The 56,915-nt window shown below is 64.2% G+C and carries 51 protein-coding genes and 1 pseudogene; 31 read left to right on the forward strand and 21 right to left on the reverse strand.

Annotated features, from left to right (window positions below; all coding sequences use genetic code 11):
- Nucleotides 1–12: 12 nt before the first annotated feature.
- Nucleotides 13–2,097 carry a hydantoinase/oxoprolinase family protein gene (locus MESS2_RS04890; protein ID WP_008872982.1) on the reverse strand — a complete coding sequence of 695 codons (2,085 nt, stop codon included), beginning with the start codon at nt 2,095–2,097 and terminating at the stop codon, nt 13–15.
- A 233-nt stretch (nt 2,098–2,330) separates the two neighbouring features.
- Here MESS2_RS04890 and MESS2_RS04895 point away from each other — a divergent pair, with 233 nt between their 5' ends.
- From MESS2_RS04895 to MESS2_RS04915, 5 genes are all read left to right on the forward strand, one after another.
- Nucleotides 2,331–3,158, forward strand: coding sequence for a ferredoxin--NADP reductase (locus MESS2_RS04895; RefSeq protein WP_008872983.1), 828 nt, complete (start codon nt 2,331–2,333; stop codon nt 3,156–3,158).
- A 151-nt stretch (nt 3,159–3,309) separates the two neighbouring features.
- Complete coding sequence (deoC, locus tag MESS2_RS04900) at nt 3,310–4,365, forward strand: deoxyribose-phosphate aldolase (RefSeq protein WP_008872984.1); 1,056 nt, start codon at nt 3,310–3,312, stop codon at nt 4,363–4,365.
- A 236-nt stretch (nt 4,366–4,601) separates the two neighbouring features.
- A complete protein-coding gene (locus MESS2_RS04905) occupies nt 4,602–6,974 on the forward strand; it encodes an aldehyde dehydrogenase family protein (RefSeq protein WP_008872986.1) in 2,373 nt (790 codons plus the stop codon).
- A 185-nt stretch (nt 6,975–7,159) separates the two neighbouring features.
- The gene (locus MESS2_RS04910) at nt 7,160–7,891 is read left to right on the forward strand and encodes an SDR family oxidoreductase (protein WP_008872987.1); all 732 of its coding nucleotides are present in this window, start codon (nt 7,160–7,162) and stop codon (nt 7,889–7,891) included.
- 31 nt (nt 7,892–7,922) lie between these two features.
- Complete coding sequence (locus MESS2_RS04915) at nt 7,923–8,768, forward strand: fumarylacetoacetate hydrolase family protein (protein ID WP_008872988.1); 846 nt, start codon at nt 7,923–7,925, stop codon at nt 8,766–8,768.
- A gap of 206 nt (nt 8,769–8,974) precedes the next feature.
- Here the strand turns inward: MESS2_RS04915 and MESS2_RS04920 are convergent, their stop codons facing one another.
- The 6 genes from MESS2_RS04920 to MESS2_RS04945 form a co-directional block, all read right to left on the reverse strand.
- Nucleotides 8,975–9,973, reverse strand: coding sequence for an ABC transporter ATP-binding protein (locus tag MESS2_RS04920; protein ID WP_008872989.1), 999 nt, complete (start codon nt 9,971–9,973; stop codon nt 8,975–8,977).
- A gap of 15 nt (nt 9,974–9,988) precedes the next feature.
- Entirely contained in the window at nt 9,989–11,050 is a 1,062-nt protein-coding gene (locus MESS2_RS04925; RefSeq protein ID WP_008872990.1) for a Gfo/Idh/MocA family protein, read from the reverse strand.
- Nucleotides 11,047–11,886, reverse strand: a complete 840-nt coding sequence (locus MESS2_RS04930; RefSeq protein WP_008872991.1) for a carbohydrate ABC transporter permease — start codon at nt 11,884–11,886, stop codon at nt 11,047–11,049. Before MESS2_RS04930 ends, MESS2_RS04925 begins: the two co-directional genes overlap by 4 nt.
- Nucleotides 11,887–12,113: 227 nt before the next feature.
- Nucleotides 12,114–13,037 (reverse strand): carbohydrate ABC transporter permease, encoded by a 924-nt coding sequence (locus MESS2_RS04935; RefSeq protein WP_008872992.1) that lies wholly within the window; start codon nt 13,035–13,037, stop codon nt 12,114–12,116.
- 248 nt (nt 13,038–13,285) lie between these two features.
- Entirely contained in the window at nt 13,286–14,545 is a 1,260-nt protein-coding gene (locus tag MESS2_RS04940; RefSeq protein ID WP_008872993.1) for an ABC transporter substrate-binding protein, read from the reverse strand.
- Nucleotides 14,546–14,547: 2 nt separating this feature from the next.
- On the reverse strand, nt 14,548–15,507 hold the full coding sequence (locus tag MESS2_RS04945) for an N-acetylmuramic acid 6-phosphate etherase (RefSeq protein ID WP_008872994.1): 960 nt from the start codon (nt 15,505–15,507) through the stop codon (nt 14,548–14,550).
- Between the two features lie 199 nt (nt 15,508–15,706).
- On the opposite strand from MESS2_RS04945, the gene MESS2_RS04950 reads away from it, so the two are divergent.
- The 4 genes from MESS2_RS04950 to nagA are packed head-to-tail and all read left to right on the forward strand — an operon-like array spanning nt 15,707 to nt 19,552.
- Nucleotides 15,707–16,588 carry a glucosamine kinase nucleotide-binding domain-containing protein gene (locus tag MESS2_RS04950; RefSeq protein WP_008872996.1) on the forward strand — a complete coding sequence of 294 codons (882 nt, stop codon included), beginning with the start codon at nt 15,707–15,709 and terminating at the stop codon, nt 16,586–16,588.
- Nucleotides 16,585–17,367 (forward strand): GntR family transcriptional regulator, encoded by a 783-nt coding sequence (locus MESS2_RS04955; protein ID WP_008872997.1) that lies wholly within the window; start codon nt 16,585–16,587, stop codon nt 17,365–17,367. Before MESS2_RS04950 ends, MESS2_RS04955 begins: the two co-directional genes overlap by 4 nt.
- Nucleotides 17,364–18,395 carry an SIS domain-containing protein gene (locus MESS2_RS04960; protein ID WP_008872998.1) on the forward strand — a complete coding sequence of 344 codons (1,032 nt, stop codon included), beginning with the start codon at nt 17,364–17,366 and terminating at the stop codon, nt 18,393–18,395. Before MESS2_RS04955 ends, MESS2_RS04960 begins: the two co-directional genes overlap by 4 nt.
- Nucleotides 18,392–19,552 (forward strand): N-acetylglucosamine-6-phosphate deacetylase, encoded by a 1,161-nt coding sequence (gene nagA, locus MESS2_RS04965; protein WP_008872999.1) that lies wholly within the window; start codon nt 18,392–18,394, stop codon nt 19,550–19,552. Before MESS2_RS04960 ends, nagA begins: the two co-directional genes overlap by 4 nt.
- Here nagA and MESS2_RS04970 read toward each other — a convergent pair.
- Entirely contained in the window at nt 19,549–20,619 is a 1,071-nt protein-coding gene (locus MESS2_RS04970) for an SDR family oxidoreductase (protein ID WP_008873000.1), read from the reverse strand. The genes nagA and MESS2_RS04970 overlap by 4 nt on opposite strands.
- Nucleotides 20,620–20,906: 287 nt before the next feature.
- Between MESS2_RS04970 and MESS2_RS04975 the strand changes: the two genes are divergently transcribed.
- The 6 genes from MESS2_RS04975 to MESS2_RS05000 all read left to right on the forward strand — a co-directional run bounded on the left by MESS2_RS04975 (nt 20,907) and on the right by MESS2_RS05000 (nt 27,372).
- Nucleotides 20,907–21,776: a sugar phosphate isomerase/epimerase family protein gene (locus MESS2_RS04975; RefSeq protein ID WP_008873001.1), complete on the forward strand. Its 870-nt coding sequence runs from the start codon at nt 20,907–20,909 to the stop codon at nt 21,774–21,776.
- 30 nt (nt 21,777–21,806) lie between these two features.
- Entirely contained in the window at nt 21,807–22,607 is an 801-nt protein-coding gene (locus MESS2_RS04980) for an SDR family NAD(P)-dependent oxidoreductase (RefSeq protein ID WP_008873002.1), read from the forward strand.
- Between the two features lie 228 nt (nt 22,608–22,835).
- Nucleotides 22,836–23,879, forward strand: coding sequence for a sugar ABC transporter substrate-binding protein (locus MESS2_RS04985; RefSeq protein ID WP_008873003.1), 1,044 nt, complete (start codon nt 22,836–22,838; stop codon nt 23,877–23,879).
- An 86-nt stretch (nt 23,880–23,965) separates the two neighbouring features.
- A complete protein-coding gene (locus MESS2_RS04990; RefSeq protein ID WP_008873004.1) occupies nt 23,966–25,474 on the forward strand; it encodes a sugar ABC transporter ATP-binding protein in 1,509 nt (502 codons plus the stop codon).
- A 1-nt stretch (nt 25,475) separates the two neighbouring features.
- Complete coding sequence (locus tag MESS2_RS04995) at nt 25,476–26,492, forward strand: ABC transporter permease (RefSeq protein WP_008873005.1); 1,017 nt, start codon at nt 25,476–25,478, stop codon at nt 26,490–26,492.
- Between the two features lie 76 nt (nt 26,493–26,568).
- On the forward strand, nt 26,569–27,372 hold the full coding sequence (locus tag MESS2_RS05000; RefSeq protein WP_008873006.1) for an SDR family NAD(P)-dependent oxidoreductase: 804 nt from the start codon (nt 26,569–26,571) through the stop codon (nt 27,370–27,372).
- 19 nt (nt 27,373–27,391) lie between these two features.
- Here the strand turns inward: MESS2_RS05000 and MESS2_RS05005 are convergent, their stop codons facing one another.
- Genes MESS2_RS05005 through MESS2_RS05040 form a run of 8 tightly spaced genes read right to left on the reverse strand, consistent with a single transcriptional unit; the run spans nt 27,392 to nt 34,806 of the window.
- Nucleotides 27,392–27,709 (reverse strand): type II toxin-antitoxin system RelE/ParE family toxin, encoded by a 318-nt coding sequence (locus MESS2_RS05005; RefSeq protein ID WP_008873007.1) that lies wholly within the window; start codon nt 27,707–27,709, stop codon nt 27,392–27,394.
- Nucleotides 27,696–27,974, reverse strand: coding sequence for a type II toxin-antitoxin system ParD family antitoxin (locus MESS2_RS05010; RefSeq protein WP_040592163.1), 279 nt, complete (start codon nt 27,972–27,974; stop codon nt 27,696–27,698). The genes MESS2_RS05005 and MESS2_RS05010 overlap by 14 nt, the downstream gene beginning before the upstream one ends.
- A gap of 46 nt (nt 27,975–28,020) precedes the next feature.
- Complete coding sequence (locus MESS2_RS05015) at nt 28,021–28,917, reverse strand: NAD(P)-dependent oxidoreductase (RefSeq protein ID WP_008873009.1); 897 nt, start codon at nt 28,915–28,917, stop codon at nt 28,021–28,023.
- Nucleotides 28,918–28,969: 52 nt separating this feature from the next.
- The gene (locus MESS2_RS05020; protein ID WP_008873010.1) at nt 28,970–30,142 is read right to left on the reverse strand and encodes a CobW family GTP-binding protein; all 1,173 of its coding nucleotides are present in this window, start codon (nt 30,140–30,142) and stop codon (nt 28,970–28,972) included.
- A 20-nt stretch (nt 30,143–30,162) separates the two neighbouring features.
- The gene (locus MESS2_RS05025) at nt 30,163–31,416 is read right to left on the reverse strand and encodes a M24 family metallopeptidase (protein ID WP_008873011.1); all 1,254 of its coding nucleotides are present in this window, start codon (nt 31,414–31,416) and stop codon (nt 30,163–30,165) included.
- Between the two features lie 38 nt (nt 31,417–31,454).
- Nucleotides 31,455–32,804: a dihydrolipoamide acetyltransferase family protein gene (locus MESS2_RS05030; RefSeq protein ID WP_008873012.1), complete on the reverse strand. Its 1,350-nt coding sequence runs from the start codon at nt 32,802–32,804 to the stop codon at nt 31,455–31,457.
- Nucleotides 32,801–33,790, reverse strand: a complete 990-nt coding sequence (locus MESS2_RS05035) for an alpha-ketoacid dehydrogenase subunit beta (protein ID WP_040592142.1) — start codon at nt 33,788–33,790, stop codon at nt 32,801–32,803. Before MESS2_RS05035 ends, MESS2_RS05030 begins: the two co-directional genes overlap by 4 nt.
- The gene (locus MESS2_RS05040) at nt 33,778–34,806 is read right to left on the reverse strand and encodes a thiamine pyrophosphate-dependent dehydrogenase E1 component subunit alpha (protein ID WP_008873014.1); all 1,029 of its coding nucleotides are present in this window, start codon (nt 34,804–34,806) and stop codon (nt 33,778–33,780) included. Before MESS2_RS05040 ends, MESS2_RS05035 begins: the two co-directional genes overlap by 13 nt.
- Nucleotides 34,807–35,284: 478 nt before the next feature.
- Between MESS2_RS05040 and MESS2_RS05050 the strand changes: the two genes are divergently transcribed.
- From MESS2_RS05050 to MESS2_RS05115, 14 genes are all read left to right on the forward strand, one after another.
- The gene (locus MESS2_RS05050) at nt 35,285–37,036 is read left to right on the forward strand and encodes an extracellular solute-binding protein (RefSeq protein ID WP_008873016.1); all 1,752 of its coding nucleotides are present in this window, start codon (nt 35,285–35,287) and stop codon (nt 37,034–37,036) included.
- Between the two features lie 342 nt (nt 37,037–37,378).
- Nucleotides 37,379–38,533: an ABC transporter substrate-binding protein gene (locus tag MESS2_RS05055; protein ID WP_008873018.1), complete on the forward strand. Its 1,155-nt coding sequence runs from the start codon at nt 37,379–37,381 to the stop codon at nt 38,531–38,533.
- A 67-nt stretch (nt 38,534–38,600) separates the two neighbouring features.
- On the forward strand, nt 38,601–40,121 hold the full coding sequence (locus tag MESS2_RS05060; RefSeq protein WP_008873019.1) for a sugar ABC transporter ATP-binding protein: 1,521 nt from the start codon (nt 38,601–38,603) through the stop codon (nt 40,119–40,121).
- Complete coding sequence (locus tag MESS2_RS05065; protein ID WP_008873020.1) at nt 40,118–41,080, forward strand: ABC transporter permease; 963 nt, start codon at nt 40,118–40,120, stop codon at nt 41,078–41,080. Before MESS2_RS05060 ends, MESS2_RS05065 begins: the two co-directional genes overlap by 4 nt.
- The gene (locus MESS2_RS05070; protein ID WP_008873021.1) at nt 41,080–42,048 is read left to right on the forward strand and encodes an ABC transporter permease; all 969 of its coding nucleotides are present in this window, start codon (nt 41,080–41,082) and stop codon (nt 42,046–42,048) included. Before MESS2_RS05065 ends, MESS2_RS05070 begins: the two co-directional genes overlap by 1 nt.
- 55 nt (nt 42,049–42,103) lie before the next feature.
- A complete protein-coding gene (locus tag MESS2_RS05075; RefSeq protein WP_008873022.1) occupies nt 42,104–42,871 on the forward strand; it encodes an SDR family NAD(P)-dependent oxidoreductase in 768 nt (255 codons plus the stop codon).
- Between the two features lie 22 nt (nt 42,872–42,893).
- Nucleotides 42,894–43,961, forward strand: coding sequence for a zinc-binding dehydrogenase (locus tag MESS2_RS05080; protein ID WP_008873023.1), 1,068 nt, complete (start codon nt 42,894–42,896; stop codon nt 43,959–43,961).
- 53 nt (nt 43,962–44,014) lie between these two features.
- Nucleotides 44,015–44,794 (forward strand): SDR family NAD(P)-dependent oxidoreductase, encoded by a 780-nt coding sequence (locus MESS2_RS05085; RefSeq protein ID WP_008873024.1) that lies wholly within the window; start codon nt 44,015–44,017, stop codon nt 44,792–44,794.
- A gap of 51 nt (nt 44,795–44,845) precedes the next feature.
- Nucleotides 44,846–45,862, forward strand: coding sequence for a Gfo/Idh/MocA family protein (locus MESS2_RS05090; protein ID WP_008873025.1), 1,017 nt, complete (start codon nt 44,846–44,848; stop codon nt 45,860–45,862).
- Nucleotides 45,863–45,882: 20 nt separating this feature from the next.
- Entirely contained in the window at nt 45,883–46,860 is a 978-nt protein-coding gene (locus MESS2_RS05095; RefSeq protein WP_008873026.1) for a zinc-dependent alcohol dehydrogenase, read from the forward strand.
- Nucleotides 46,861–46,879: 19 nt separating this feature from the next.
- Entirely contained in the window at nt 46,880–47,179 is a 300-nt protein-coding gene (locus MESS2_RS05100) for a putative quinol monooxygenase (protein WP_008873027.1), read from the forward strand.
- Nucleotides 47,180–47,197: 18 nt separating this feature from the next.
- A complete protein-coding gene (locus tag MESS2_RS05105) occupies nt 47,198–47,917 on the forward strand; it encodes an SDR family NAD(P)-dependent oxidoreductase (RefSeq protein ID WP_008873028.1) in 720 nt (239 codons plus the stop codon).
- Nucleotides 47,918–47,988: 71 nt separating this feature from the next.
- Nucleotides 47,989–48,384, forward strand: a complete 396-nt coding sequence (locus tag MESS2_RS30155; protein WP_008873029.1) for a cupin domain-containing protein — start codon at nt 47,989–47,991, stop codon at nt 48,382–48,384.
- 192 nt (nt 48,385–48,576) lie between these two features.
- A complete protein-coding gene (locus MESS2_RS05115) occupies nt 48,577–49,695 on the forward strand; it encodes an NADH:flavin oxidoreductase/NADH oxidase (RefSeq protein ID WP_008873030.1) in 1,119 nt (372 codons plus the stop codon).
- An 11-nt stretch (nt 49,696–49,706) separates the two neighbouring features.
- Here MESS2_RS05115 and MESS2_RS05120 read toward each other — a convergent pair whose 3' ends face one another.
- Nucleotides 49,707–51,233 carry a malonate--CoA ligase gene (locus tag MESS2_RS05120; protein ID WP_008873031.1) on the reverse strand — a complete coding sequence of 509 codons (1,527 nt, stop codon included), beginning with the start codon at nt 51,231–51,233 and terminating at the stop codon, nt 49,707–49,709.
- A 126-nt stretch (nt 51,234–51,359) separates the two neighbouring features.
- Nucleotides 51,360–52,724 carry a malonyl-CoA decarboxylase gene (locus tag MESS2_RS05125; protein ID WP_008873032.1) on the reverse strand — a complete coding sequence of 455 codons (1,365 nt, stop codon included), beginning with the start codon at nt 52,722–52,724 and terminating at the stop codon, nt 51,360–51,362.
- 143 nt (nt 52,725–52,867) lie between these two features.
- On the opposite strand from MESS2_RS05125, the gene MESS2_RS05130 reads away from it, so the two are divergent.
- Nucleotides 52,868–53,638, forward strand: coding sequence for an SDR family NAD(P)-dependent oxidoreductase (locus tag MESS2_RS05130; protein ID WP_008873033.1), 771 nt, complete (start codon nt 52,868–52,870; stop codon nt 53,636–53,638).
- A gap of 23 nt (nt 53,639–53,661) precedes the next feature.
- On the opposite strand, the gene MESS2_RS05135 is transcribed toward MESS2_RS05130, so the two are convergent.
- The 3 genes and pseudogenes from MESS2_RS05135 to MESS2_RS33200 form a co-directional block, all read right to left on the reverse strand.
- A complete protein-coding gene (locus MESS2_RS05135; protein ID WP_008873034.1) occupies nt 53,662–54,435 on the reverse strand; it encodes a GntR family transcriptional regulator in 774 nt (257 codons plus the stop codon).
- A gap of 111 nt (nt 54,436–54,546) precedes the next feature.
- Nucleotides 54,547–55,545, reverse strand: coding sequence for a Gfo/Idh/MocA family protein (locus tag MESS2_RS05140; protein WP_008873035.1), 999 nt, complete (start codon nt 55,543–55,545; stop codon nt 54,547–54,549).
- Between the two features lie 149 nt (nt 55,546–55,694).
- Nucleotides 55,695–55,874: pseudogene (locus tag MESS2_RS33200) on the reverse strand (YciI family protein); the annotation flags it as partial.
- A gap of 137 nt (nt 55,875–56,011) precedes the next feature.
- Here MESS2_RS33200 and MESS2_RS05150 point away from each other — a divergent pair.
- Nucleotides 56,012–56,890, forward strand: a complete 879-nt coding sequence (locus MESS2_RS05150; protein WP_008873037.1) for a fumarylacetoacetate hydrolase family protein — start codon at nt 56,012–56,014, stop codon at nt 56,888–56,890.
- The last annotated feature ends 25 nt before the right edge of the window (nt 56,891–56,915 follow it).

Genomic DNA, 56,915 nt, shown 5'->3' on the forward strand with positions numbered 1-56,915 from the left:
ATGAAGGCCTTATCATAACTGCCTCACCTCTATGATGATGTTGCCGTCGGCGTCCGAGCGTGCCCGGTCACCGGGTTCGAGCACGGTGGTGGCGTCCATCTGTTCGAGGATCGCCGGCCCTTCGATGATGGCATCGAGCGGCAGTTTTTCGCGTGCGTAGACCGGCGTATCGTGCCACGTGCCGGCATACCAGACCGGCCGGATCTCGCGCCGTGCCTTATCGAGCGTTTTGGCGCGCCCGGCGGGGTCGATCAGGCGCGCCAGATCGATCGCCGGACGCACGCCCGTCACCGATGTGTTGAGATTGACCAGATTGGCGCGGATCTCCGGCAGCTCGACCTTGAAGCGGGCGAAATAGGCCTTTTCGAAAAGCTGCTGCAATTCGTGCCGAGTCACCGAGGACGATGGCAGCGGCACGTTGATGATATGGGTCTGGCCGACGAACTGCATATCGGCGGAATGGGTGACGCGGATCGTTTCCGGCTTCACCGCTTCCTTGCCGATCAGCTCCTCGCCTTCATTTCGGTGCCGTTCCAATACAGCATGAAGCTTGGTTTCATCGAGGCCGGCCACCGGCTGATTGACCGTGTTGACGAAATCATGGCGGAGATCGGCGACAACGCAGCCGAGGGCATTGGTGATGCCGGGCCGCGCCGGCACCAGCACCTTTGGCAGGCCGAGTTCGCGCGCCAGCGCGGTCGCATGCAGCGGCCCGGCGCCGCCAAAGGCGAACAGCGCGAAATCGCGCGGATCGTGGCCGCGCGAAACCGAGACCATGCGGATGGCGCCGGCCATCTTCATATTGCCGAGCCTCAGCACCGCGCCCGCCGCCTCGACGCCGGACAGGCCGGTCGGCTTGCCGATCTTGTCCTCGAAGATGCCGGTGACGCGCTCGACCGTGACCGGGTTTTCGACCGCAAGCAGCTTCTTCGGCGCCAGCCGTCCCAGCACCAGATTGGCGTCGGTGATGGTCGGCTCGCTGCCGCCGCGCCCATAGCAGATCGGACCGGGATTGGCGCCGGCACTTTCCGGGCCGATCTGGATCAGGCCGGCCGCATCGACGCGGGCGATCGAGCCGCCGCCGGCGCCGACCGTATGCACCGCCACCATCGGCACATGGATCGGCATCGCATATTCGATCTCGATCTCGTTCGAGACGGCAGGCTCGGCATTGCGGATCAGCGCCACGTCGGTCGAGGTGCCGCCCATGTCGTAGGTGACGAGGTTTTCGAAGCCCGCACGCTTTCCCGTATAGGCGGCGGCAATGACGCCGGAGGCCGGCCCGGACATCACGGTCTTGGCCGATTCACGTGTGACGAAACGGGCCGAGATCATGCCGCCATTGCCGTTCATGATCAGGAAGTCGCGGGCGTAACCCTTGGCCGCCAGCTCCTTGCGCAGCCTTTCGACATAGCGTTCGAGGATCGGCTGCACCGAGGCATTGACGGAAGCCGTCACGCCCCGCTCGAACTCGCGCGCTTCCGACAGCAGCGCATGGCCCGTCGTGATATAGCCGTTCGGCCAGAGTTCGGCGGCGATTTCGGCCGCGCGCCGCTCATGCGACGGGTTGGCGTAGGAATGCAGGAAATGGATGACGAGGGATTCGCAGCCGGCCGCGATCAACTGCGAAACCGCCGCGCGCATCCCGGCCTCGTCGAGCGGCTCGCGGATGGAGCCCGAGGCCTCGACCCGCTCCGACACTTCGAGCCGGAGATTGCGGGGAATGATCGGCACGAATGTGCCGGTCATGCCATAGGGCTGCGGCCGGGTCCGCCGGCCAAGCTCGATCACGTCGCGAAAGCCGCTCGTGGTGATCATGCCGGTCCTGGCCAGACGGCGTTCCAGCACGGCGTTGGTGGTGGTGGTGGTGCCATGCACGATGAGATCGATGCTATTGACCGGAAAGCCGGTGACGCCGAGGGCCGAGACGACGCCGAAGGCCTGGTTGTCAACCGTGGTCGGGGTCTTGGCGATATGCACCCGGCCGCCGTTGCGGCCGTCGATCAGAAGCAGGTCGGTGAAGGTTCCGCCGACATCGATGCCGGCGACGACGCTGCCCAGGGAATCCAGCGCCCGCGCCGAAAAATTCTCTTTCATTGTCGAAACCCGAAATGCCCGGACTATGGATATGTCTTAGTTTGGAAAGGTGTTTTACGGCGGTCTCTTGACGCAAATATCATTTGTATACTAATAAATTCCGGACACAAGAGCTTACCGCTTCGGAGTGTGCAACCGCACGCTGGAACCTGACCGGTTCGGGCGCGCAGGAGAAGGTTTGGCGCCCCGGGCCTGAAGATTAGGTCTGAAGTTGGGCCAGAAGGTTAGGTTTGATGAACACCACATCCGCGTTCAACACCGCCGGCGCCCGCCCGCTGCAATTCCCTATACCGGCCAATGTCCATGCCGAAACCGTCGTCTCGGTGAAGCACTATACCGACCGGCTGTTTTCGTTCCGCATCACCCGGCCGCAGTCGCTGCGCTTCCGCTCCGGCGAGTTCGTCATGATCGGCCTGCCCAATGCCGAGAAGCCGGTGTATCGCGCCTATTCCGTCGCCAGTCCGGCCTGGGACGACGAGCTGGAATTCTTCTCGATCAAGGTGCCGGACGGCCCGCTTACCTCCGAACTGCAGAAGATCCAGGTCGGCGACACCGTCATCATGCGGCAGAAGTCGACCGGCACGCTGGTGCTCGATGCGCTGACCCCCGCAAAACGGCTGTTCATGATCTCGACCGGCACCGGTATCGCGCCCTTCGCCAGCCTGCTGCGCGATCCCGATACCTATGAGAAGTTCGATCAGGTCATCCTGACCCACACCTGCCGCGACAATGCCGAACTCACCTATGGCCAGGAACTGGTCGCGGCATTGGAGAACGACCCGCTGATCGGCGAACTGACCGGCGGCCGCGTCACGCTCTACAATTCCACGACGCGTGAAGAATCGTCGCGCATGGGCCGCATCACCGCGCTGATCGGTTCGGGCAAGTTCTACAGCGACCTCGGCATCGACAAGCTCGATCCCGAGACCGACCGCATCATGATCTGCGGCTCGATGCACATGCTGAAGGACGTCAAGGAACTCGCCGAAAGCCTGGGCTTCCACGAAGGCTCGCTGCATCAACCGTCGAGCTTCGTCGTCGAGCGCGCTTTCGTCGGCTGAGGGGCAGGCGCTTCGTTCCAAATCAAGTTTGACCTTTCGGTCAAAAACCAGCTGCTTTGACGGCCTTTTTCCGTTATGACCGCGTGAAAGACTCGTGAAGTACGACTTCACGGGCTATCTTCGGCATGATCGCTGAACAAAGGGGCAGGAGATGAGCAGCACAATCCGCGAGGCCGGCCTTGGTGGCGGCGCTTCCAAGGTCACGCCGCTGCCGGCACGCACCGCCGCCAACACGCCCGTGCCGCCAGACCATGCCATCGCCCGCAATCCAGGCATGCGGCTCGATCTCGGCTTCATGGAATCGGTGCGCAGCGTCAATCGCTCGGCGCTGGAACACCGCGTCGCCAGCCTGACCAAGCGGCGCTCGATCAAGGCCGACAACCAGGCGGCCTGGCTGCTGCGCGCGGTGGCCTGCATGGACCTGACGACGCTGAACTCCAACGACACCGAGGAGCGCGTGCGCCGGCTCTGCGCCAAGGCGATCAACCCGTTCCGCCGCGACATCGTCGAGGGCCTTGGCATTACGGGCGAAACTATCCGTCCGGCGGCGGTCTGCGTCTATCATCCCTTCGTCGCCACGGCCGTCGACGCCGTGCGCGGCACCGGCATCCGTGTCGCCGCCGTTTCCACCGCTTTCCCGCACGGCCTCGCGCCGCTGTCGACGCGCCTGCAGGAAATCGAGGCCTCGGTCCGCGACGGCGCCGACGAGATCGACGTCGTCATTCCGCGCGGCCTGGTTTTCGGGGCCAAATGGCAGGAACTCTATAACGAGATCGTTTCGATGCGCGCCGCCTGCGGCGAGGCGCATCTCAAGGTCATTCTCGGCACCGGCGATCTCGCCACGCTGCGCAATGTCATGCTGGCCTCCATGGTGGCGATGATGGCCGGCGCCGATTTCATCAAGACCTCGACCGGCAAGGAAAGCGTCAACGCGACGCTGCCCGTCGGCCTCGCCATGGTGCGCGCCATCCGCGCCTATTTCGAGGAGACCGGCTATCTCATCGGCTTCAAGCCGGCCGGCGGCATTTCCACGGCCAAGGTCTCGCTCGACTGGCTGGTGCTGATGAAGGAAGAACTGGGACGGCCTTGGCTGGAGCCGGAGCTGTTCCGCTTCGGCGCGTCGAGCCTTCTGACCGACATCGAGCGCCAGCTTGAGCACCATCTGACGGGCCACTATTCGGCCAATCACCGCCACGCGATGGCTTAGATCAGAGTTTTGAACGTGGAGTTCCTTCGCGCCCCCCTCTGTCCTGCCGGACATCTCCCTCTCCAGGGGGGAGATTGGATGTCATCCCAGCTTTCGCCAATTTTCAACGTTGTAAGATTGGCGATGCGGTCGAAGCTGCCAATCTCCCCCCTTGAGGGGGAGATGTCCGGCAGGACAGAGGGGGGCGCCGTAGAGCGCCTGCCAAAATCGAAATCTTCCTCGCGAAAGAGTTCTCCATGAACATTCTCGAACGCTATCACGCCATGGAATATGGCCCGGCGCCGGAGGCGCGGAATGAGGCCGATGCCTGGCTGGCAGCGCGCGATTTCGGCAAGGTGCTGTTCATTGGTGGCGACTGGAAAGCCGCCACAAGCGGCAAGACTTTCGAGACCAGCGATCCCTCCTCCGGCAAGCTGCTGGCCAAGGTGTCGGATGCCGGTGTAGCCGATATCGACGCGGCGGTTTCGGCCGCCGCGAAAGCCCTGCCGAAATGGTCCGCGTCCTCCGGCTATCAGCGCGCGAAAGTGCTGTACGCCATCGGCCGCGCCATGCAGCGCCACCAGCGCCTGTTCGCGGTGCTGGAATCGATCGACAATGGCAAGCCGATCCGCGAAAGCCGCGACATCGACGTGCCGCTGGCAGTCCGCCATTTCATCCACCATGCCGGCTGGGCACAGGCGCTGGACAGGGATTTTCCGGATCACAAGGGCGTCGGCGTCGTCGGCCAGATCATTCCGTGGAATTTTCCGCTGCTGATGCTGGCCTGGAAGATCGCGCCCGCCCTTGCCGCCGGCTGCACGGTGGTGCTGAAGCCTGCAGAGTTCACGCCGCTCACCGCCATCCTGTTCGCCGAGATCTGCGGACGCTCCGGCGTGCCGAAGGGCGTCGTCAACATCGTCCAGGGCGGCCCGGAAGCGGGTGCGGCGATCGTCAATCATGCAGGCATTCAGAAGATCGCCTTCACCGGTTCGTCGGAAGTCGGCAAGATCATCCGGAAAGCCACCGCGGGGTCCGGCAAAAAACTGTCGCTGGAGCTTGGCGGCAAGTCGGCCTTCGTCGTCTTCGAGGACGCCGATCTCGACAGCGCCGTCGAGGGTCTGGTCGACGGCATCTGGTTCAACCAGGGCCAGGTCTGCTGCGCCGGTTCGCGGCTGCTGGTGCAGGAAGGCATAGCCGACGCCTTCATCGCCAAGGTCAAGGTGAGGATGAGCCGGCTGCGCGTCGGCAGCCCGCTCGACAAGAACACCGATATCGGCCCGCTGGTCGATTTGAGCCAGCTCGACCGCGTCAAGGGCCTGGTCGCGGAAGGGGCGAAACAGGGCGCCGTCTGCTGGCAGCCGGACGCAGCCCTGCCATCCTCTGGCTACTACCATCTTCCGACGTTAGCCACCAGTGTTTCGCCGGCTAATATCCTGGCCCAAGAAGAAGTATTCGGGCCGGTTCTTGCGACCATGAGTTTCCGCAACACAGAGGAAGCGATCGAGCTCGCCAACAACACCCGTTACGGTCTGGCCGCCTCGGTGTGGAGCGAGAACGTCAATCTCGCTTTGCATGTCGCGCCGCAGTTGAAGGCCGGTGTCGTCTGGGTCAACGGCACCAACATGTTCGATGCCGCCTGCGGCTTCGGCGGCTACCGCGAAAGCGGCTTTGGCCGCGAAGGCGGACGCGAGGGCATGTTCGAATATCTCGCGGCAAAACTGCCGCTTGGTCCGGTCGTCAAGCCGGCGGCGGCTTCGGTCCAACCCGTCGAGAGGTCGGAAGGCGACGCCATCGATCGCACGGCAAAGCTGTTCATCGGCGGCAAGCAGGTCAGGCCGGACGGCAACTATTCGATTGGCATTGCCACCGCCAAGGGCAAGCTTGCCGGCGAAGTCGGCCTCGGCAACCGCAAGGACATCCGCGACGCCGTCGCGGCTGCCCGCGCCTGCAAGGGGTGGCCGGAGGCGACCGCCTATAATCGTTCCCAGGTGCTCTACTATCTGGCCGAAAACCTCTCCGGTCGTGCCGATGAATTCGCCGCCCGTCTCACCGAGCTTACCGGCGCCGCCGCCAAGGCGGCGCGTGAAGAGGTCGAGCAGTCGATCGAGCGGCTGTTCCTCTATGCCGGCCTTGCCGACAAGTTCGAAGGCCGCGTGCATCAGCCGCCGGCCCGCGCGGTCACGCTGGCGTTGCACGAGCCGGTCGGCGTCGTCGGCATCGTGGCGCCGGACAATGCGCCGCTGCTCGGATTGATCTCGCTGGTGGCGCCGGCGCTCGCCGTGGGCAACACCGTGGTGGCCGTGCCTTCGGAAAAATATCCGCTGCTGGCCACCGACCTCTATCAGGTCATCGAATATTCCGACGTTCCGGCCGGCGCCATCAACATCGTCACCGGCCGCAGCGCCGAGCTCGCCGGCGTGCTGGCCAAGCACGACGATGTCGACGGGCTCTGGATCTTCGCCGATGCCGAGACCTGTGCCAAGGCGGAAGCGGACTCCGTTGGCAATCTGAAACGTGTGTGGACCGGTAACGGCCGCAGCCTCGACTGGACATCGGCTGACGCGGCAGGCGATGCCTTGCTGCGCCGTGCGGTCGAGGTCAAGAACGTCTGGGTGCCCTACGGCGATTGAGAGTTTCCAGTTGAATGACGATCGTGTTCGGGCTTGACGCCCGGATGTGTGTTCTTTAACGAGAAAAAACATTTTTATCAGTGAACTGCAGAAGCACAGGCCGCATGATAGCGCCTGACTGGCACATGACGCCTTGGCCGTCCGCAGATAAATGCGGATGACCCGAGCGGGCGAGGAGAAAAAGCATGGCGGATTTGGCAGGCAAGGTCGTTGTCGTCACGGCGGCGGCGCAAGGCATCGGCCGGGCGAGCGCGCTGGCTTTCGCCAAGGCAGGCGCCGTGGTGCACGCCACCGACATCAACGAGGTGCTGCTCGCCGAACTCGGCAAGACATCGGGGATCAAGACCCGCAAGCTCGACGTGCTGAACGATGCGGCCGTCAACGCCGCCTTCGCCGAGATCGGCGCCGTCGACGTGCTGTTCAACTGCGCCGGCTTTGTCCATTCAGGCTCGATCCTCGATATGAAGGAGGCCGATCTGGATTTCGCCTTCAACCTCAATGTGCGCGCGATGATCCGCACCATCCGCGCCGTGCTGCCCGGTATGCTGGAGCGTGGCGACGGCGCGATCATCAACATGGCCTCGCTGGCCAGCTCGACCAAAGGTGTGCCGAACCGCTTCGTCTATGGGCTGACCAAGGCGGCGGTGATCGGACTGACCAAGGCGGTCGCCGCCGACTATGTCGGCAAGGGCATACGCTGCAACGCGATCTGCCCCGGCACGGTCGAGAGCCCGTCGCTGCAGGACCGCATGCATGCGCAGGGCGACTATGAGGCGGCCCGCGCCGCCTTCATTGTCCGCCAGCCAATGGGCCGGCTGGGGACGCCCGAAGAAATCGCCGATCTCGCCGTCTATCTCGCCGGCGCCACCTATACGTCGGGACAGGCTTACAATATCGACGGTGGCTGGTCGATCTAAGAGGCCACCGGCCGCAATCAGGAGAAAAAGAATGAAACTGCTGCGCTATGGCGACGCGGGGAGCGAACGCCCCGGTCTCATCGATGCGGATGGAACGATCCGCGACCTCTCCGCCCATGTCGCCGACATCGCCGGAACGACGCTCCATCCGGCGTCGCTGGACATGCTGTCGAAGCTCGATGCGAAATCGCTGCCGGCGGTTTCCGGCAGCCCGCGCATCGGCGCCTGCGTTGCCGGCACCGGCAAGTTCATCTGCATCGGCCTCAACTATTCCGACCATGCCGCCGAAACCGGCGCCACCGTGCCGCCGGAGCCGATCATCTTCATGAAGGCAAGCTCGGCCATCGTCGGGCCTGACGACGACGTGCTGATCCCGCGCGGCTCGGTCAAGACCGACTGGGAGGTCGAGCTTGGCGTGGTCATCGGCAAAACCGCCAAATATGTCAGCGAGGCTGAGGCGTTCGATTATGTCGCCGGCTACTGCGTCTCGCATGACGTGTCCGAGCGCGCCTTCCAGGCCGAACGGCAGGGCCAGTGGACCAAGGGCAAGAGCTGCGACACGTTCGGGCCGATCGGGCCGTGGCTGGTCACCAAGGACGAGGTGAAGGACCCTCAGAACCTGCCGATGTGGCTGAAGGTCAACGGCAAGACGATGCAGAACGGCTCGACCAAGACCATGGTCTATGGCGTCGCCTATCTCGTTTCCTATCTCAGCCAGTTCATGTCGCTGCATCCGGGCGACATCATCTCCACCGGCACGCCGCCCGGCGTCGGGCTGGGCATGAAGCCGCCGGTGTTCCTGAAGGCCGGCGACGTCGTCGAGCTGGGCATCGAAGGCATGGGTACGCAGAAACAGACGTTCAGGGCGGACGTCTGAGCGCCGTTCCTTCTCCCCTTGCGGGAGAAGGCGGATCGGCGCGTAGCGCCGAGACGGACGAGGGGTGCTGGAAGAAACGCGGCGAGAAAACATCGAAGGATTTTAGGCACTTACGCCTTCAAGGCAGCGATCCTTCCAACACCCCTCATCCGACCGAGCTTCGCTCGGCCACCTTCTCCCACAAGGGGGACAAGGGGTAGCCGGCGCTACTTCAGCACCTTGCCATCGGCCCCGAACCTATACGTCTTCGCCGGATCCGGCGTTGCGTAGAGCGTGGCGCCGGGTTCGGCGTTGTAGACGCCGAAGATACGCACTGTGATCAGCCCGGCCTTTTCGCAATCGAGATAAAGATTGGTGTCGGCGCCGAGATGCTCGGCATGGACCACCGTTCCCTTCCAGGTGCCGGATTTCGGATCGACGGTCAGATGCTCAGGGCGAACGCCGATGGTTTTGGCCGTCTCGCCCAGTCTCGCGCCATCAACGAAATTCATCTTGGGCGAGCCGATGAAGCCGGCGACGAAATCATTGGCCGGCGAATTATAAAGCTCCATCGGGCCGCCGATCTGTTCGATCCTGCCGGCGTTGAGCACGACGATCTTGTCGGCCAGCGTCATCGCCTCGACCTGATCGTGAGTGACATAGATCATCGTCGCCTTCAGCCGGCGGTGCAGCTGCGCGATCTCCAATCGCGTGTTGACGCGCAGCGCTGCATCAAGGTTCGAAAGCGGTTCGTCGAACAGAAAAAGCTTGGGCTCGCGCACCACGGCGCGGCCGATGGCGACGCGCTGGCGCTGGCCGCCGGAGAGTTCCGCCGGCCGCCTTTCGAGATACGGCTCCAGCGACAGCATCGAGGAGGCGATGCCGATGCGCCGCCCGATCTCGGCCGCCGGCGTGCCGGCCTGCTTCAATCCGAGGCCCATATTGTTCCTTACCGTCAGATGCGGATAGAGCGCATAGGTCTGGAATACCATGGCGATGCCGCGCTTGGCCGGCGGCGTGGCGGAGACATCCTCGCCGTCGATGACGACGCGGCCCGAAGTCGAGTCCTCCAGTCCGGCAATGACCCTGAGCAAGGTCGACTTGCCGCAGCCCGACGGGCCGACGAAGACGACGAACTCGCCATCCGTCACTTCGAGGTTGATGCCCTTCAGCACCTCGACCGGCCCGAAAGCCTTCTTCACGTTCTCGATGTTCAGCGAGCCCACGGCGTCGTTCCTGTTCTAGAGTTTGACGGCGGCGCCACTGCGCACGCTCTCGTCGGCGGCAAGGCAGACGGCGAGCGACTTCACCGCGTCGTCCATATGGCGGGTCAGATCGATATCCTCTCGAACTGCCTTCAGCACGAAGGCCTGTTCGAGATCGCAGAGATCCTGATGGCCGGGTTCGCCTTCCATCGATAGCATCTCGTCAGGCCTGGCGAACCTGCCGTCCGGGCCGGTCGCCGCACTGTGCAAGCGAATGGTCGAGGTCTTGGTGTGGGTGTCGATGTCGTCGGACCTGACACCCTCTTTCATCACGATCGATACGCAGCCATTCGGCGAGATGACGTCCTTCACGAAAAAGGCCGTTTCCGAAATCATCGGCCCCCAGCCGGCTTCGTACCAGCCAACCGAACCGTCATCGAACAGCACCTGCAGATGGCCGTAATTGTACATCGAGGGCGCCACCTCATCGGTCAACCGCAGCCCCATGCCGCGCACCTCGACCGGTTTGGCGTCGGTGATCTGCAGCATCACGTCGAGATAGTGCACGCCGCAATCGACGATCGGCGACGTGGTCTGCATCAACTGCTTGTGCGTCTCCCAGGTATGACCCGAGGATTGCTGGTTGAGATTCATGCGGAACACATAGGGGCCGCCGAGCTTGCGCGCCTCGGCAATCAGCCGGATCCAGGACGGGTGATGGCGCAGGATGTAGCCGATCACCAGCTTTTTGCCGTTGGCCTTGGCGGCCGCGACGACGCGCGTTGCATCGGCGACAGTGGTTGCCAGCGGCTTTTCGACGAAGACATGGCAGCCTGCCTCGAACGCCCTGACCGCATAGTCGGCATGGCTGTCGGAATAGGTGGCGATGCAGGCGACATCGGGTTTTTCGTCACGCAGCGCGTCGTCGAAAGAGTGCCTGATGCCGTAGCCGGAGAGCCCGCCCGGTAACGGCACGTCGGAACGGTTGATGAGTGCCGCGATCTCAAAACCCGGATTGGTGTGGTAGGCCAGCGCATGGCTGCGGCCCATATTGCCGAGCCCGGCGACGACGACGCGAAGGGGTTTTTGCGAACTCACTTGACGGCTCCCGACGTAATGCCGCGGATCAATTGCCGCGAGAAGATGACGTAGAGGATCAGCACCGGCATGATCGCCAGCGAGAGTGCTGCCAGGATCGCGTTCCAGTTGGTGACGAACTGGCCGAGGAAGAGCTGCGCGCCGAGCGTCACCGTCTTGGTCTCTTCCGATGGCGCCAAAATCAGCGGGAACCACAGATCGTTCCAGATCGGGATCATGGTGAAGACGGCGACGGTTGCCATCGACGGCCTGACCAGCGGCAGCACCAGCCGGAAGAAGATGGTGTATTCCGATAGCCCATCGATGCGGCCGGCATTCTTCAAATCGTCGGACACCTGTTTCATGAACTCCGACAGGATGAAGACGGCGAGCGGCAGGCCTTGCGCGGTGTAGACAAGGATCAGCGCCGTCAGCGTGTTGACCAGCCCGCTCGCCACCATCAATTGCAGGATGGCGACGGTGCCGAGGCGGATCGGGATCATGATGCCGAGCGCGAGATAAAGCCCCATCATCGTGTTGCCGCGGAAGCGATATTCCGACAGCGCGAAGGCGGCCATGGCGCCGAACAGCAGCACGAAGAACAGCGATGCGACCGTGACGACGAGACTGTTCTGGAAATAGTGGATGAAATCGCCCTGGCCGATGACCGTGGTGTAGCCGATCAGGTCGAAGGTTTTGGGCGTCGGCGGCGTCAGCGGCGCGCCGAAGATGCCGGCGCGGGATTTGAACGAATTCATGATCACGATGATCACCGGAAACAACGCGATCACCGTGTAGGTCAACAGAATCGCGTGGGCGCCGATGCTGCGGGGAAGGGAGCGGGTTGCCGTGCTCATTGGAAAGTCTCCTGACGAGCTGCATTTCCAAGGAACGGCGCCAAGGCACCCCCCTCTGTCCTGCCGGACATCTCCCCCTCAAGGGGGGAGATCGGCAGCTTCGCCAAAGGCGTTCCTTTTGCGACGTCGGTGATTGGCGAAAGCAGTGATGACATCCAATCTCCCCCCTTGAGGGGGAGATGGCCGGCAGGCCAGAGGGGGGCGTTCAAGCTCGACATATCAGCCCCTCAGAACTGGTAACGACGCAGGCGCGTCTGCACGAGGAAGAGGTAGACGCACACACCGCCGAGGATGATCAGGAACATCATCGTGGCGATTGCCGCGCCCATGTTGGGATCGCCGACCTGCAGCTGGAAGCCGAAGAAGGCGCGGTAGAGGAAGGTGCCGAGGATGTCGGTCGAATAGTTCGGGCCGGCGAGCGCGCCTTGCGCGGTGTAGATCAGGTCGAAAGCGTTGAAATTGCCGACGAAGGTGAGGATCGAGATGATGCCGATCGACGGCAGGATCAGCGGCAGCTTGATCTTCCAGAACTGCGACATGCCGGTGATGCCATCGCATTCGGCGGCCTCGATCACCTCCTCGGGGATGGACAGCAATGCGGCATAAATCAGCATCATCGGGATGCCGACGAACTGCCACACCGAGATCAGGCTGAGCGTGGTCAGCGCATATTCTTCCTTGCCGAGCCACGGCGTGAACAGGCTCTTGAGTCCTATAAGGTCGAGCAGGTTCGGCGCCACGCCCCACAGCGGCGACAGAATCAGTTTCCAGGCGAAGCCGACGATGACGAAGGACAGGATGGTCGGCACGAAGATCGCCGTACGGTAGAAGGCCGCGAAGCGCAGCTTCGGGCTGGACAACAGTGCCGCCAGCAACACCCCGATCGGGTTCTGCACCAGCATGTGGATGATGAAGAACCAGACATTGTTCCTGAGCGCATTCCAGAAATTGACCGACCAGTTGGGGTCGCCGAACAGCGTGCGGAAATTTTCCAGCCCGACGAAGACCTGCGACTGGTCGATGTTACGGAACAGCGACAGCTGCAGCGTGCCGGCCAGCGGCAGGATCATGATCGCCGTATAGACGAGCAGCGCCGGTGCCAGGAAAACGCCGATGTGCCAGCGGAACGGTCGTTTGGGTGCTGCGGCCATGAGTTCGGTCCCCGCCGATCAGGTCTGGGCAAAATGCTTCTGTCGGCAGCGCTGCCCTCACCCTTACCCTCTCCCCGTGAAGGACGGGGAAAGGGGTCGCCAGCGTTGCGGCTTGTCCCTTCTCCCCGTCACCATACGGGGAGAAGGTGCCGGCAGGCAGATGAGGGGCGGCGCTGTCGTTCGCAGTCGATGCTATCGAAAAACGCAGGGCCGTCCACTTGGAACGGCCCTGCCCGTTGCCTGAGCTCTTACTTGCCCGCCCTGTACCAGCTGTCGAGGCCGTCCTGCAGCTTCTTGGCGGCAGCTTCCGGCGTATCGGTGCCGTTGATGACGTTGGCCGATTCGACCCACGTCTCGTTCTCGAGGTTCGGCGTGCCGCGCGACAGGATCTGGTAGGTAGAGCGGATCGTCGACTTGCACTTGCCGCGCCAGGAGACGAATTCCTGGGCCAGCGGGTCTTCCATCTTCACCGGCGTGTTGTTCAGGCTGAAGAAGCCCGGCAGCGCGTTGGCGTAGATGGTGGCGAAGTCGGGCGAGGCGACCCAGGACAGGAAGGTCTTGGCCGCATCGGCATTCTTCGAAGCAGCATTCAGACCCATGCCGATATCGGTATGGTCGGAGATGTAGCAGGTGTCGCCGGCCTTCTCGACCGGCGGCGGGAAGGCGCCCATCTTGAACTGCGCCTGGGTGTTGAACAGGCCGATCTCCCACGAACCGGCCGGGTAGATGGCGGCGCGGCCGAGCGTGAACAGGTTCTGGCTGTCGGGATAGGTCTGCGCCTCGAATCCGTCGCCGAGATAGGGCTTCCACCTGGCCAGCTCCTTGAAGGGCTCGACCCACTGCGGATCGGTGAGCTTCTGCTCGCCCTTGATCAGCGCCAGGCGGCCTTCCTCGCCCTTCCAGTAGTTCGGGCCGATGTTCTGGTAGCCCATGGTCGCCGCTTCCCAGAGGTCCTTGGTGCCCATCGCCATCGGGATGTAAGTGCCGTCGGCCTTGATCTTGTCGAGCGCGGCGAAGAATTCGTCGCGCGTCTCCGGCACCTTGATGCCGAGCTTGTCGAAGGCGTCCTTGTTGTAGATGAAGCCGTGAATGACGGAGGCCATCGGCACGCAGAAGCTCGCCTTGCCGTCGTCGGTCTGCCAGGCGGCCTTGGCGACGTCGGAGAAGTTCTCCATGCCGGGCAGCGCCGAGAGATCGGCTAGGTTGCCCTTCTTGTAGAGTTCCAGCGACTTGTCGAAGGGACGGCAGGTGATCAGGTCGCCGGCCGAGCCGGCGGCGAGCTTGGCGCCCAGCGCCGCGTCGTATTCGGTCGGCGCCGACGGCGCGAACACCACCTTGATGCCCGGGTTCCTGGATTCAAAAGCCGGGATCAGCTTGTCCTTCCAGATGGCAAGGTCGTCGCCGCGCCAGCTTTCGATGTTGAGGGTTACGTCTTGGGCACAAGCCACCCCGGCGGAGCCGAGAATGCTCGTGCCGAGAAGAAGTGCCGTCAATAGTTTCGTTGTCATGCTCAGTCTCCCTGTTGACCTTTTTCAGGTTCGGTTTTGATGAGAACGGAGGCATTGCGCCCCTTGCTCCCCTCGATCGCGGAAAGCGCCGGTCGCAGCTTCTGGCCGGTCCCTTCCAGTATCTTCTGCGCCGCATCGGCGCTGGCAGCACCGGCGGCGAGCAGAATGGCGGTCTTGACGGCGCCGCCGCTCTTTTCGAGCAAGCGCGCCGCATCGTCCCTGCCGCGCCCCGAGATGGCGGCGACGATGCGCGCCGCGCGGTCGCGCAGCTTGATGTTGTCGGCCATGAGGTTGACCATGTAGCCGTCATGGACGTGGCCGAGATGGATGGCGGTGAGCGTCGACAGCATGTTGAGCGCGATCTTCTGGGCTGTGCCGGCGCCCATGCGCGTCGAGCCGGCGATCAGCTCCGGCGGCGTTTCGAGCAGGATGGCGATGTCGGCCAGCCGCAACAGCGGCGCATCCCTGTTGTTGGCGATGGCAATGGTGGCGGAGCCGCGCTTGCGCGCCTCCTCCAGCGCCCTGACCGCATAAGGCGTCGAGCCGCTGGCCGAAACGGCGATCAGGCAATCATCCTTGCCGATGCCGGCAACGGCGACCGCGGCCGCGGCTTCGCCGGTATCGTCCTCCGGACCGCCGGCCAGCGTCCTGAAGGCTTCGTCGCCACCGGCGATCAGGATGGCGATGCGGTCGCGCCTGATGCCGAAAGTACCCGGCAGTTCCAGCGCATCGGCCAGCGCCATCAGGCCTGAACTGCCGGCCGCGGCATAGGCGAGCTTGCCGCCGCCGTTCAGCCGGCCGGCGATGATCCCGGCCGCATCGGCTATTGCCGGAATGGCGCCGCGCACGGCCTTGGCGGCTTCGATCTGCGCATTGACTAACGAGGAAAGGATGGCGTCCGGGGCCTGGATGTCCAGCCCCTCGGCATTCTGGTGACGCGCTTCTGTGCGCTTCTCGGCCATACCGTTCCCTCCAATCCACAAAACAATACCAAAAAAATACCACTTGTCCACACGCATTAACGAATTCGACGTCCCGGAATTGCCTTGCCGGCGAAATATGCGGATTTTTCAATAAAGTACGCCTTAATTTTTTTGAAACGGAAATTAACTCTTGGCTATTGGTATTTTATTGGTATTATCCGCCCGGAGGAGAAATCGCGTGAAACTCGTGCTCGGCATCGATGGCGGCGGCACCAGCTGCAGGGCGGCCCTTGCAACGGCCGACGGCAGCGTCCTCGGCCGCGCCAAAAGCGGTGCCGCCAACATCCGCACCGACCTCACCGGCGCCAGGGCCAATATCGTCGACGCAGCGCAGCAGGCCTTTGTCGCCGCGGGCAGGGATCCCGCACTGATCCCGCAGACTCCGGCCGTTCTCGGCCTTGCCGGCGCCAATGTCGGCACCTACAGGCAGCAACTCGAAGCGATCCTGCCGTTCCGCATCAGCCGTGTCGAGACCGACGCCGAGATCGCGCTGGAAGGCGCGGTTGGCTCCGGCGACGGCGCCATGGCCATACTCGGCACCGGCACCGCCTATATGGCGCGCAAGCAAGGCAAGTCGCGCGCCATCGGCGGCTGGGGGTTCCAGGTCGGCGACCAGGGCAGCGGCGCCCGCATCGGCCGCGACCTGCTCGAACAGACGCTGCTCGCCCATGACGGCATCCGCCGGGGCTCGCCGCTGACCGAAGCCATGCTCGCCATCTTCCGCAACAACCCCGAGGATGTGGTCGAGTTCACCACCAACGCCAAGCCGGGCGATTTCGGCGGCTTCGCGCCCAAGGTCTTCGACCATGCTAAAAAGGGCGACACCGTCGCCAACTGGATCCTCGACAAGGCGGTCGCCGATGTCGAGGCAGCGCTCGGCGTGCTGGATCTCTCGGGCACCGCCCCGCTTTGCCTGCTCGGCGGGCTGGCGCCGCTCTATGCGCCGCGCCTGTCGGCGCGCTACCAGGCGCTCATGAAGCCACCGCTCGACGATGCGCTGGGCGGCGCGGTGCAGATGGCGGTGCGTCTTTTCGCCAGAGCAGCGGAGGCGGCGCGATGAGCGAGGCCGCCGACCAGATCTTCGCCACGCTGAAGCAATCCTCGCAAAGCGGCGCGCCGCTTTATCTCCAGCTCAGGAAGAGCATCGAGGACGCCGTCAATCGCGGCCTGATCGGACCAGGCGACGCGCTGCCTTCCGAGCGCGACATCGCCACGAAGGCCGATATTTCGCGCGTCACCGTGCGCAAGGCGGTGCAGGACCTGGTCAAGGGCGGCATCCTCATCCAGCGCCATGGCTCCGGCACTTTCGTCGCGCCGCGCATGGAGCGCGTCGAGCAATCGCTGTCGCGGCTGACGTCCTTCACCGAGGACATGGCCCGGCGCGGCATGGCCGTGCGGTCGGCCTGGTTGGACCGCGGCCTTTATGCGCCATCGCCCGATGAGATGATGGTGCTCGGCCTGTCGTCGAACGAACTGGTGGCGCGCGTGGCGCGCCTGCGCATCGCCAACGACACGCCGCTGGCGATCGAGCGCGCGGCGCTGTCGGCAAGCGTGCTCCCCGACCCGGCGGGGATAGGGTCCTCGCTCTACGCGGCGCTGGAACTGACCGGCCACCGGCCGGTGCGGGCAGTGCAGCGCATCTCCGCCGCCAATCTCGGCGACAGCGACGCGCGGCTGCTTGAAGTGCCGCCCGGCATTGCCGGCCTGCATATCGAACGCATTTCCTATCTGGCGAGCGGCAAGGTGATCGAGTTCACCCGCTCCATCTACAGGGGCGACGCCTATGATTTCGTCGCCGAACTCCGGCTGAGCGGGCCGGGAGAAGAGGTCCGGCCATGAACGCAACCAAAACCCATATGCGGCGCGAGATCGAGGAAATCCCGGAAGCCACCGCCCGGCTGCTCGACGGTTCGGCAGCGGTGCTGACCGAAGCCGGACGCGGCATTCGCGAGCGTGATCCGCATTTCATCGTCACCGTCGCGCGCGGCTCGTCCGACCATGCCGCCACCTTCATGAAATACGCCGTCGAGCTGACCGCCGGCCTCGCCGTCGCCTCGGTCGGCCCGTCGATCGCCTCGATCTATGGCGCGAAACTCAGGCTCGCCGGCTCCGCCTGCCTCGCGATCTCGCAGTCTGGCAAGAGCCCGGACATCGTCGCTATGGCGCAAGCGGCAAGGGCCGGCGGCGCGCTGACCGTCGCCATCACCAACACCGCCGATTCGCCGCTCGCGCGAGCCTCGGATTACGCCATCGATATCCTTGCCGGGCCGGAGCTGAGCGTCGCGGCGACCAAGACCTTCGTCAATTCGGCGGTCGCCGGCCTCGCCCTGATGGCGCACAGCACCGGCGACGACAAGCTGCTGGCAGCGCTTGCCCGGCTGCCGGAGCATTTCCGCAAGGCGATCGCCTGCGACTGGATGGCGCTGGCCGGTGCGCTGAAGACGCCAAGATCGCTGTACATCCTCGGTCGCGGCCCGTCCTCGGCGTTTGCCAACGAAGCGGCGCTCAAGTTCAAGGAGACATGCGCCATGCATGCCGAGGCCTATAGCGCGGCCGAGGTCATGCATGGGCCGCTGGCGCTGGTCGGGCCGGGCTTTCCGGTGCTGGCGCTGGCCGCCCGCGATGCTTCCGAGCCGTCGGTCGCCGAGGCTGCGGACGCTTTGGCGGGCAAGGGCGCGGCGGTCTTCGTCACCTCGGACAAGGCAAAGAGCGCCCAGCCCCTGCCGCATGTCGCCACCGGCCATCCACTGACCGATCCGCTGACGCTGATCGTGTCCTTCTATGGCTTCGTCGAGGCCTTTGCCCGTCATCGCGGCCTCGATCCGGACCTGCCGCGCAATCTGCGCAAGGTGACGGAAACAGTATGAGCGACCGTTTTGCCCTGACTGGCGCCCGCATCTTCGACGGCGACGACTGGCACGAGGATGCGGCCCTTGTCGTGCGCGACGGCCTGGTTGAAGCCATCATTCCCAATGGCGCCATTCCATCCGGCATCGATCGTATCGAGACCGGCGGCGGCATGCTGGCGCCGGGCTTCGTCGACCTGCAGGTCAATGGCGGCGGCGGCGTCATGGTCAACGATCATCCCGATGTCGGCTCGATCGAAACCATCTGCCGGGCGCATGCGCCCTTCGGCACGACAGCACTGCTGCCGACGCTGATCACCGACACGCCCGACATCACCGCGGCGGCGGTTGCCGCGGGGGTTGAAGCGGCGCGGCGGAAAGTGCCGGGGTTTCTCGGCCTGCATCTTGAAGGTCCGCATCTGTTGATCGCCCGCAAGGGCGCGCATGACCCGGCGTTGATCCGGCCGATGACGGATGCCGACCAGGCCGCGCTGATCGCCACGCGGCGGAAGCTGCCGGTGCTGCTGACGACGATCGCGCCCGAATCCGTCGAAGCCGCCCGCGTCTCGGTGCTGGCCGAGGCCGGCCTTGTCGTCAGCCTCGGCCATTCCGACACCTCCTATGCCACGGCGCGCGCCTTTGCCGAGGCCGGCGCCACGATGGCCACGCATCTGTTCAACGCCATGAGCCAGATCGGCAATCGCGAGCCGGGGCTGGCGGGTGCTGCCATCGACATCGGCGCCTTCCATGCCGGCATCATCGCCGACGGCATCCATGTCGATCCCGCCACCATGGCGATTGCGTTGCGCGCCAAGAAGGGACCGGGCAGGATTTTCCTCATCACCGACGCCATGGCGACGATCGGTACCGACATGACCTCGTTCACGCTGAACGGCCGCACCATCTACCGCAAGGACGGCAGCCTGCGGCTGGCCGATGGAACGCTTGCCGGCGCCGATCTCGACATGATCACCGCCGTGCGCTTCGTCAATCGCGTCGTCGGGCTGGAGCTCTCCGAGGCATTGCGCATGGCCTCGCTCTATCCGGCCGAGGCGATCGGCCAGGCGCATCGGCTCGGGCGCTTCGTCAACGGCACCGCGGCGGACATCGTTGCGCTGTCGGATGATCTCGACGTCAAAGGCGTCTGGATCGGCGGCGACAAGGTTTTCGAGGCTTAAGGGATAAGCCGCTCGGCCCTTAGCTGCGCAAAAAGATCGAGGAACGAGCGTTCGGTCGACTGATAGTCGGTGAAGCCGAGTTCGCGGCTCTTGGTCATGTCGGTCATCACCTCGATCGGGCGGCCGAGATCGAGATCGGTATGCCAGGGCGAGGCCAAACGGTCGAGGTCGGCCTCCTTCAATCCGTATTTCGCCACCATGCCCTTCCAGATTGCCGGCGCGTCGGCCATCTCGGCTTCGAGCGGATGGATCGCACCGTCGAATCCGGCCGGCTCGACGCCGAACCATGCCGCCAGGCGCGGCCACAGCCAGTTCCAGCGGAAGAAGTCGCCATTGACGACGTTGAAGGCTTGGTTGCGCGCCGCCCCGGTGGTGCTCGCCCAGGCAAGGTGCTTGGCCAGGATGCCGGCGTCGGTGACGTCGCACAGGCCGTTCCACTGCCCGCCCGAACCCGGCCAGCGGAAAGGGCGGCCGGTCTCCTTGCAGACCGAGGCGTAGACGGCCAGCGTGCTGCCCATGTTCATCGCATTGCCGATCGCCTTGCCAATGACAGTGTGCGGGCGGTGGATCGACCAGGTGAAGCCGTCGCGCCTGGCGGCGGCATAGACCTCGTCTTCCTGGGCGTAGTAGAAGTTCGGCAGGTCCAGCCTCGGCTGTTCCTCGCGCAGCGGCGTCACCGGCAGGAAGCCGCCCGATACATAGGCGTCGAACGGCCCAAGATAATGCTTCAGGCCGGTGACCAGCGCCACGTGGCGCACGGATTTCTTCGGCGACAGCGCATCCAGCACATTCCTGACCATGGCGCTGTTGACCTCGATATTCTCCGCCTCGGTCGGGCGCCGCGACCACGTCGTGAAGAACACATGCGTCGGCGCGACATCCGCAAGCGCTGCCTTGACAATCGTCGCGCTGAGCAGATCGGCGGCGACCGGTCGCATGCCCGGCACGTCGCCGCCCGGGTTGCGCGACAGGCCGTGAACCGTCCAGCCACGGCCAATCAGTTCACGGGCAAGATTGCCACCGATCATGCCGCTCGCGCCAACCACCAATGCCGTATGATCTGCCATGCGTCATCTCCTCAGAGGGCCGGTTCGCACAACGCGAAAGCCGGCATTATTGTTTGTTACCGGCGAGGATAGAACGTCACGTCAAAGCGGCAACGGTCGTGTTGTTCAGAATGATAAAGTTTGGAGGCCACCTCGGCGACGGGACGTCGGCGGAATGCTCGATTTGATAATTCTTCCTGTTGCATCCCAAAAAGCCAAACGGAAGATGCCCGACTGGAGGAGCGGGTCGCCTTTGGACGATCCGGCAGGCGACGGCTTTCGCCCTGCAGCATTGAGGAGGAAATCGCATGGCCAAGGTAGAGCTGCTGGCGGCGTACTGGACCATTTCCGGTGACCGATACCCGATGGGTCCGAGCGAAGTCAGTCCCTTCTCCTTGCGAGAGCGGGCCGAGGCGGCTTCCGCCGCCGGTTACACCGGCATGGGCCTGGTCTACCAGGACATCATGGCGAATGCGGTCAAGATCGGCCTCAAGGGCATCAAGCAGATCTTCGACGACAATGGCATCGTCCATGTCGAAGTCGAATTCCTCGGCGACTGGTTCGAAACCGGCGAGAAGAAAGCCGCCTCCGACAGGGTCAAGCACGATCTGCTCGAGGCGGCGGCCGTGCTTGGCGCGCGCGACCTGAAGATCGCGCCCAAAATGTATGCCGAGACGATCGACATCCCGCATTATGCGGCGGCCTTTGCCGAAGTCTGCGAGGATGCGCGGGCGGCCAACACCAATGTCGCGATCGAGATGCTGCCCTTCACCAACATACGCGACTTGAAGACGGCACGCGAAGTGGTGCGGCAGGCGGGCCAGGACAATGGCGGGCTGTGCATCGACATCTGGCACGTGGCGCGCGGCGGCATGAGTTATGACGAGCTTCGCGAGCTGCCGGCCAGCTATTTCAAATCGGTCGAGCTCAACGACGCCAAGGCGGAGGTCGTCGGCACGCTGTGGGAAGACACGCTCCATCATCGCCTCCTGTGCGGCGAAGGCGCGCTCGATCCGCGTTCCTTCATCAGGGCGGTCCAGGCCACCGGATTCAACGATTTCTTCTCGGTCGAGGTGCTCAGCGAGACCCACCGGCTGCTGCCGCTCAAAGAGCAGGCGAAGCGCTCCTACGATACGACGATGGCAATGTTCGAACCGGCGGAAAAAGTCGCCGGCTGATAAATCAAGAAACGATCGGGAGAGAGCAAAATGCAGACAAATCTCGCTGGAAAAACGGTGCTGATCACCGGTGCGGCGCTCGGCATCGGCCGCGCCACCGCGCTCGCCTTCGCCAGGGAAGGTGCCCAGGTGGCGCTGGTCGACATCGACCGAGCAGGGGTCGATGCGGTGATCGCCGAAATCAAGGCGCTTAGCGCCAAGGCCAGCGCCGGCATCGGCGACCTCAGCACCGGCGACGGCGTCATCGGCGCGATGGGCGAGGCGCTGAAGCCGTTCGGCGGCTCGCTCGACGTTCTCGTCAACAATGTCGGATCGGGCGCGGTGCGCACCTTCGACCAGCTCACTGACGAGGAATGGGACAAGACCTTCCAGCTCAATTTCATGAGCTATGTCAGGGCGACGCGCGTGGCGCTGCCGATCCTGCGGCAGAGGGGCGGCGTCATCATCAACAACGCCTCCGATCTCGCCCGCCAGCCGGAGCCGGTACCGGTCGACTACAGTGCGTCCAAATCCGCCGTGCTGGCGCTGACCAAAGGCCTGGCGCGGGCCGAAGCGCCGAAGATCCGGGTCAATGCGGTTGCGCCAGGGCCGATCTGGACACCGTTCTGGTCGAAACCCGGCGGCTTCGCCGAAACAATGGGCAAGTTCCACAACATGCCGCCGAAGCAGGCCGTCGAGCACGAAATGAGTCTTAGGCAACTGCCGCTCGGGCGTCTCGGCGAGCCGGCGGAAGTCGCCAATGTCGTCGTCTTCCTGGCCTCCGATCTCGCCTCCTTCGTCACCTCCGCCGTCTGGGGCGTCGACGGCGGCTCGATCCGCAGCATCATCTGATCCGCCGCCTCCGCACTTCCAGATTTGCGCATGATCCTTTCCGGGATCATGCACGGTAGGCGAAGCCGGCGCGCGCTTTGCCGGCTTACGAACATCCGCTGAGCGTCCGGCCCGCCATTCTATCAAAATGATATTCTTGCGTGTTGAAACGCTGGGGACGCCAGCGAACACTGTCCTAACATTGGCGCCGAGGGAAGAGGTCGGCGCCAATGATTGGGAGGAATGAAAATGCAAAGCGTGTTCAAGACGAAACCGCGCCGCTCTGGCGTGGCTGCAATGATCCTATCGGGCGCCACGATCGCCGTGGCAGCGATGCTGATGCCGGCCAATGCTGAAAGCATCAAGCTCGGCTATTCCGCGCCGTTCCTGACCGATCCGTTCCAGGCGATCATGGCCAACCAGACGCTGAAGGCGGTCAAGGATGCCGGCATGGAGGCCATGCCGGCAACCAACGCCAATGGCGATGCCGGCAAGCAGGCGACAGACATCCGCAACCTGATCTCGGCCGGCGCCAAGGTGCTGATCGTCAATCCGACCGACAGCCAGGCCATCGTGCCGGTGCTGGAATTCGCGGCGTCGAAGAACGTTCCCACCGTGCTGATCGACATCGCCCCGGCCAAGGGCAAGTCGGCGATGATCGTGCGCGCCGACAACAAGGGTATCGGCGGCAAGGCGTGCGAGGCGCTGGGTGCTGCCATCGGCGGCAAGGGCAAGGTGCTTTCGCTGATGGGCGACCAGGCCACGACCAACGGCCGCGACCGCACGACCGGCTTCAACGAATGCATGAAGGCGAAATACCCCGATGTGACCATCATCGAGCAGCCGACATACTGGAAGACCGACAAGGCGACGTCGGCGGCGCAGACCGTGGTCACCACGACGCCCGATCTCACCGCGATCTACATGCAGAGCGATTCGGTGATGCTCGCCGGCGTGCTCAACGTCTTGAAGAGCGCCGGCAAGCTGACGAAGGTCGGCGAACCGAACCATATCTTCCTGGCGACCGTCGACGGCACGCCCTACGCGCTGGAGAAGATCCGCGAGGACCTGCTCGACGTGGCGGTCGCCCAGCCGCTCGACCTCTATGCCAAGTTCGGCGCCTTCTATGCCAAGGCGGCCGCGGAAGGAAAGACCTTTACCGCCGGCCCGACCGACCATAACAGCGAGATCGTGCCGGTCGGCGACAATCTTATGGACTATCTGCCGGCGACCGTCGTCACCAAGGCCAATGCCAGCGATCCGTCGCTCTGGGGCAACCAGACGGAAAAATGATCTTGCGATGCGCGGACCCCGCATGGAGTGAAAGTCCGCGCATCGCGATCGTTTCTGACTGACTCAGGAATGCCCGGAGCCGACCGATGAGCGCCGTCGAAACCTTTGCAGCCGAAGCACACGGCATCAATAAGCGCTTCGGTCCGATCGAAGTGCTGCACGATGTCGGGATCTCGATCCCGGTCGGCGACGCGCGCGCTTTGGTCGGCCGCAACGGCGCCGGCAAATCGACGCTGGTCGGGCTGCTCACCGGCCTCTATGGCGCCAATGCCGGCGAGATCCGCCTCGGCGGCAGACCCGCGCCGTCGCTCGGCGACCGGCAGGGCTGGCGCGAGCGGGTGGCCTGCGTCTATCAGCGCTGGATGGTCATTCCCCACCTGACAGTGGCGGAAAACCTGTTCCTGAACAATCAGCCGCGAAACGGTTTGGGGTTAGTCGACTCGCGCCGGCTGCGCGAAGAATCGATCGCCGTGCTCGACGATTGGGGTCTCGACGTCGCGCCCGATCTCGATGCCTGGCGGCTGACCGTAGAACAGCGCCAGATCGTTGAGATCGCGCGCGCCCTGTTGCAGGGAAGTCGTTTCATCATCCTCGATGAACCCACGGCCGAGCTCGAACGGCGCGAGGTCAATCGCCTGTTCGAGCGCATCCGCGGCCTGCAGGAGCAAGGCGTCACCTTCCTCTACATCTCGCATCATCTGGAGGAAATCTACGAGATCTGCCGCACCGTGACGGTGATGCGCGATGGCCGCGTCGTCGCCGACGCCAGGCTCGACGATTTGCCCAAGGACCGGCTGGTCGCCGCCATGGTCGGCGATTTCGCGGCATCGGGCGCAGGCAGGAAGAGCGGCGATTCCGCGAGCAAGGCGCAGATGGCGCCCGGTCTCGACATCGGCGGGCTCACCCTGAAGGACAGCCTGGAGGACATCAACCTCAGCGTCCATTGCGGCGAATGCGTCGGGCTGGCCGGGCTCGCCGGCTCTGGCAAGGACAAGATCGCCGAGGCCGTCGCCGGCCTGCTCGCTCCGGATGCCGGCACCATCGCCATCCACGGCACAAAGACGCCGCTCGGCGATGTCGGGGCGATGCGCGCGGCCGGCGTCGGCTATGTCGCGCGAGACCGGCATGTCAGCGGCCTGTTCCCGCTGATGTCGATCGGCGACAATCTGACGACGACCGTGCTGCCGAAGCTCGGGCCGTTCGGTTTCGTCTCGACCGGCCGGCAATCCGACATGGTCGACCGGCAGATCGCCGAACTCGGTATCGTCGCGACCTCCGGCTCGCAGCCGATCGGCGAGCTCTCCGGCGGCAACCAGCAGAAGGCCATGGTCGGCCGCGCGCTCGCCTCGGACCCGAAGGTGCTGGTGCTGGCGGCGCCGACGCAAGGCGTCGACATCGCCTCGAAGGATGCACTCTACCGCATCATCAATGCCGCCAGGGATCGTGGCATGGCCGTTCTCGTCGTGTCGGACGATCTCGACGAACTGGCGATCTGCGACCGGGTCGAGGTGATCTTCCGCGGCCGCCTGACGCGCAGCTTCGCCAGGGGCTGGAACGACCAGGACGTCGTCGCGGCAATCGAAGGACTGTACTGAGATGACGAATATTTCGCTCGAAAAAGCCGCCATCGCCCGCCCGGGCCAGAGCCTGTTTGCCCGTTTCAGGCTGCGCGAACTGGTGCTGATCCCGGTCATCGCCGTCGTCATCGTGATCGGCAGCTTCGTCAGCTCGTCCTTCCTGATGCCGGAGAACCTGCTCAACATCCTGCAGCAATCCTCCGAACTGTCGATCCTGGTGATCGCGCAGTCGCTGATCCTGATCTGCGGGAAATTCGATCTCTCGCTGGAATCGACCGTTGGTATCGCGCCGATGTTCGCCGCCTGGCTGATGATCTCCGACGTCTCGATCGGCGGCTCCGGCATCGGCATCAGCGGTTACGCCGGCATTGCCGTCGTGCTCGCCACCGGCCTGCTGATCGGGTTGATCAACGGGCTGCTGGTGGTCAAGCTCCGGCTCAACGCCTTCATCACGACACTGGCGATGCTGATCCTGCTGCGCGGCATCACGCTTGGCATCACCAACGGCCAGACGCTGTTCGACTTGCCGGAGGAGTTCCTCTATCTCGGCAACGCGAAATGGCTGGGCATTCCCGCTTCGATCTGGATCGCCGGGCTGCTGTTCCTATTCTTCGGATTGATGATGCGCTATCATCGCATCGGCCGCGCCATCTATGCCATCGGCGGCAATCCGGAAGCGGCGCGCGTTGCCGGCATTCCGGTCGAGCGCATCACGCTTGGCGTCTTCATCATGGGAAGCCTGCTCGCCTCGCTTGCCGGCCTGCTGTTGACAGGCCGTATCGCCTCCGTGGTGTCGAGCCAGGGGCAGAACATGATCTTCTATGTCTTTGCCGCATCGGTGATCGGCGGCATCAGCCTCAATGGCGGCCAGGGCCGGATCATCGGAGCGCTGACCGGCGTGCTCCTGCTCGGCCTGCTGCAGAACGTGCTGACGCTCTCGCAGGTGGCGGCCTTCTGGATCGATGCCTGCTACGGCGCCATCATCCTGCTCGCGCTCATCATTACCCGGCTCAGCGGCGAGACGCCGCGCGCCTGACGCCTCTGATATTCGCCGGACGGCATGGCGGACGCCGCCGTCGGCGGACCTCGTCTTTCAACAAGGAACTGTTTCGATGACCTCCAGACCCACCCTCGCCCTTACCCTGCCGCAGACGGTCGTCGTCACCGGAGCGGCATCGGGGCTCGGCTATGAGCTTTGCCGATTGCTGCTCGACGCCGGCGTCGCCACGATCGGGGTCGACAGGGCAGCGGCTGTCGCCGACCTTGCCGGCGAAGCTGATTACAAGCATGTGGCGGGGAGCGTTTCGGATGAGCAGACCTGGCGCGCTGTAGAGGCGGAGCTCGAAAAATCCGGCATCATTTCGCTCGGCCTTGTCACGGCCGCCGCGATCCTCGACGTCGGCACCATCATCGAGACGAGCAAGGAGATGCTGGTGCGCACGCTTGACGTCAATGTCGTCGGCACGGCGATGGCGATCAAGGCGCTGCTGCCGCGCATGATCGACAATGGCGGCGGGCCGATCGTCGTCGTCGGCAGCGTCTCGGCGACCTTCGCCGAACAGCAGCTTGCCGCCTATTCGGCCTCCAAGGCCGCTGCCCGGGCGCTTGCCCGCACCGTCGCCATGGACCATGCGCGCCAGGGCATCCGGGTCAATGTGCTCAGCCCCGGGCCGATGATGGCGGGCCTGTTCAAGCGGCATCTGGAGTCGGCCGCCGACAGCCAGAAATTCCTGGCGGCGCGCGCCGACCGCCAGCCCGGCGGCAGCATCCTCGACCCGAAGCAGATCGCGCTGTCGGTCGCCTATCTCCTGTCCGACCAATCGGGTGCCTTCATCGGCGCCGACCTGATGGCCGATGGCGGCCTGTCGACCAGCTTCGATTTCAGGACGGGCGCGGAAGGCGCGTCGATCGATTGAAATTGGATTGGCTGGCTAATCAATCGGGATCGCTGACGTGATAAAGGGATTCGTAGTCACGGCCACCGTAAAACACGTTGGTAATTTCAACAGCATTGGTCACTCGGTAGGCGATGATGGCGGTCCGTTCAAACGGCACCATGCGCAGTCCGGGTTCCAGATCATCGCGTGGTCTGCCGCCATTCGGCACGTCGCCAATTTTCCGGCACCGGGCCACGATCCGCTGCACAAAGCCTGACGCGGCGGTATCGCTTTGGCTGGCTTGGGCAATGATGCGGTAGATTCCCTGTAGATCGGAGATAGCTTGCGGCCGGTAGGTGACCTTAACGCGCCGCATTGCGGGTGGCTTTGCTCTCGTTTTCCATGAAACGGGTCATCTCCGCTTCCGCTTCTTCGGCCGTCAGGCTCGGACGAGGGTCATCCAACGATGCCCGGATCTTTGCCCGCAAAACTGCGTTCACGGCTTCCTCTTCCCGATCGAGGGCGCGCAAGGCTGCCCGAATAACTTCGCTTGCGGAATCATAGGCGCCCGATGCGAGGCGAGCATCGACGCTATGTTGCTGTTTGCCAAGGGTGACAGTGATGGGCTTGCTGGTTCGCATCTCGATACCTTTCATTGCGATCCTTATACCACATGGCATTACACTGTCATACAGATTTCGCTTGCTCTCTGCCAACGCCGGCAAGCTCGGCCATCTCCTTGACCAGCACGAACAGGTCGCGCTCGCCGTGGCCGTGCAGATAGGCGCTTTCGAATTGCTGCCTGATTTGCGCGGCGAGCGGCTGCGGCGCGTGGTTGGAGCGGCCGATATCGAGCAGGATGTCGAGGTCCTTCATGATCTGCGAGACGGCGAAGGCCGGCTCGTATTTGCCTTCGAGGATCATGGCGCGCTTGTACTGGATCAGAGGCGAGGCGACCGCGCTGTCGCAGATGACCTCCATCGCCGCCTCCAACCCGATGCCGCCCTTGCCGCTGAAGGCGAGCGACTCGGCCATCAGGGCCGCCGTCGCGCCGACCATGGCGTTGACGGCCAGCTTCATGTAACGCGACTGCTCGCCGTCGCCGAGATAGAACTGCTTGCGGGTGTAGGCGGCGAGCAGCCGCTGCAGGCGCTCGAAATCGGCGCGCGGACCGGAAACCATCGTCGTCAGCGTGCCGGCCGCGGCAAGCGCGGTCGAGCCGGAGATTGGCGCGCGCAGATAGGCAACGTCGCGGGCTTCGAGCCGCTTTGCCACCAGGTTCGACGCCGAGGGCGAGACGGTGCTGGTGTCGACCCAACTCTGTCCCGCGCTCAGTTGCGCCGCCAGCGCATCGTCGCCGATGGCGATATCGAGCAGCGCCGCATCGTCGGAAATCGCGGTGAAGACAACGTCGGAGCTTTCGGCGAGCGCAGCCATCGCCGAGACATGCTGATAGCCGTTGGCTGCGGCGCGTTCGCGGCCGGCATCGTTGCGGGCATAGGCGGTGATGGTGTGGCCGGCGTCATGCAGACGCCGCGACATGGGCAAGCCCATCTTGCCAAGGCCGATCCACCCGATCCTCATGGCTGTTCCTCGCTATTTTCGCGGCGCCGCGCCGTCTTACTCGCGCGTCGCCCTAATTTCTCCCGCCAGGGGACGACTGGCGCAAGCGGCTGCCGCGCTCGCGGGCCTTGAAGGTGCGTTGGCTGACACGGTCGAGAAGATCGATCATCTCGCGCAATTCCTCGCCGGCGATGCCCTGGGTGATGAAGACGATGCGCGTGCGCCTGTCGTCGTCAGGCCATTTTTCGAGCCAGGTCATGGTGTGCAGAAGATGCTGCGCGCCCTGAATGACCGCCGGCTGTCCCGGCTCCTCTGCAATGTTGACCAGCCCTTTCACGCGCAGCAGGCTCGGCCCGAGATTCTGGCTGATGCCGTCGAGCAGGAACTGGAGCTCGTCGCGCGACAAGGGATTTTCGCGCAGCAGAACGAAGCTCTCTATGCCCTTGCCGCGCAGATGATAGTGCGGCTCGTGGTGATCGGAGTGGTCGTGATCATGATGCGCATGATCATCCGCGCCGTGCCCATCCGCATTGTGCTTGTCGTCACCGGTAAGCCGCAGCCATGGCCTCGGGTCGGCCTTGGCGTCGGCGGCGTCGAAGCCGGGAGCGGTCAGCATCGCGGCGATCGGCCCCGGCGTCCAGTCGACGATGCCGATCTCGGCGCCGGGGTTAAGGTCGGCGATGTCGCGACGCACCAGGGCCTCGGCATTCGCCCGCTTGGCGAGGTCGAGCTTGGTCAAAAGGATCTGGTCGGCGAAGGCGACCTGCCGCAGCGCTTCATCGTGCCGCTCGGACGTGTCGCGCCAGTTGACGGCATCGACCAGTGTGACGACGGAAGCGACGCGGTAGAGCCCGTCGAGCGTCGGCTCCGACAGGAAGGCCTGCAGCACGGCACCCGGCTCGGCCAGGCCGGAACTCTCGATGACGACATTCTCGAAGGCCGGAATGCGGCCGGCCTCGCGGTCGTGGAACAGCGCATTGAGCGTACCGACCAGATCGCTGCGGACCGTGCAGCAGAGGCAGCCATTCTCCAGCACGACGACGGAATCGCTGCTCGAGGCGAAGAGCTGGTGATCGAGGCCGACCTCGCCGAACTCGTTCACCACCACCACCGTGCGCGCCATCTGCGGGGCCCGCAGGGCGGCATTGATCAGCGTCGTCTTGCCGCTGCCGAGAAAGCCGGTGACGAGCGTGACCGGAATGCGGCCCGAGCCGCGCGCGGCGGGAGTTTTCAGCTCGGTCCTCATCTCACGCCTCGATCGTTACCTCAAAACACTTCGCAGCCGGGCAGGCCGCAGGAAATCAGCCGGTCGGACGGGAAGTTGGTGATGATCTCGCAGCCGTCCTTGGTGACGACCACCTCTTCCTCGATCCGGGCAGCACCGGTGCCGTCCTCGGCACCCTTCCACGTCTCCAGCGCAACGACCATGCCTTCGCGCAGCGGCGTGTTCTGGCCACGGAAACGCTTGGAGAAGATCGGCCGTTCCCACAGCGACAGGCCGACGCCGTGGCCATATTGCAATAGGAAGGCTTCCGCCTCGTCGCGATAGCCGAAATCCTGCGCGTCGGGCCAGACCGCCGCGACCTCGTCCGGCGTGATGCCCGGGCGGATCATGTCGATCGAGGCGCTGAGCCATTTCGAGGCGGTCTCATAGGCGTCGACCTGATGCTTGTTCGGCTCGCCGCAGATGAAGGTGCGGTAGTAGCAGGTGCGATAGCCATTGTAGGAATGCATGATGTCCAGGAAAATCATGTCGCCGGGCTGGATCATGCGGTCGGAGAAAGTGTGGGAATGCGGCCGCCCGCGCGAACCGGAAACCGAGTTCACGCATTCGACACGCTCCGATCCCATGCGGAACAACCGGTCGTTGGCAATGGCGACGAGTTCGTTTTCCTTGGTGCCGGGTCGGATGGCGCGGGCGATGTCGACATAGGTCGCGTCGACCATCGATGCCGCCACCTTGAGCAGTTCGATCTCGTCGAGGGTCTTGATCTCGCGGGCGTCGAGCAGGGCCTGCTGGCCGTCTACCACTTCGATGCCCTCGGCTTCGAGCGCCCGCAGCATGCCGAGCTCCATCAGGTCGATGCCGAGCGGCTCCTTCTCGATGCCGTAATGAACCAGCGCCTTCTTGATCTGCCTGGCGAAGTCGCGCTGCACATTCATATGCGGCGGGATGGCGCCCTGCATGGTGGTGACGGGTGCGGCGACATTGTCGGCGATCCACGGCGAAGAAATGCGCTTGGCCGGCGGCGCCGGATCCCACAGGAAGGGCGAACCCTCGACCGGGCAAAGCGCATAGCGGATGAACTTGTCGCGCGCCCACTCGCCGATATGGGTGGCGGTGACGTAGCGGATGTTGTCGAAGTTGAAGCACAGCACGGCGCCAAGGCCGGCATGGCGTATCGCACGCTGGGCGCGCGCCAGGCGCTCTTTCGAAAGCCGGCTGTAATCGACGCCCTGCTCCCAATCCTTCGCCATCTGGCCCCATGCGGCCGTGGAATAGGGACTGTTGTATTTCATTGACTATGCTCCTCCGCCATCACCTCGGATGGGTCTCGTTATCCAAATTCCGCGCCCCAATCGCGCTCTTCGAGCACGGCCTTCAGCCGTGACAGGAAAGCCGCCGAATAGGCGCCGTCAAAGGCACGGTGGTCGAAACTCTGGCCGACCATGCCGGTCAGCCTGGGCGCGACGAACGCCCCTTGCGGCGTCTCCACCACGCTCGCGCGCAGGCGGATTGCATCGGTCGACAATATGGCGACCTGCGGCGCGTTGATGATCGGCGCCGTGAAGGCCGTGCCGAAGGCGCCATTGTTCGAGATCGAATAGGTGCCGCCGGAAAAATCGTCACTGGTCAGCTTGCCGGCACGCGCCTTGTCGACCTGGCGGCCGATGGCACGGGCCAGACCGGGCAGCGTCAGGTCGTCGGCGTTGCGAACCACCGGCACGACCAGCCCGTTATGCGACAGGTCGACGGCGATGCCGAGATTGATTTCCGATGCCAGCACCAGCGTGCCGCCATCTAGCTGCGCGTTGACCTCGGGAAAATCGCGCAGCGCCAGGCAGATCGCCCGGGCGATGAAGGGCAGATAGGTCAACGACAGGCCGAAATCGCTCTTGAACCTTTCCTTGCGCTTCGACCGCACCGCTTCGACCTGGGTGAAATCGACTTCGATCGCCTGGAAGACATGCGGGATCGTGCGCCAGTTTTCGGCCAGCCGCTCGCCGGTGCGCTTGCGGATGGTGTTCAGCGTCACCACGCTGCCCGACGCTGCCGGCCTGGTGGCTTGCGCCGCCGCTGGGGCCGGGCTTTGCAACTGGGATCGTGGCGCGGCAAGGGCGGCGCGGACGTCCTTCTCGCCGATCTTGGTGGCGCCCGAGGCGGCGACGGTGCGGGCGATCGCCTCGGTGTCGAGGCCGTTCTGCGCGATCAGCCGGCGCGCCAGCGGGGTCACCCTGATACCGGACGGACTTTTGGCCGGTCCGAAGGATTCGATCGGTGTCGACACCTCTTCAAACGGCGAGGGTAGCTTGGCAGGCGCGGACCCATTGCCCGATGCGGCCAACGCCGAAGCAGGTGCAACCGTCGCGGCGCTGACAGGCGCGGGTTCGGCAGGCGCCGGTTTGACCGGTTCGGATCGGGCCGGCCCGGATGCCACGGCAGGTTTTGCCGCGCCGCCGATGACGGCGACCACGGCGCCGACCTTGGCGACTTCGCCTGATTTGACCCTGATCTCGCCGAGCCGCCCGGCAACGGTCGACTGGACCTCCATCGTGACCTTGTCGGTCTCGATCTCGAAGAGGTTGTCGCCTTCGCTGACCTCGTCGCCCTCCTGCTTGAACCAGGCGAGGATCTTGCCTTCGGCGACCGTCTCGCCGAGCTGCGGCATCAGGATATCCGCGCTCATCGCACCGATCCGTTCATGACCCGGCCGATCTTCTCGACGATGCGCGGCGCGTTGGGCAGCGCCAGGTCCTCGAGATGATCGGCGGCCGGCAGCGGGATGTGCGGCGTGGTGATGCGCACGATCGGGCCATCGAGATCCCAGAACGCCTCGTCGGCGACGATCGAGGCGATCTCGGCGCCCCAGCCGCACAGGCGCGGGTTCTCCTCGACGGTGAACAGGTGGCCGGTCCTGGCGACGGAATTCAGGATGGTGTCGGTGTCGAGCGGCACCAGCGAGCGCACGTCGACGACCTCGCAGTCGATGCCGTGCTCTGCGGCCAGCGTCTCGGCGGCGGCCAGCGCGCGCGGCACCATCAGGGCCAGCGCCAGAATGGTGGCGTCCTTGCCGGGGCGCAGGATCCTGGCGGTGCCGAGCGTGTCGAGGATCTCGCCGTCGGGCACCTCGCCCTTCACGGCGTAGAGCGACTTGTGCTCGTGGAAGATGACCGGATTGTCGTCGCGGACCGCCGCCGCCATCAGCCCGATGACGTCGATGGGCGAGGACGGCGCCACGACCTTGAGGCCCGGGATCATCATCGTCCAGTTCTCGATCGATTGCGAATGCTGGGCGCCGAAGCGGGCGCCGCCGCCATTGCCGGTGCGCACCACCAGCGGGCAGCCGAGCTGGCCGTTGGTCATGTAGCGCAGCTTGGGGAACTCGTTGGCGATATAGTCGAAGCAGACCGCGGCGAAATCGGCGAACATGATCTCGGCGATCGGCCGCAAGCCGGTCATCGCCGCGCCCATCGCGGCGCCGAGGATCGCCTGTTCGGAGATCGGCGTGTCACGCACCCTGAGCGGCCCGAACTTCTCATAGAGCCCAACCGTCGACTTGAACACGCCGCCGGCCTTGGCGACATCCTCGCCCAGGAAGACGACATTGTTGTCGCGCTCCATCTCCTGGGCGATGCCGCGGGCCACCGCGTCGCGATAGGTCAATTCCGCCACGACCAGCCTCCGTCGGCATAAACATCGGTGGTGAGGAGTTCGACAGGCGCCGACGGCGAGGCCTTGCAGGCCTCGGTGGCGGCATCGACCTTGCGCTTGCTCTCGGCGTCGATCGCCGCGACCTGCGCGTCGGAGATGCCGAATTCCCTGAGGCGTTCGCGGTAGATCTTGATCGGGTCGCGCTCGAGCCATTTCTCCAGCTCGCCCTCCGGACGATACTTGGCCGGGTCGGCGCGCGAATGGCCTGAATGCCGATAGGTCATGCATTCGATCAGCGAGGGGCCGTCGCCCTTGCGCGCCTTGGCAAAGGCGGCCTGCGCGGTGCGGTAGACGACGTCAGCATCATTGCCGTCGATGACGATCCGCTCCAGCCCGTAGGCCGAGGCCCTGTCGGCGGCCGGATGTTCGACGGCCGTCACGTCGGCGATCGGCGTGTATTCCATGTAGAGGTTGTTCTCGCAGATGAAGACGACCGGCAGCTTCCAGATGGCGGCGAAGTTCAGCGCCTCGTGGAAGGCGCCGATATTGGTCGTGCCGTCGCCGAAGAAGCAGACGGAGACATCCTTCTGGCCGAGATATTGCGCCCGCCAGGCCGATCCGCAGGCGATCGGCAGATGCGCGCCGATGATGGCGTAGGAACCCATGACGCCGTGCTCGACGGAGGTGAGATGCATCGAGCCGCCCTTGCCACGCATCAGGCCGTTGTCACGCAGCATCAGTTCGCCAAGCACCTTCTCCATCGGCACGCCGCGGGCCAGCGTGTGCGCGTGGCCGCGATAGGTGCAGAAGGATTTGTCGCCCGGCTGCATCGCCACCGCGACGCCGGCCGCAATGCCTTCCTGGCCAAGCGAGAGATGGCTCGTGCCCTTGATCAGGTTCTGGAAAAAGAGATCGTTGGCTCTCTTTTCGCAGTCGCGGATCTCGACCTGGAGCCGATAGAGCTCGAGACGGATATCGGGACCGATATCGTCGTTTGGCAGGCCCGCGGCGCGGGACCCTTTCTGTTTCTCTCGCATGTTATGGTTCCACCCTAGATGCCAGACCATGCCAAAATCGTCCGGACCGGGCATGGGCCATTATTCTCATATTGAACAATCTCTTCCTTACCCTCGCCTCGATTGCATGCCCGTCTCCGGGCTTGCATTCAGCCCCAAAGGATTCTCATTTTGAGAAAATGTGCGTGGGCAATATCGGTCCGCGGTGCTAGCATCTGAACTGGGAGGAGCAGCGTCGGCCCGGCATCAACCGGGTGATCCGTCGCAACAATTGCTCCATGAGAACGATATTGGAACTGCCCGGCGCCGCGGAAAGCGCCTTGTCCGGCAAGGATTTCCCGGGCGTCAGGGCCATTGCCGGCGTGCCGGCATACCGGCGCATTGCGAAAGGAAGAAGAGCCGCGAAAAAGCGCTATGCGAATGCGGCGCAGAGATTGGGTTCATGCCGTTTGGCGATGCGCTCGCGCAAGCGCGTCGCTTTTGCCGATGGGAGGATCCGGTGTTAGGTTTGGTCGAAGAGCTGCACGAAGGGCCGGTAACCGATCGAATGACCGATTACGAGCTGCTTCGCATCATCAATTTCCTCGAGCGCATCCGCGCGCCCTATGATGAGAAGCTGAACGCGGCGATCCCCGATCCGGTGTGGAACATCGTCCTCTATCTCATGAAGAGCCATCTGCGCGGCGACACCGTCACCATGTCGTCGCTGGCGTCGGTTTCCCAGATCCCGTTTCCGAGCGCCATGCGGCGCATCCACAGGCTGATCGACGATGGCGATGTCGAACAGATGAGCCGCAGCGCGACGGGAAAGTCGTATTTCCTGGTTCCCAGCAGAAAGCTCAAATCCAATTTCGTCGCCTACGCCATCCGGGTGAAGGCGCTGCTTGCCGAAACCTTCGGGCTCGGCGGCGGCAGCGCCAATGCGGAGGAGTATTATTTCGGCGGCTCCTACCTTGCCGACCAGATCATCCCGCCGCTCAAGCTGATGGAAAACCGCCAGGCGCCGAGCCAGGACCTGCGCTTCCTGCTGCACGACGACAACTACTTCTCGTCGATGCGCAACATGTGGTCGGACTTCCGCAGCAAATTGTCCTCGCGGCGCAATTTCCGCCTGGTGGCGCTGCCGGAGCTGCACAAGGAGATCTTCAAGAACGCGCGCCGCCCGGCCAGCGAATACGATGTCATGGCCGTGAACATCCCGTGGCTGGGCGAGGTCGTCAAACACGGGCTGGTGCAGCCGCTGAACAGTTTCCTGGTCGACAGCGGCATCAATTCGCTCGACTTCCACCCCAACATCTGGGCGACCGGAAACTGGGATACGGTGCAGTATGGCGTGCCGATCTACTGCACCATCGAGACGCTGGCGGTGCGCAAGGACCTGTTCGAGGGCCACGACCTGCACATGCCGACGAGCTTCGAGAAGGTGCTGGACGCGGCGCGCCAGCTTCACAACCCAAAGCGGGGCATGCACGGCATCGTCTGGAACGCAGCGCGCGGCATGCCGATCGCCCATTCCTTCATGTTCTTCATGGGCGCCTGCGGCACCCCTGTCATCAACGTGCCGATGGCGCGCGTCGCCTTCGACTACAGCCACATGGCCGGCGAGATGTACCGGCCGCGCGTGAACACCGAGCAAGGCATGAAGACGCTCGACTACATGCGCCGGCTGCTGGCCTTCTCGCCGCCCGACATACTGGTCATGGACTGGAACCGGGCGCTCGACTGCTTCATGCTCGGCCAGTCGGCGATGATCTATTGCTGGACGATGCGGGCCTCGCGCTTCGAGTACGACATCCGTTCGGTGGTCAAGCGCAAGGTCGAATATCTGCCGCATCCGCATGGGCCTGGTGGAGCCGTGGTCGGTCCCGTCGGCGGCTTTTTGCTGACCATCCCCGCCGGCCTGCCGCCGGAGCGCACCAAGCTTGCCTTCGAGGCGATATCCTGGATGGCGTCGCCCGCCGCCATGAAGGAGCATGTCAAGAACGGCATACCGGTGGCGCCCCGCTTCAGCGTCACCGCCGATCCCGAGGCGGCCGCGACGACGCCGATCGTGCGCATGGTCGACAGGCTGGCCAAGCAGAACAAGCTGCATGGCTGGCACCGGCCGCCGATCCCCGAATATACGCTCATCGAGAAGATCATCGGCGACGAGATCTTTGCCGCGCTCAACGGCGAGCTCACCGACCGCGAGGCACTCGAACGCTGCCAGAACGGCATCGACAAGGTGATGCGGGCGGCGGGCCATTATTGAGCGGCGGCGTCGAGACCGGGCGCTAAAGCGCGTCGCGTTTGAACGGATTCATGCGACGCGCTTTAGGTTCCTGTTTTTATGCATGTCGTTATCGCAAAACCGCTGCGCACTTTTGCGCGACATACTTTAGGGGCTCCGGTCAAAGTCTCAAAATGATAAATTTTGCGGTTTGATCCGAACATCAGAACTGCAACTCTCCTGCTAGACGCCAGGGAGGGCGTCTCCAGTCAAATCGACCGGACCAAGCAACAGGAACGCCCCGGAACCATGCGCCGGGCGCGACGGGGTCGGCTGCGCCGCAGCATGAGCCCCCGGCTGAAACGCAGGTGGAGGAACTTCTAAATGAGCAACATCTCAAGACGCTTTGCCATGCTTTTGGTGGGCGCTGCCGGTCTGGCCGCTTTGGCTGCCCCTGTCCTGGCGCAGGACGCGAAATTCTACAGCGGCGCCCCGCGGACCTATCTCTACAATCCCGACACCGACGTCTGCTTCAAGGACACCTCGCAGTACAAGAAGGAAGGCCCCTACACGATCGGGTTTTCCAATGCCGGTCTCGGCGATTCCTGGCGCGTCGTGATGCTGCATTCCATGGAGGCCTCCGCCGCCAAGCATAAGGACCAGATCAAGAAGCTGATCATCACCGATGCCGGCCATGACGACGCCAAGCAGGTCGCCGACATCCAGGACCTGATTTCGCGCGGCGTTGATCTCCTGATCGTCAGCGCCAACACGCAGCAGGCGCTCGATCCGGCCGTGTCGCAGGCGATGGCGGCCGGCATCCCGGTGGTGATGGTCGACCGTCGCGTCGCTTCCGACAATTTCGTCACCTTCGTGACGGCGTCCGACGCCATGATGGGTCGCCTGTTCGCGCAGTGGATCGTCGAGAAGCTTGGCGGCAAGGGCAACGTCATCATGCTGGCGGGCCAGGCAGGCTCGAGCCCGTCCGAAAACCGAGAAAAGCCGGCGCGCGAGGTCTTTGCGCAGTATCCCGGCATCAAGGTGCTCGAAACCGTCTATTCCGACTGGTCGCCGGTCAAGGGCAAGCAGGTCATGCAGGCGATGATCGCCAAGTACGGCAAGCAGATCAACGCGGTCTGGTCGGCACATGGCTTGCAGACCCCGGGTTCGATCGAGGCCTTCATCGAAGCCGGCTACAAGGATGGCGAAATCCCGCCGCACACCACGGCTGATGTCAACGGGCCACTGCAGATGGCGATCGAGCACAAAGTGCCGATGCTCGAAGTCGGCTATCCGCCGGCGATGGGCGGCATCTCGGTCGATGTCGCGTTGCAAGTGCTGGCCGGCGCGCCGGTGCCTTGCATCTACACGATCAACTCGCAGATCGCCGTCTCGGAAGGCGACAACACGCCGTCGATCGAAACGCCGCTGCGGCTGACCGACCTGGTGGTGCCGAAGGGTGCGCCGGACATGCTGATCACCGGCGGCATGGGACCGGACTATGATCCCAAGACCTTCAAGGTCGACTACCCGCAATAGTCTTCGATTTCGCCAGGGTGACCCGGGGGCAAGAGCCCTGGGTCATCCCGCAAATTGGACAGAGCGAATGTTGAATCTTTCGGGCATTTCAAAGAGCTTCATCGGCGTGCAGGCGCTGTCGGGCATCAATCTCGACGTGCGCGCGGGCGAGATCCATGCGCTCGTCGGCGAAAACGGCGCCGGCAAATCGACCACGATCAAGATCGTGGCCGGCGTCTACAAGCCCGATGCCGGCCAGATGGAGTTCGAGGGCAAGCCCGTACAGTGGGCGAGGCCCGCCGACGCCAAGAACGCCGGCATCCATGTCATCTATCAGGAATTCGTGCTGTTTCCGCACCTGACGGTGGCCGAGAACATCTATCTCGGCCATGAGCGGCGCAACCGCTTCGGCTTTGTCGACCACGCGCGCACGCGCCAGGACGCATCCGACCTTTTGCGCAGGCTCGGCGTCGATATCGATCCGCAAATCCTGGTTTCGGAGCTGACGGTGGCCGACCAGCAGATGGTCGAAATCTCCAAGGCGCTGGTCCACAAGGTCAAGCTGCTGATCCTCGACGAGCCGACAGCCGTCATCTCCGGCCGGGAAGCCGATCTCCTGTTTGCCAGGCTGGCAGCGCTCAAGGCAGAGGGCGTCGCCATCCTCTATGTGTCGCACCGGCTCGAAGAGATCTTCCAGATCGCCGACCGCGTCACCGTCTTCAAGGACGGCGCCCATGTCGCGACCAAGGACATCGGCGACGTCACCCGCGACAGGCTGATCTCGATGATGGTCGGGCGCGACCTGAAGGACATCTTCCCGCCGAAGAAGCCGAAAGGCGAACCGGGCAAGGTGGTGCTGAAGGCGGAGAACGTCTCCGTCGAGGGCCGCGTCAGAAATGCCGGCATCGAAGTCCGCGCCGGCGAGATCACGGCGCTGGCCGGCCTGGTCGGCGCCGGCCGGACGGAACTGGCGATGGGCATATTCGGCGGCCTGCCGATGTCGTCCGGCAACGTATGGATCGACGGCGAGAAGGTCGACACCATCACGCCGGCAACGGCGATCAGCAAGGGCGTCGGTTTCGTCACCGAGGACCGCAAGGGACAGGGGCTGGCGATGTTCCTCGATGTCGCCGCCAACATCAGCGCCGCCAACCTTTCGGCGGTGACCCGCAACGGCCTGATCGACCGGCGGCTGGAGAACGAGATCGCCCGCAAGGAAATCGACAATTACCGGGTCGTCTGCCGCGGTCCGGCGACCAGCGTGGCGACGATGTCGGGCGGCAACCAGCAGAAGGTGATCGTGGCGCGCTGGGCGCGCACCAGCCGCAAGGTGCTGATCCTGGACGAACCGACCCGCGGCGTCGATGTCGGCGCCAAGACCGAGATCTACCGCATCATGCGGGGCCTCGCCGGGGAGGGCATTGCGATCCTGATGATCAGTTCCGAACTGCCCGAAGTGGTCGGCATGTCGGACCGCGTCATCGTCATGCGCGAGGGCGCGATCAGCGGCGAGCTGACCGGAGCCAATATCAGCGAGGAAGCGATCATGAGCCTTGCGACCCAGCATCCGACCGGCAAGGTCCCAATAGACAAGGTCTTTGCCCAATGACCGCGCTGGCTCCCATCAGACTGTCATCGAGGGTGCGCAAGAACCAGGGCGTCCTGGTCGTCGCCGTACTTCTGGTCATCCTGCTGATCTTCGGCGCCTTCATTTCCGACCGGTTCCGGACCACCTCCAACATCCTCAACATTTTCGAACAGTCGACGGGCCTTGCCCTGGTCAGCCTCGGCCAGACCCTGGCGATCCTCACCGGCGGCATCGATCTTTCCGTCGGCTCGATGATCAGCCTGCTGTCGACCCTGACCTCCGGCCTGATCGCCGGGAAAGTATCAATGGTGCCGCCGGTGGCTATCGGCATTCTCCTGCTCGGCCTGCTGATCGGCATCTGCAACGGCCTGCTCATCATCTGGCTGCGCGTCCACCCGCTGATCGTCACGCTGGGTATGAGCGCGGTGCTGCAGGGCATCGTCCTGCTCTATTCGCTGGGGCCGGCGGGCTCTGTGCCGCCAAGTTTCAACTTCCTCGCCTATGGTAAAGTGCTCGGCCTGCCGATCGGCGCCGTCTTCATCCTCGTGCTCTTCCTGCTGGTGGCGCTGTTCCTGCGCTATGCCAGGCTCGGCCGCTACATCTATGCTGTCGGCGACGACGAGGTCGGCGCGCGGCTGATGGGCCTGCCCAGGGCGCGGGTGATGCTGACGGTCTACGGGTTTTCCGGCTTCTGCTGCGGGCTGGCCGCCATCTACCTGACCAGCCGGTTCAGCGTCGGACAGCCCTATACCGGGCTCAACTACACGCTCGCCTCGATCACGCCGGTGGTCGTCGGCGGGACGCTGCTCAGCGGCGGCAAGGGCGGCGTCTTCGGCACGCTGCTCGGCGTCTATCTCATCTCGCTCCTGAACAACGTCCTCAACTTCATGGACGTGTCGATGCACTACCAGCTCATCGCCCAGGGCCTGATCGTGATCGCGGCGGTGTCGGTCTATGTCGAGAAGAAGAAGAGGGTCTGATGGTCGATGTCTCTCAAGCACGCGGCGCGGAGGGTCCGGCGATCTCGATGAAAAGCCGGCTGTCTTCCTATGCGCTGCCGATCTTCCTGATCGCCCTGATCGCCGTTTCGGGCATCGTCTCGCCGGCCTTCCTGTCGACCAGCAACATCTCCAATATGCTGCTGCAGGTCGCCCCGCTCGGCATCGTCGTCATCGGCCAGGCTTTCGTTATCATCCTGCGCGGCCTCGACCTTTCGGTGTCGTCGGTGATGGCCACCGCCGCGGTCATTGCGACCGGATTCTCCGGCCAGAACTCCGACGTGCTTTCGATCCTCTTGATCGCGGTCGGCATCGGCATCGCCACCGGCCTCGTCAATGGCTGGCTGGTGACCAAGCGCAGCGTTTCGCCGTTTCTCGCCACGCTGGCCACGATGATCGTGCTGCAGGGTTTTCGGTTTGCCTATACGCAAGGCGCGCCGTCCGGCAACGTGCCGCCGCTGTTTCGCCTGATCGGCTCGTCGACCTGGCATGGCGTGCCCTACAACATGATGCTGCTCGTCGTGCTGGCGGTCGTCTTCGGCGTTGTACTGGCCAAGTCGCGCTTCGGCCGCGAGGTCTACATCACCGGCGGCAATCCGACGACGGCGCGCCTGCTCGGCATCAATGCCGACCGCGTCACCATCATCGGCTATGTCATTTCCGGTGCGCTCGCGGCGATCGCCGGCCTGGTGCTGAGCGGCTATGTCGGCATCGTCGACAATTGGGTCGGCCGTGGCTTCGAGCTGGATTCGATCGTCGCTGCGGTGATGGGCGGCATATCGCTGTCGGGCGGCCAGGGCGGCATCCTTGGCGGGCTGTTCGGCGCCGCCATCCTGGTCGTCGTCTTCAACGCCGTGCTGCTGTTCGGGCTGCCGGTGCAGTTGCAGATCATCATCAAGGGCATGGTCATCGTTTTGGCCGCCGCCTTCTACGTGCGGCGGCGCATCTAGCAGCCGCCCGCGCAGTCGTCGGACGGCTCGCACACATCGTTCAGGAGGAACCAAAATGGGCAGACTTCAGGACAAGGTCGCTATCGTCACCGGCGGCGCCCGCGGCATTGGCGGCGCGACGGTTCGCCGCTTCGTCGAGGAAGGCGCCAAGGTGGCGATCATCGACGTGCTGGAGGATGACGGCGAGGCGCTGGCGAAGGAGCTTTGCGATGGCGGCGCCGAGGCGATCTTCCTTAAGGTCGACATCACCAAGGAACAGGAGGTGCAGGCAGCGGTCGACAAGGTCGTCAAGAAATGGGGCCGCCTCGACATACTGGTGAACAATGCCGCGATCACCGGCGTCAACAAATTCGCGCATGAGGTGACGGTCGAGGAGTGGGACAAGGTCTTCGACGTCAATGTCAAAGGCACGTTCCTGTGCACCAAATATGCGGTGCGGCCGATGATGGAGCAGAAGTCCGGCGCCATCGTGAACTTCTCGTCGATCTACGGCCTCATCGGCAATGACGACATCCCGCCCTACCACGCCACCAAGGGCGCGACGCTGATGATGAGCAAGACGGATGCGATCTGCTACGCGCCCTATGGCATCCGCGTCAACGCGGTGCATCCCGGCTCGACCATGACCGAGATCTTCATGAAGTGCGCCGACACCTATCCCAGGGGTAAGCAGGCCTATCTCGACATGATGAAGGAGAAGCATCCGCTGCGCCTCGGCGAGCCGGTGGATGTGGCTAACTGCGTGCTGTTCCTCGCTTCGGAGGAAGCGCGTTTCGTCACCGGCGCCAGCCTCGTCGTCGACGGCGGCTACACGACACAGTGATTGCATTTCCGGAGACCAGATCATGAAAGCCGTCCGATTCCACGCAGCCAGGGATATCAGGGTCGAGGACGTCGCCGAGCCGACAGCGCGGCTCGGTGCGCATGACGTGCTGATCAAGCCCGTCATCACCGGGATCTGCGGCACCGACCTGCACGAATATATAGCCGGGCCGATCGTCACGCCTGTTACCCCGCATGTCTATAGCGGCGCGACCAACCCGCAGATCCTCGGCCATGAATTCAGCGCCGTCGTCGCCGACGCCGGTTCCGGGGTTACCAATGTGAAGGCTGGCGATCGCGTTTCGATCCAGCCGCTGATCTCGCCGCGCGACGATTATTTCGGCCGGCGCGGGCTCTATCACCTCAGCCCGCAAATGGCCTGCGTCGGCCTGAGCTGGAAATGGGGCGGCATGAGCGAACTCGCCATCGTCAACGACTATAATGTCGTGCCGGTACCAAAGGGCGTCAGCGACATCCAGGCGGCGATGATCGAGCCGGCCGCCGTCGCCATCTACGGCACCGACCGCGGCGGCGTGCAGTCGGGATCGACCGTTCTGGTTTCCGGCGCCGGACCGATCGGCGCGCTGACGCTGCTGGCGGCCAAGGCGGCGGGCGCGGCACAGATCTTCGTCAGCGAGCCGAACCCCAACCGCCTTGCCAAGGCTAGGGAGTTGGTGCCCGACTGCATCGCCATCGACCCGGCCAGGGACAATCTCGACCAGATCATCTCCGACTTGACCGAGGAAGGCGTCGGCGTCGACGTGGCGCTTGAGTGCGTCGGGCTGGAGGCGAGCCTCAACGCTTGCGCCAGGGCGGTGCGCCGCCAGGGCAAGGTGGTGCAGACCGGCCTGCACATGAAGCCCGCCAGCATCGATGCGATGCTGTGGGCGCTGAAGGACATCACGGTCGAGGCGACCTGGTGTTACCCGGTGCAGGTATGGCCGCGCGTCATCCGCATGGTCGAGGCCGGCATCCTGCCACTCGAGAAGGTGGTGACGGCAAAAATCTCGGCCGACGACGTGGTGGAGAAGGGCTTCGAGGCCCTGCTCGACAAGGCCGGCAAGCACTTGAAGATCCTGGTGAGCGTCTAGCTGCGGACGACCCCGCTGTCGCGACCCAACGCAATAACTGAGGAAATATCGAAATGGCAAGCAATGCATTCGCGAACTATTCGCTCGAGGGCAGAACGGCAATCGTGACCGGTGCGGCCGGCGGCATCGGCAGCGCGATCACCGAGCGGCTGGGTAGCCTCGGCGCGACGGTCGTGCTTGCCGACGTTACCGGCCGCGTGGTCGACGCCGCCAAGGAATGGTCGGACAAGGGGTTCAAGACCAAGGGCGTCAAGGTCGACGTCACCAACAGCGCCGATGTCGAGAAAGCCGCGGCTCGCCTCAATGAGGAGTTCGGTGCGATCGACATACTGGTGGCCAATGCCGGCATCTCCTACGAAAGCACGACCGCGGATCACTCCGACGAGGACTGGCGCCGCTGCATGTCGATCAACCTCGACGGCATCTTTTTTTGCGTGCGCTCCTTCGGCAAGCGCATGGTCGAGCGCAGGCGCGGCAGCGTCGTGTGCATTTCCTCGATCGCCGGCATCAAGGCGGTACGGCCGGAACTGCATGCCGGCTATGACGTCTCCAAGGCCGGCGTCGCCCATCTCTGCCGCGTCGTCGGCGTCGAATGGGCGCCCTACAATGTCCGCGTCAATGCGGTCGGGCCGGGCTACACCGAGACCGAAATGCTGAAGAAGGTTGGCGCGGCGCAGCCCGAAATCATGGCGACCTGGATCAACGACACCCCGATGAAACGCCTGCTGCAGCCGGCCGAGATCGCGGCGTCTGTCGCCTTCCTGGCCTCTGATGCGGCGAGCGGCATCACCGGCCATGTGCTGATGACCGATGCCGGCTACTCGGCTTCATAGGATTCCTGTTGGAAGCAACGGGCAGAGACAGCATCAGAATCGGAACCGAGCATGACTTCAGCGCAGGACAGGCCCGTCAGGGTGGCAATGGTTGGCCTCGGCTGGTGGGGCCGCAAGATGGTGGCGGTGCTGGAGGGCGCCAGGGCGCATCTCGACGTGGTCTGCGCCGTCGAACCCGCGCCCGGCGCCGAAGATTTCTGCGCCGACCATGGCCTCAAGCTGACCGTGGAATACGCCGACGCCCTGAAGAATCCCGATGTTGAAGCCGTCATCCTGGCGACGCCGCATTCGCTGCACGAACAGCAGATCGAAGATGCGGTGGCGGCGGGCAAGCATGTCTTTTGCGAAAAGCCGCTGGCGATGACCAAGGCCGGTGCGGAAAAGGCGGTGGCGTTGTGCAGAGAGGCAGGTCTTGTTCTCGGCATGGGGCATGAGCGGCGCTTCGAGCCGCCGATCGCCGGCATGCTGTTGGCGGCCGCCGATGGCCGCCTCGGCCGCATCCTGCAGGTCGAGGCGAATTTCAGCCATGACAGATTCCTCGGCCTCGATCCATCGAACTGGCGGCTGAACGCCAGGCAGGCGCCGGCGGCGGGCATGACCGCGACCGGCATCCATCTGACCGATCTTTCGGCGAAGCTGCTCGGGCCGGCGCGCGATGTCCGTGTCGCCTGCGAGAACCTGGCGTCGCAGATCCCGCAAGGCGATACGCTGAGCGCGCATATCCGCTTCCATGGCGGTGGCACGGCCTATGTCTCGGCGACGCTCGCCACGCCCTTCGTCTCGCGCTTTGCCGTGTTCGGCACCAAGGGCTGGATCGAGGTGCGCGACAAGGCCCATGTCGAGGCGCCGGCCGGCTGGGTGGTCACCAGCGCCGCGACCGGCACGCCGATCGAAGTGGAAGAGGTCGGCCCGGCCGAACCGGTGCGCGACAATCTGGTGGCCTTTGCCGCGGCGGTGCGCGGCCGTCAGGCCTATCCGATCACCGGCGAGGACATGATCAACAACATCGCCATCCTCGAAAGCATCATCAAGTCGGCGGCGACCGGAATGGTCGAGACGGTCGGCTGAACGACAAGGGAGATATCGAAATGCGCGCGCTGGTCTTTGAAACGCCGGACAAGCCTGTGATCGTCGACAGGCCGATGCCCGGCATCGGTGATGGCGAGGTCCTGATCAAGACCAGGACCGTCGGCATCTGCCATTCGGATTACGAGCTGCTGGCGGGGCGCTACATCATCCCGATCTCCTATCCGGTGACGCCCGGCCACGAATGGTGCGGCGAGATCATCGAGGTCGGCCGCGGCGTCAAGGGCTGGAGCGTCGGCGACCGCGTCGTCGGCGAATGCGTGGTGCGCACGCCGGAGCGGCTGCACCATTTCGGTTTCTCGATGGATGGCGCCGACCGCGAGTATTTCTCCGTCAATCCGGACTGGCTGCACAAATTGCCCGAAGGCATCGACGACAAGCGCGCCTCGCTGATCGAGCCGTTCACCTGCGGCTTCTATGCGGTGCTGCGCTCGGGCGGCACCAATGCCAGCGAGACCGTGGTGATTTCGGGCGGCGGCACGATCGGGCTTGTCTCGGCCGCGGCCGCGATCGGCATGGGCGCACGCGTCATCGTCGTCGACCCGATCGCCCGCCGCCGCGAGGTGGCGCTGCGGCTGGGAGCGACTGAGGCCGTCGATCCGGCACAGGACGCCGTCGCGCAGGTCATGGAACTGACGGGCGGCAAGGGCGCCGATCTGGTGGTCGAGGCGTCCGGCCACGACGCCTCGCTTGCCAACACCTTCGAATTCGCCCGCGAGGATGGCCGTGTCTCGATGGTCGGCATCAATATCGGCCGCAGGATCCCGGTCGAGCTCGGCACGATCCAGATCAAGAACCTGACCGTCAAGGGCTGCATCGGCTCGCCAGGCGTGTGGCCGGCGGCGATCCGTTTTCTGGAGCGGACCGGCATCGACCTGACACCGATCCAGACCCACACGTTCGGCCTCGACGAGGCCGTTGCCGCCTTCCAGCTCGGCAAGGATGCCGCCCAGTGCATCAAGGTCACGCTGACGGCCTGAAACAAGGGAGAAGAACCACATGTCCGAGCAATTGACCGTCGTCGCGCATCTCGTCGCCAGGCCGCACAAGATCGATGAGACGAAGAAATTCCTGCTGTCGCTCATCGATGCGACCCGGGCGGAGCCAGGCTGCATCGACTACGATCTGCACCAGGACGACGACAGGCCGGCCGAGTTCACCTTCTATGAAAACTGGAAGAACCGGGCGGAATGGGACAAGCACATGGAGACGCCGAACCTGCATGAGTTCGCCCGCCGCGCCGACGAACTGTTCGCGGTGCCGCCGCACATCCGGCTGATGACGATGATCAGCAAATAGTTTTCGGAGAGGCCCTTCATGGCAAAGCTTGATGGAAAGATAGCGCTGGTCAGCGGCGCGGCGCAGGGCATCGGCCGCGCGGTCGCCGAACTCTTTGCCGAGGAAGGCGCCACCGTCTATGCCGGCGACGTCAAGCCGGTGAAGCCGGCCAAGGGCATCGAGGCGCTGACGCTGGACGTCTCCAGGCCGGACGATTGGGAAAAGGCGGTCGAGACGATCCTCGCCCGGCACGGCAAGCTCGACATACTGGTCAACAATGCCGGCATCGTGCGCGCCTATGAGCAGCTCATGGAAACCGATCTCGACGCCTGGAACGCGGTCGTTGCCGTCAACCTCACCGGCAGTTTTCTCGGCATCAAGGCGGTGCTGCCGGCCATGCGCAAGGCCGGCAAGGGCTCGATCGTCAACTTCTCGTCGATCTGGGGCAGTGTCGGGGTCGCTGGCGCTGCCGCCTACAATGCCGCCAAGGGCGGCGTGCGCAACATGACCAAGAATGCCGCGGTGACCTACGCGCCCGAAAACATCCGCGTCAATTCGGTTCATCCCGGGCTGATCCGCACGCCGCTCGTCGAAGCGCAGCCGGACGACATGAACGCCGGCATCATCGCGCAGACGCCGATGGGCCGGATGGGAACGCCGCGTGAGGTGGCCAATGGCTGCCTGTTCCTGGCGAGCGACGATTCATCGTTCATCACCGGCAGCGAGCTGGTGATCGACGGCGGCTACCTGGCGCAGTAAGGCGCGCCGCGTTCAGACGCGATGCGCCTCGCTACGTGCTTTTGGGCGACATACAGTAGCGGAGGATTGAAATGAATGTGACCAATGCAAGGATCGAACCGACCATCGAACATGGCGGCACATGCCACACCTATTTCATGGTGCCGAAGGAAGCGATGCGCGCCGAGACCGAAGGCTCCTATCTCGAATATGTCTCGGAGTTCGAGATAGCGGCCGGTTCGCATCTGGAGCCGCACCGGCACAACACGCATGAATTCTACTATGTGCTGAAGGGCCGCGCGCTGATGCAGATCGGCACTGAGAAGCGTGAGGTCGCGCCCGGCGACCTGATCCACATTCCGCCAAACGCCGTGCACACGATCGCGCCTGTCGGCGATGCGCCGCTGCGCGCGCTGGCCTTCGCCGCGAGTTTCCTGCCACCGGGCGGCGCCGGCGGCGAAGCCGAAAAAGCCGAGTTGCCCGGCTGACAGGCGCCCGCCGTTTCCCTCCTTGCAAATTCCTCCCAGGACCTGGCTCCGCTACGCAAGTAGCGGGCCTTTTTTCTGGAGCCTCGGGCAAGGCCTCACCGGGGTTTCATATTGAGAATCATTGCGCATGCCTTGCCCGTCCAGCTTTGGCATGGTCCGGCATGTTGGCGGCGCAAGGGAGGAAAATTTGGAATGACGAGTGCTCTGTTTTCGCCGATCTCGCTCAGAGCGCTGACCTTGCCGAACCGCATCGTCGTGTCGCCTATGTGCCAGTACAATTCGGTCGACGGTTCGGCCACGGATTGGCACATATTGCAGCTTGGCCAGTTCTCGCTGGGCGGCTCCGGCGGGCTGGTGATGACCGAGGCCACCCATGTCAACATGACTGGCCGGATCACGCTGAAATGCGCGACCTTGTGCACCGACGACAATGAGCGGGCGCTGAGGCGGATCATCGATTTCTGCCGGCAATATGGCGTCGCCAAGCATGGCATCCAGCTCGGCCATGCCGGCCGCAAGGGATCGACGCTGCCGCCGGCGCTCGGCGGCAAGCCGCTGACGAAAGAGCAAGGCGCCTGGCAGACGGTGGCGCCTTCGGCGCTCGCCTATGATCAGGGCTGGCATGTGCCGCGGGCGATGACGCTGGACGACATCGCGGAGGTCAAGGCGGACTACGTCGCCGCGGTCGGCCGTGCCGAACGCATCGGCTACGATCTGATCGAACTGCATGCCGGCCACGGCTACCTCATGCACCAGTTCCTGTCGCCGCTGTCGAATATGCGGACCGACGTCTATGGCGGCAGCCTCGAAAACCGTGTGCGGCTGGTACTCGAAACTTTCGAGGCAGCGCGGGCCGCCTGGCCACAGGACAAGCCGATGGGCGTGCGCGTCTCCGCCACCGACTGGGTGGATGGGGGCTGGACCATCGAGGATACGATCGTGCTAGCTGGGGAATTGAAGGCGCTCGGCTGCGACTATATCGACGCGTCCAGCGCAGCGCTTGATCCGCGCCAGAAGATCGCGCTTTCCCCCGGCTATCAGGTGCCCTTCGCCGAAGCGGTGCGGCGCGAGGCCGGTATCCCGACGATGGCGATCGGGCTGATCACCGGCGTGCGGCAGGCCGAAGAAATCATCGCCAGCGGCAAGGCCGACTTCGTCTGCATGGCGCGCGGTGCAATGTGGGATCCGCGCTGGGCCTGGCATGCGGCCGAGGAACTGGACGCCGAGGCGCCTTATGCGCCGCGCGCCATGCCGGCTCATCCCAACGCGCGGACCTCCGTGTTCCCGAACCGGCAGAAGCCGGCTGCCTGAGCTCCGCTCCGTTAGCCGGCTTTCTGAGAAACGTAGAGATCCCTATAGGTCTCGCGCAGAACATTCTTCTGCACCTTGCCCATCGTGTTGCGCGGCAATTCGTCGACAAAGATCACCTGCTTCGGGTGCTTGTATTTGGCGATCCGCCCGGCGACGGCGCCGACGATATCGGCAGCGGTAACGACTGAGCCCGGCGCCCGCACCACGATCGCGGTGACGCCTTCGCCGAAATCCGGATGGGTGACACCGATGACGGCACTTTCGCTGACGCCTGCAAGGGCGTCGATCTCGCTCTCGACTTCCTTCGGATAGATGTTGTAGCCGCCGGAGATGATCAGGTCTTTTCCCCGCCCGGCGATGTGGACATAGCCGTCGGCGTCGATCAGGCCGAGATCGCCGGTGATGAAGAAGCCATCATCGCGGAACTCGGCCCTGGTCTTTTCCGGCATGCGCCAATAGCCGGAAAAGACATTGGCGCCTTTCACCTCGATCATGCCTACTTCGCCCTGGGCAAGCGGCCCGCCGCCGTCGGGATCGGCGATGCGCAGTGCGACGCCGGGCAAGGGGAAGCCGACCGTGCCGGCGCGCCGCTCGCCGTCATAGGGGTTCGACGTGCTCATGTTGGTCTCGGTCATGCCGTAGCGCTCAAGGATCGAATGGCCGGTGCGTTCGCGCCAGGCCTTGTGCGTCTCGGCAAGCAGCGGCGCCGATCCGGAGATGAACAGGCGGATGTTCTTTGCCGCCTGGCCGTTCAAGCCGTCCTGCTGCAACAGGCGCACGTAGAAGGTCGGCACGCCCATCAGCGCCGTGGCGCGCGGCAGCAGCGAGACGATGCGGGCTGGGTCGAATCTGGTTTCGAACAGCATCGAGGCGCCGGCCATCAGGATGACATTGGTGGCGACGAACAGGCCATGCGTGTGGAAGATCGGCAGCGCATGGATCAGTACGTCGGCGCTGGTGAAACGCCAGTGGTCGACGAGCACCCTTGCATTCGAGGTGAGGTTTTCATGGCTGAGCATGGCGCCTTTCGAGCGGCCGGTCGTGCCCGACGTGTAGAGGATCGCCGCCAGATCGTCCGGTCCGCGCGCCACGTCATGGAAATCCGCAGACTGGCGCGAGGCCTGGTCGATCAGCGAGCCTTCGCCGTTGCGGCCGAGCGTCACGGTCGTGGCGCCCGATGCCTGCGCCAGCGGTTCGATATCGGCTGCCCTCTGGGGGTCGCAGACGACCAGGCGCGGTTCGGCATCGCCGAAGAAATAGCCGAGCTCGGTCAGCGTATAAGCGGTGTTGAGCGGCAGGAAGACGGCACCGGCGCGCAGGCAAGCGAGATAGAGCAAGACCGCCTCCGGGCTCTTCTCGACCTGGACGGCGACGCGGTCGCCCGGTTCGACGCCCAGTTGCAGCAGCGCGTGCGCCAGTTGCGCCGACCGGGCCAGCATGTCGCCATAGGTGAGCGAGCGCCCGTCATCTGTCTCCATCAAGAGCCGCCCTGGCGCCGGCATCCGGGCGCGAAACGCATCGAACAAATGATTGCTCATGTATCTCTCCAGAGCATGATGCCGAAAAGTGTGAAGCGGTTTTCGCACGACATCATGCTCTATCCCTTTAGATTTGGAGCCGGATTCAGATTTCAGGTCGATTCGACCTGAAATCTGAATCCGGCTCTAGGGTTGGGCGGATCGACCAGGCGGCAAAAGCTGCGGCGCGGCCGGCCTCACTGCGGCTTTCGGCAGCAGGCGGCGCACGGTGGGTGCGGCCGCCACATCGTTTTTGGCAGCGAACAGCTCGTGGTTCTTCTCGATGTCGTCGAGCTTGTAGCGGTAATTGACCATCAGGCCATGCGCCTGCCGCAGAGCGCGGGGCGACAGGTCGCCGAAAAGGTTGATGCGCTCCAGCCGCGCGCCATTGCCGAGATGGAACCGCGCGACCGAGTCGATGACCTTGCCGGAAGTGGTGCGGGCCTCGAGGAAATACTGCGCCGCCAGGGCAAGCAAGACCTCGCCTGCGCGGTCGCGCTGAGCGGCGTCCGCATGCCAGCCCTCGTTGGCGATAAGGTTCTGTGCCTCGGCGGCGGATGGGCTGGCCTGTTCGGCCAGCCAGCGGGCAAAACCCGGCACCGGCGACAGCGTGACGAAATCGGTCAGGCCGGGAAGGTCGCGGCGCAGATCCTCGACCACCTGCTTGATCAGGAAATTGCCGAAGGAAATGCCGCGCAGCCCCTCCTGGCAGTTGGAGATGGAATAGAACACCGCCGTCGTCGCCTGCCGTGGCTGCACCGGCGGCCGTTCGTCGGCAAGCAGCTCGGCGATCGTCAACGGCATGGCGCGGGTGAGCGCGACCTCGACGAAGATCAGCGGCTCGTCGCCGAGCTGCGGATGGAAGAACGCATAGCAGAGCCGGTCGTCGGGCTCGATGCGGCGGCGCAGATCGTCCCAGGTGTGGATGGCATGCACCGCTTCGTAGCGGATGATCTTTTCCAGGATGTTGGCCGGCGTCGACCAGTCGATCCGCCGCAGCACCAGGAAGCCGCGATTGAACCATGACGACAGAAGATGCGTGAAGTCGGCATCGACGATGGCAAGGTCGGGCGATGTTGTCAGCCGGGCAAGCAGATCCTCGCGCATGCGCACCAATGTCTCGATGCCGCCGGGCGCCAGGTTCAGGCGGCGCAGCAGCTCCTGCCGGGCCGGTTCGGCGGCATCGTGCAAAGCGAGCGCGGTGTGATCGTCGGGCGCGTCGCGATAGGCATCAACGGCATCGGCAAGCCTGCCGTGATCGGTGCCGAAACGATCGCGCAGCACATGCAGGAAGGCCAGCCTGCCGTCGGCGTCGAGGGTGCGCCAGCGCTCGAGTATTTCGCGGGCATAGGCGACACCCGACGCTTCGCCCTGGCTGGAAAGCAGGCGCGTGCATAGACGTGCCAGGCTGTCGGCCGAGACCGGCTCGTCGCCGCGAACGAGGTTCAGCATCATCCGGCCGCGATCGGCGATGGTGTTCAGGAGATCAGCAAAAAAGAGGCTGCGGTCCATCAATCCTGACTCCCGAAAAGGAGCCCCCTGAAGAGGTCCGGAAAGGCATCCAATAGAGATTTAAAATATCGATATAACTTTGACATATCAATAAAAATCGCTAAAAATGGAGAAGAGATATCTTGACTGGAGGATCGCCTTTCATGGATGTGGCAGGACAGTTCACGCTGACCGGCAAGACCGCCTTCATCACCGGTGGCGGTGGCGGGCTCGGCGTCGCGGTGGCCGAAGCCTATCTCGCTTCCGGCGCCTCCGTCGTCATTTCCGATGTCGATGCCGACAAGGTCGACGCCGCGGTCAAGGGTCTTGAGTCCAAGGGCACGGTGATCGGTGCGCCCTGCGACGTCACCGATGCGGCCAGCGTTGCAGATGCCGTCGCCAAGGCCGAGGTCGCGCTCGGCAAGATCGACATTCTGATGACGGCGGCCGGGTTTGCCAGGCGCACCGCCGCGGTCGACCTGGAGCCTGAAGAATTCGATCGCATCATGGCGATCAACGTCAAAGGCACGTTCCTGCCGGCACAGGCGGTGGCGCGCGGCATGATCGCGCGTGGCCAGGGCGGCAAGATCATCACCATCGGCTCGGTGCGCGGGCTTGTCGGCCATCCGCTCGGCTATGTCAGCTACGGCACCAGCAAGGGCGCGGTGCATCTGCTGACGCGTCAATTGGCGACGGAGTGGGCGCAGCATCGCATCAACGTCAATTGCATCGCACCGTCGGTCATCAAGACACCTCTTGCCGATTTCATCCTCAAGACAGCGGAAGTGCGCGATCTCTTCATGTCGCGCATTCCGTTCAACCGCCCTGCCGAACCGGAGGAATTTGTCGGCGCCGCGATCTTCCTGGCGGCCAGGGCTTCCGACTTCGTCACCGGCCATGTCCTGTTCGTCGACGGCGGCAGCACCGCAGGCTAGAGCATCGCACCCAAAAGTCGCCGCTACAGCCGCCGGCGCGCCTTGCCTGAGGCCGCCTTCGGGTCTCCGCTCTGGCTGAAGCGCTCCATGCACAGTGCCGTCGTCAGGCGGTAGTGGTCGAGCAAGGCCTGGACCGCGCCGTCGGCATTGCCGTCGAGGGCGCGTTCGGCGATCAGGCGATGCTCGCCGAGCTCGTCGCGCTGGACGCCGGCGCCGCCGCGCGCCATCTGGCGGTAGCGATAGGCCTGGTCGGCAAGCTGGTCGCAGAACCCCACCAGCCAGCGCGACCGGCAGGCCGAAATCAGCGCGCGGTGGAAGGCGCGATGCAGCTTTTCCCAATCGGGATTGGTTGGGGCGGGATTGGTCGCATCTGAGCTGATCGCCAGGGGATCCTCAGGCAAACGGCGCGGCGTGCGCGACAGGCGGTGCAGCGCCAGCACGAGCTGTTCCTCCCACTCATGCGTGCGGTTGGCGATGGCTTCGCGCAGCGCCCGCTCTTCCAGCCAGCAGCGGGTGCGCGTCAGTTCCTCCAGCTCGGCCGCGCTGAGCGGCATGATGAAGAAGCCGCGCTGGTCGTGGCGGCCGAGCAGGCCTTCCGAGGCAAGCCGGTTGAGAGCTTCGCGAACGGGCGAAGCGCCGGCGCCATAACGGGAAACCACCCATTCGACGCGCAGCTTGCTTTCGGTTTCGAGGACGCCGTGCAGCAAGTCATCGCGAAGCTGATGATAGACGGTGCTGGCGAGCGTGCTCTTGGACGCAGCGCCCTCGTCATTCAGATCGGCCGTTGCGTACGTCAATGCGGCTCCTGTTGCCTGCGTGGTGTTGCCCTTATCCGTGCCGTGGTCGGGCTCCTCGCCTATCCTACAATGTCGGGCTTGCGGCCCTCAAGGGCAAGATCGCGCTTCTGATCAAAGGCGAACGACCGCGCCGTCCTGGCTTGCCGACGTAACGATGGCCTCGAACAGCTTGATGTTGTCGAGAAGCTGCGCAGGGGTGAAGCGGTAAGGTTTCTCGCCGGCGACGGCAGCGGCCCAGGCCTCGAAATTCGCGGTGACCGTATCGGCCGGGTGATGGACCGTCACCTGGCGCGGCTCCTTTGTGCCGGTGCAGACGGTGACGGTCGTCGGCTTGCCCTGGTCGACATTGCCTTCGCTGACGATTTCGATCCAGCCCTTGTCGCCGAACACCGTGACGCGTCCATAATACGGCGTGCAGGACAAAAGGCTGATCGTGCCGCGCGCGCCGGATTTGAAGGTCAGCGATGCCGTCACGAAATCGGTGGCGGGCGGCTCGAAGATCAGGCTCGACGTCTGCGCGCGGACTTCGGCGGGAGCGCCGAAGAAGGCGACGCAGAGATCGGTCTGATGGATGCCCGTCGCCGTCATCATGCCGGCCGGCGCGTGCCTCGGGTCCAGCCGCCAGTTCGAACGGTCGATGCCGCGGAACAGATCGTGGCTGATATTGGCCTCAAACAACAGCGGCTTGCCCAGCGTGCCGTCGTCGAGCAGTTTCTGGGCCTGCTCGAAGCATGCTTCGTAGCGGCGCTCATGGCCGATGCCGAGGATCTTGCCGGCTTTCCGGCAGGCTTCGATGACGCGGGCCGCACCGGCGGCGCTCATGGTGAGCGGCTTTTCGCAGAACAATTCCTTGCCGGCGGCGATCACCGCCAGGCACTGCTCCTCGTGCAATCGGTGCGGCGTGGCGAGGATCACGCCTTCGACGGCGTCGTCGGCAAGCACCGCGGCCAGATCGGCGGCATGGCCGACGCCATGCTGGCGAAGGAAATCCAGAGCGCCTTCCGGCGGCGCCGGATCGACGCCGTAGAGCACCTGGAAACGCACACTCTTGTCGAGGCACGAGATGATCTGCTTGCCCCACCAGCCAAGACCTGCGACCGCGACACGCATCCTGTTCTCCGATGTTGATCGACTCCGGGCTTCGTCAGCCCTGGCGCTTCTGGAAGGCGGTGATCGTCACGTCGCCCCAGACGCCGGCCCTTCCTGTAGGGATCGGCGCCATTGAACGCCTCGACTGCGCCGCGCCCGTCGGCGTCGACGATCAGCAGGCTGCCCTTCATCGTGATGCCGTCGTCTTCCACCAGCGGCCCGGACATAATGAGGGTGACGCCATAGGTCGCCGCCGTCGTCAGATGCGCCTTGTGCGCATCCTGGCTGGCCAGCCGGCGCTGGAGGCCGTTCTCACCGTCGAGGGCATGGATGGCGAAAAGCATGGGCATTTTTCTCCTGCATGGGGCTGAATCGGTCTGGTGTCCCGACTATAGGGAAACGCGCAGGGCTTTGCAATAAAATCGATAATATATTGACATCAATAAAATTAGCGATTTTAACAGAAGGCAGATTGCAGGAGGATTTCATGCGCTTTGCGGTTTGCATCGAGGATGGCGAGCGGCGGCTCGGCGTCGTGCGCGGGACCGACATCGCCGTGCTGGGCTCGTCGAGCCCTGACTTGCTCGAGCTCATCAACTGGGGCAAGGACGGGCTCGCCGCGATCGCCAAACAGGTTGAGGTCCTGCCGCCCGCCGCCTGGCAGAAGCTGGCGACGACGCCTTTGGCACTGCCCTTCGAACCGTCGGGTAAGATCGTCTGCCTTGGCCTGAACTACCGCGCGCATGCGCAGGAAGGCGGCTACGCGGTGCCGGATTATCCGGCGATCTTCCTGCGCACGGCGACGTCGCTGCTGCCGGCGGGTGAGGCGATCATCGCGCCGCGCGTCTCGGAAAAACTCGATTTCGAGGCGGAGCTGATGGTGATCGTCGGACGCGCTGGACGCTACATTTCGGAGGCCGATGCGCTGGATCACGTGTTCGGTTACACATGCTTCAACGACGCCTCGATCCGCGACTACCAGCGCAAGACGCATCAATGGACGCCCGGCAAGAATTTCGACAGGACAGGTGCGGTCGGCCCCGTCATCGTGACGGCGGACGAGCTTCCCGCCGGAGCTTCCGGCCTCGGCATCGCCTGCCGGCTGAACGGCGAGACGGTGCAGAATGCCAGCACCGCCGACATGATGGTCCCGGTCGCCATGGCGGTCTCGATCATTTCGGAGTTCATGACGCTCGAACCCGGCGATATGATCGCCATGGGCACGCCGCAAGGCGTCGGCCACGCGCGCACGCCGCCGCTCTGGATGCGCCCCGGCGATGTGGTCGAGGTCGAGATCGAAGGCATCGGCATCCTGCGCAACGGCATCGCGGCCGAAGAGCCCGGGACACGCCCGGCAGCCAAGTGAGTGACAGGCCGGTACGGGAGGAGAC

The organism is Mesorhizobium metallidurans STM 2683, assembly GCF_000350085.1.
GTDB classification, from domain to species: domain Bacteria; phylum Pseudomonadota; class Alphaproteobacteria; order Rhizobiales; family Rhizobiaceae; genus Mesorhizobium; species Mesorhizobium metallidurans.

Excerpts from the sequence above, each read along its gene's own strand:
- MESS2_RS05055 (WP_008873018.1), top strand. The coding sequence starts at position 37,379 with ATGAGCAACATCTCAAGACGCTTTGCCATGCTTTTGGTGGGCGCTGCC.
- MESS2_RS04890 (WP_008872982.1), bottom strand. The coding sequence starts at position 2,097 with ATGAAAGAGAATTTTTCGGCGCGGGCGCTGGATTCCCTGGGCAGCGTC.
- MESS2_RS05025 (WP_008873011.1), bottom strand. The coding sequence starts at position 31,416 with ATGAAATACAACAGTCCCTATTCCACGGCCGCATGGGGCCAGATGGCG.
- deoC (WP_008872984.1), top strand. The coding sequence starts at position 3,310 with ATGAGCAGCACAATCCGCGAGGCCGGCCTTGGTGGCGGCGCTTCCAAG.
- MESS2_RS04940 (WP_008872993.1), bottom strand. The coding sequence starts at position 14,545 with ATGACAACGAAACTATTGACGGCACTTCTTCTCGGCACGAGCATTCTC.
- MESS2_RS04910 (WP_008872987.1), top strand. The coding sequence starts at position 7,160 with ATGGCGGATTTGGCAGGCAAGGTCGTTGTCGTCACGGCGGCGGCGCAA.
- MESS2_RS05115 (WP_008873030.1), top strand. The coding sequence starts at position 48,577 with ATGACGAGTGCTCTGTTTTCGCCGATCTCGCTCAGAGCGCTGACCTTG.
- MESS2_RS05130 (WP_008873033.1), top strand. The coding sequence starts at position 52,868 with ATGGATGTGGCAGGACAGTTCACGCTGACCGGCAAGACCGCCTTCATC.
- MESS2_RS05020 (WP_008873010.1), bottom strand. The coding sequence starts at position 30,142 with ATGAGGACCGAGCTGAAAACTCCCGCCGCGCGCGGCTCGGGCCGCATT.
- MESS2_RS05125 (WP_008873032.1), bottom strand. The coding sequence starts at position 52,724 with ATGGACCGCAGCCTCTTTTTTGCTGATCTCCTGAACACCATCGCCGAT.
- MESS2_RS04985 (WP_008873003.1), top strand. The coding sequence starts at position 22,836 with ATGCAAAGCGTGTTCAAGACGAAACCGCGCCGCTCTGGCGTGGCTGCA.
- MESS2_RS05040 (WP_008873014.1), bottom strand. The coding sequence starts at position 34,806 with ATGCGAGAGAAACAGAAAGGGTCCCGCGCCGCGGGCCTGCCAAACGAC.
- MESS2_RS05095 (WP_008873026.1), top strand. The coding sequence starts at position 45,883 with ATGCGCGCGCTGGTCTTTGAAACGCCGGACAAGCCTGTGATCGTCGAC.
- MESS2_RS04990 (WP_008873004.1), top strand. The coding sequence starts at position 23,966 with ATGAGCGCCGTCGAAACCTTTGCAGCCGAAGCACACGGCATCAATAAG.
- nagA (WP_008872999.1), top strand. The coding sequence starts at position 18,392 with ATGAGCGACCGTTTTGCCCTGACTGGCGCCCGCATCTTCGACGGCGAC.
- MESS2_RS05150 (WP_008873037.1), top strand. The coding sequence starts at position 56,012 with ATGCGCTTTGCGGTTTGCATCGAGGATGGCGAGCGGCGGCTCGGCGTC.
- MESS2_RS05070 (WP_008873021.1), top strand. The coding sequence starts at position 41,080 with ATGGTCGATGTCTCTCAAGCACGCGGCGCGGAGGGTCCGGCGATCTCG.
- MESS2_RS05080 (WP_008873023.1), top strand. The coding sequence starts at position 42,894 with ATGAAAGCCGTCCGATTCCACGCAGCCAGGGATATCAGGGTCGAGGAC.
- MESS2_RS04960 (WP_008872998.1), top strand. The coding sequence starts at position 17,364 with ATGAACGCAACCAAAACCCATATGCGGCGCGAGATCGAGGAAATCCCG.
- MESS2_RS05015 (WP_008873009.1), bottom strand. The coding sequence starts at position 28,917 with ATGAGGATCGGGTGGATCGGCCTTGGCAAGATGGGCTTGCCCATGTCG.
- MESS2_RS30155 (WP_008873029.1), top strand. The coding sequence starts at position 47,989 with ATGAATGTGACCAATGCAAGGATCGAACCGACCATCGAACATGGCGGC.
- MESS2_RS04955 (WP_008872997.1), top strand. The coding sequence starts at position 16,585 with ATGAGCGAGGCCGCCGACCAGATCTTCGCCACGCTGAAGCAATCCTCG.
- MESS2_RS04915 (WP_008872988.1), top strand. The coding sequence starts at position 7,923 with ATGAAACTGCTGCGCTATGGCGACGCGGGGAGCGAACGCCCCGGTCTC.
- MESS2_RS05030 (WP_008873012.1), bottom strand. The coding sequence starts at position 32,804 with ATGAGCGCGGATATCCTGATGCCGCAGCTCGGCGAGACGGTCGCCGAA.
- MESS2_RS04975 (WP_008873001.1), top strand. The coding sequence starts at position 20,907 with ATGGCCAAGGTAGAGCTGCTGGCGGCGTACTGGACCATTTCCGGTGAC.
- MESS2_RS04905 (WP_008872986.1), top strand. The coding sequence starts at position 4,602 with ATGAACATTCTCGAACGCTATCACGCCATGGAATATGGCCCGGCGCCG.
- MESS2_RS05060 (WP_008873019.1), top strand. The coding sequence starts at position 38,601 with ATGTTGAATCTTTCGGGCATTTCAAAGAGCTTCATCGGCGTGCAGGCG.
- MESS2_RS05090 (WP_008873025.1), top strand. The coding sequence starts at position 44,846 with ATGACTTCAGCGCAGGACAGGCCCGTCAGGGTGGCAATGGTTGGCCTC.
- MESS2_RS04895 (WP_008872983.1), top strand. The coding sequence starts at position 2,331 with ATGAACACCACATCCGCGTTCAACACCGCCGGCGCCCGCCCGCTGCAA.
- MESS2_RS05085 (WP_008873024.1), top strand. The coding sequence starts at position 44,015 with ATGGCAAGCAATGCATTCGCGAACTATTCGCTCGAGGGCAGAACGGCA.
- MESS2_RS04995 (WP_008873005.1), top strand. The coding sequence starts at position 25,476 with ATGACGAATATTTCGCTCGAAAAAGCCGCCATCGCCCGCCCGGGCCAG.
- MESS2_RS05010 (WP_040592163.1), bottom strand. The coding sequence starts at position 27,974 with ATGCGAACCAGCAAGCCCATCACTGTCACCCTTGGCAAACAGCAACAT.
- MESS2_RS05120 (WP_008873031.1), bottom strand. The coding sequence starts at position 51,233 with ATGAGCAATCATTTGTTCGATGCGTTTCGCGCCCGGATGCCGGCGCCA.
- MESS2_RS05105 (WP_008873028.1), top strand. The coding sequence starts at position 47,198 with ATGGCAAAGCTTGATGGAAAGATAGCGCTGGTCAGCGGCGCGGCGCAG.
- MESS2_RS04980 (WP_008873002.1), top strand. The coding sequence starts at position 21,807 with ATGCAGACAAATCTCGCTGGAAAAACGGTGCTGATCACCGGTGCGGCG.
- MESS2_RS05140 (WP_008873035.1), bottom strand. The coding sequence starts at position 55,545 with ATGCGTGTCGCGGTCGCAGGTCTTGGCTGGTGGGGCAAGCAGATCATC.
- MESS2_RS05100 (WP_008873027.1), top strand. The coding sequence starts at position 46,880 with ATGTCCGAGCAATTGACCGTCGTCGCGCATCTCGTCGCCAGGCCGCAC.
- MESS2_RS04970 (WP_008873000.1), bottom strand. The coding sequence starts at position 20,619 with ATGGCAGATCATACGGCATTGGTGGTTGGCGCGAGCGGCATGATCGGT.
- MESS2_RS04935 (WP_008872992.1), bottom strand. The coding sequence starts at position 13,037 with ATGGCCGCAGCACCCAAACGACCGTTCCGCTGGCACATCGGCGTTTTC.
- MESS2_RS05075 (WP_008873022.1), top strand. The coding sequence starts at position 42,104 with ATGGGCAGACTTCAGGACAAGGTCGCTATCGTCACCGGCGGCGCCCGC.
- MESS2_RS05000 (WP_008873006.1), top strand. The coding sequence starts at position 26,569 with ATGACCTCCAGACCCACCCTCGCCCTTACCCTGCCGCAGACGGTCGTC.
- MESS2_RS04945 (WP_008872994.1), bottom strand. The coding sequence starts at position 15,507 with ATGGCCGAGAAGCGCACAGAAGCGCGTCACCAGAATGCCGAGGGGCTG.
- MESS2_RS04930 (WP_008872991.1), bottom strand. The coding sequence starts at position 11,886 with ATGAGCACGGCAACCCGCTCCCTTCCCCGCAGCATCGGCGCCCACGCG.
- MESS2_RS05065 (WP_008873020.1), top strand. The coding sequence starts at position 40,118 with ATGACCGCGCTGGCTCCCATCAGACTGTCATCGAGGGTGCGCAAGAAC.
- MESS2_RS05005 (WP_008873007.1), bottom strand. The coding sequence starts at position 27,709 with ATGCGGCGCGTTAAGGTCACCTACCGGCCGCAAGCTATCTCCGATCTA.